This is a genomic window from Streptomyces sp. NPDC017991 (genome assembly GCF_044328075.1).
Lineage (GTDB): Bacteria > Actinomycetota > Actinomycetes > Streptomycetales > Streptomycetaceae > Streptomyces.
The window spans coordinates 342,371-394,928 of record NZ_JBIRGP010000010.1; the positions used below are offsets into that span (position 1 = coordinate 342,371).

At 71.5% G+C, this 52,558-nt stretch carries 47 protein-coding genes and 2 pseudogenes (1 of these 49 only partly in view); 26 read left to right on the top strand and 23 right to left on the bottom strand.

What is annotated here, in order from left to right; genetic code table 11:
- The 4 genes from ACH4DZ_RS28975 to ACH4DZ_RS28990 form a co-directional block, all read left to right on the top strand.
- Positions 1-1,900: the 3' portion of an alpha-N-acetylglucosaminidase gene (locus ACH4DZ_RS28975; RefSeq protein WP_398290310.1), read on the top strand. Its footprint begins 296 nt before the window's first position; the window shows 1,900 of its 2,196 coding nt (coding positions 297-2,196); its start codon lies off the left edge, out of view; it ends in the stop codon at positions 1,898-1,900.
- Between the two features lie 2 nt (positions 1,901-1,902).
- Positions 1,903-2,715 carry a GntR family transcriptional regulator gene (locus ACH4DZ_RS28980; RefSeq protein ID WP_398290312.1) on the top strand — a complete coding sequence of 271 codons (813 nt, stop codon included), beginning with the start codon at positions 1,903-1,905 and terminating at the stop codon, positions 2,713-2,715.
- Positions 2,716-2,857: 142 nt separating this feature from the next.
- On the top strand, positions 2,858-3,505 hold the full coding sequence (locus ACH4DZ_RS28985) for an ATP-dependent Clp protease proteolytic subunit (RefSeq protein ID WP_398290313.1): 648 nt from the start codon (positions 2,858-2,860) through the stop codon (positions 3,503-3,505).
- 1 nt (position 3,506) lies between these two features.
- Positions 3,507-4,115 (top strand): ClpP family protease, encoded by a 609-nt coding sequence (locus ACH4DZ_RS28990; protein WP_398290314.1) that lies wholly within the window; start codon positions 3,507-3,509, stop codon positions 4,113-4,115.
- Positions 4,116-4,156: 41 nt separating this feature from the next.
- Here the strand turns inward: ACH4DZ_RS28990 and ACH4DZ_RS28995 are convergent, their stop codons facing one another.
- The 5 genes from ACH4DZ_RS28995 to ACH4DZ_RS29015 form a co-directional block, all read right to left on the bottom strand.
- Positions 4,157-4,573: a helix-turn-helix domain-containing protein gene (locus ACH4DZ_RS28995; protein WP_398290315.1), complete on the bottom strand. Its 417-nt coding sequence runs from the start codon at positions 4,571-4,573 to the stop codon at positions 4,157-4,159.
- Between the two features lie 75 nt (positions 4,574-4,648).
- Positions 4,649-5,653: a cation diffusion facilitator family transporter gene (locus ACH4DZ_RS29000; RefSeq protein WP_398290316.1), complete on the bottom strand. Its 1,005-nt coding sequence runs from the start codon at positions 5,651-5,653 to the stop codon at positions 4,649-4,651.
- Between the two features lie 173 nt (positions 5,654-5,826).
- Complete coding sequence (locus ACH4DZ_RS29005) at positions 5,827-7,140, bottom strand: CAP domain-containing protein (protein ID WP_398290317.1); 1,314 nt, start codon at positions 7,138-7,140, stop codon at positions 5,827-5,829.
- Positions 7,141-7,283: 143 nt separating this feature from the next.
- Entirely contained in the window at positions 7,284-8,555 is a 1,272-nt protein-coding gene (locus ACH4DZ_RS29010; RefSeq protein WP_398290318.1) for a serine hydrolase domain-containing protein, read from the bottom strand.
- 132 nt (positions 8,556-8,687) lie between these two features.
- Positions 8,688-9,368: a TetR family transcriptional regulator gene (locus ACH4DZ_RS29015; protein ID WP_398290319.1), complete on the bottom strand. Its 681-nt coding sequence runs from the start codon at positions 9,366-9,368 to the stop codon at positions 8,688-8,690.
- A 148-nt stretch (positions 9,369-9,516) separates the two neighbouring features.
- Between ACH4DZ_RS29015 and ACH4DZ_RS29020 the strand changes: the two genes are divergently transcribed.
- Together ACH4DZ_RS29020 and ACH4DZ_RS29025 are read left to right on the top strand one after the other, a co-directional pair.
- On the top strand, positions 9,517-10,455 hold the full coding sequence (locus tag ACH4DZ_RS29020; RefSeq protein WP_398290320.1) for an SDR family oxidoreductase: 939 nt from the start codon (positions 9,517-9,519) through the stop codon (positions 10,453-10,455).
- 61 nt (positions 10,456-10,516) lie between these two features.
- The gene (locus tag ACH4DZ_RS29025; RefSeq protein ID WP_398290321.1) at positions 10,517-11,500 is read left to right on the top strand and encodes an aldo/keto reductase; all 984 of its coding nucleotides are present in this window, start codon (positions 10,517-10,519) and stop codon (positions 11,498-11,500) included.
- A 273-nt stretch (positions 11,501-11,773) separates the two neighbouring features.
- Here the strand turns inward: ACH4DZ_RS29025 and ACH4DZ_RS29030 are convergent, their stop codons facing one another.
- On the bottom strand, positions 11,774-13,027 hold the full coding sequence (locus tag ACH4DZ_RS29030) for an MFS transporter (protein ID WP_398290322.1): 1,254 nt from the start codon (positions 13,025-13,027) through the stop codon (positions 11,774-11,776).
- Positions 13,028-13,091: 64 nt separating this feature from the next.
- Between ACH4DZ_RS29030 and ACH4DZ_RS29035 the strand changes: the two genes are divergently transcribed.
- The gene (locus ACH4DZ_RS29035) at positions 13,092-13,475 is read left to right on the top strand and encodes a MerR family transcriptional regulator (protein ID WP_398290323.1); all 384 of its coding nucleotides are present in this window, start codon (positions 13,092-13,094) and stop codon (positions 13,473-13,475) included.
- A gap of 33 nt (positions 13,476-13,508) precedes the next feature.
- On the opposite strand, the gene ACH4DZ_RS29040 is transcribed toward ACH4DZ_RS29035, so the two are convergent.
- Both ACH4DZ_RS29040 and ACH4DZ_RS29045 read right to left on the bottom strand, forming a co-directional pair.
- The gene (locus ACH4DZ_RS29040; RefSeq protein WP_398290324.1) at positions 13,509-14,255 is read right to left on the bottom strand and encodes an MBL fold metallo-hydrolase; all 747 of its coding nucleotides are present in this window, start codon (positions 14,253-14,255) and stop codon (positions 13,509-13,511) included.
- Positions 14,256-14,268: 13 nt separating this feature from the next.
- The gene (locus ACH4DZ_RS29045; protein WP_398290325.1) at positions 14,269-14,592 is read right to left on the bottom strand and encodes a YkvA family protein; all 324 of its coding nucleotides are present in this window, start codon (positions 14,590-14,592) and stop codon (positions 14,269-14,271) included.
- Positions 14,593-14,771: 179 nt separating this feature from the next.
- Here ACH4DZ_RS29045 and ACH4DZ_RS29050 point away from each other — a divergent pair, with 179 nt between their 5' ends.
- The 3 genes from ACH4DZ_RS29050 (at position 14,772) to chvE (ending at position 21,145) form a co-directional block, all read left to right on the top strand.
- A complete protein-coding gene (locus ACH4DZ_RS29050) occupies positions 14,772-16,025 on the top strand; it encodes an FAD-dependent monooxygenase (protein WP_398290327.1) in 1,254 nt (417 codons plus the stop codon).
- Positions 16,026-16,104: 79 nt separating this feature from the next.
- Positions 16,105-19,296 carry an amidohydrolase family protein gene (locus ACH4DZ_RS29055; protein ID WP_398290328.1) on the top strand — a complete coding sequence of 1,064 codons (3,192 nt, stop codon included), beginning with the start codon at positions 16,105-16,107 and terminating at the stop codon, positions 19,294-19,296.
- A gap of 751 nt (positions 19,297-20,047) precedes the next feature.
- Positions 20,048-21,145 (top strand): multiple monosaccharide ABC transporter substrate-binding protein, encoded by a 1,098-nt coding sequence (gene chvE / locus ACH4DZ_RS29060; protein ID WP_398290329.1) that lies wholly within the window; start codon positions 20,048-20,050, stop codon positions 21,143-21,145.
- Positions 21,146-21,230: 85 nt separating this feature from the next.
- Here the strand turns inward: chvE and ACH4DZ_RS29065 are convergent, their stop codons facing one another.
- Entirely contained in the window at positions 21,231-21,896 is a 666-nt protein-coding gene (locus tag ACH4DZ_RS29065; RefSeq protein ID WP_398290330.1) for a Tat pathway signal sequence domain protein, read from the bottom strand.
- Between the two features lie 680 nt (positions 21,897-22,576).
- Between ACH4DZ_RS29065 and ACH4DZ_RS29070 the strand changes: the two genes are divergently transcribed.
- The gene (locus ACH4DZ_RS29070) at positions 22,577-23,269 is read left to right on the top strand and encodes a DUF6230 family protein (protein WP_398290331.1); all 693 of its coding nucleotides are present in this window, start codon (positions 22,577-22,579) and stop codon (positions 23,267-23,269) included.
- Positions 23,269-23,700 carry a DUF6114 domain-containing protein gene (locus tag ACH4DZ_RS29075; RefSeq protein ID WP_398290332.1) on the top strand — a complete coding sequence of 144 codons (432 nt, stop codon included), beginning with the start codon at positions 23,269-23,271 and terminating at the stop codon, positions 23,698-23,700. The genes ACH4DZ_RS29070 and ACH4DZ_RS29075 overlap by 1 nt, the downstream gene beginning before the upstream one ends.
- A 92-nt stretch (positions 23,701-23,792) precedes the next feature.
- Here ACH4DZ_RS29075 and ACH4DZ_RS29080 read toward each other — a convergent pair whose 3' ends face one another.
- From ACH4DZ_RS29080 to ACH4DZ_RS29105, 6 genes are all read right to left on the bottom strand, one after another.
- Positions 23,793-24,419 (bottom strand): alpha-ketoglutarate-dependent dioxygenase AlkB, encoded by a 627-nt coding sequence (locus tag ACH4DZ_RS29080; protein ID WP_398290333.1) that lies wholly within the window; start codon positions 24,417-24,419, stop codon positions 23,793-23,795.
- Positions 24,420-24,501: 82 nt separating this feature from the next.
- Positions 24,502-24,726 (bottom strand): CDGSH iron-sulfur domain-containing protein, encoded by a 225-nt coding sequence (locus ACH4DZ_RS29085; protein WP_398290334.1) that lies wholly within the window; start codon positions 24,724-24,726, stop codon positions 24,502-24,504.
- 65 nt (positions 24,727-24,791) lie between these two features.
- Positions 24,792-25,793 (bottom strand): iron-containing redox enzyme family protein, encoded by a 1,002-nt coding sequence (locus ACH4DZ_RS29090; protein ID WP_398290335.1) that lies wholly within the window; start codon positions 25,791-25,793, stop codon positions 24,792-24,794.
- Positions 25,794-25,898: 105 nt separating this feature from the next.
- On the bottom strand, positions 25,899-26,267 hold the full coding sequence (locus ACH4DZ_RS29095) for a VOC family protein (RefSeq protein ID WP_398290336.1): 369 nt from the start codon (positions 26,265-26,267) through the stop codon (positions 25,899-25,901).
- Between the two features lie 166 nt (positions 26,268-26,433).
- Entirely contained in the window at positions 26,434-26,796 is a 363-nt protein-coding gene (locus tag ACH4DZ_RS29100) for a DUF6479 family protein (RefSeq protein WP_398290337.1), read from the bottom strand.
- Between the two features lie 134 nt (positions 26,797-26,930).
- Positions 26,931-27,101 (bottom strand): hydrophobic protein, encoded by a 171-nt coding sequence (locus ACH4DZ_RS29105; RefSeq protein WP_398290339.1) that lies wholly within the window; start codon positions 27,099-27,101, stop codon positions 26,931-26,933.
- Between the two features lie 293 nt (positions 27,102-27,394).
- On the opposite strand from ACH4DZ_RS29105, the pseudogene ACH4DZ_RS29110 reads away from it, so the two are divergent.
- The 3 genes and pseudogenes from ACH4DZ_RS29110 to ACH4DZ_RS29120 all read left to right on the top strand — a co-directional run.
- Positions 27,395-28,180 (top strand): annotated as a pseudogene (locus ACH4DZ_RS29110) (RNA polymerase sigma factor SigF); the annotation flags it as partial.
- Positions 28,181-28,579: 399 nt separating this feature from the next.
- Complete coding sequence (locus tag ACH4DZ_RS29115; protein WP_398290340.1) at positions 28,580-28,753, top strand: CsbD family protein; 174 nt, start codon at positions 28,580-28,582, stop codon at positions 28,751-28,753.
- Positions 28,754-29,002: 249 nt separating this feature from the next.
- On the top strand, positions 29,003-29,692 hold the full coding sequence (locus ACH4DZ_RS29120; RefSeq protein WP_398290341.1) for a HemK2/MTQ2 family protein methyltransferase: 690 nt from the start codon (positions 29,003-29,005) through the stop codon (positions 29,690-29,692).
- Positions 29,693-29,758: 66 nt separating this feature from the next.
- On the opposite strand, the gene ligD is transcribed toward ACH4DZ_RS29120, so the two are convergent.
- The gene (gene ligD, locus ACH4DZ_RS29125; RefSeq protein WP_398290343.1) at positions 29,759-30,766 is read right to left on the bottom strand and encodes a non-homologous end-joining DNA ligase; all 1,008 of its coding nucleotides are present in this window, start codon (positions 30,764-30,766) and stop codon (positions 29,759-29,761) included.
- A 323-nt stretch (positions 30,767-31,089) separates the two neighbouring features.
- On the opposite strand from ligD, the gene ACH4DZ_RS29130 reads away from it, so the two are divergent.
- From ACH4DZ_RS29130 to ACH4DZ_RS29155, 6 genes are all read left to right on the top strand, one after another.
- Positions 31,090-32,274 carry an ROK family protein gene (locus tag ACH4DZ_RS29130; RefSeq protein ID WP_398290344.1) on the top strand — a complete coding sequence of 395 codons (1,185 nt, stop codon included), beginning with the start codon at positions 31,090-31,092 and terminating at the stop codon, positions 32,272-32,274.
- A 109-nt stretch (positions 32,275-32,383) separates the two neighbouring features.
- Positions 32,384-34,225 carry an alpha-galactosidase D gene (locus ACH4DZ_RS29135; protein WP_398290346.1) on the top strand — a complete coding sequence of 614 codons (1,842 nt, stop codon included), beginning with the start codon at positions 32,384-32,386 and terminating at the stop codon, positions 34,223-34,225.
- Between the two features lie 68 nt (positions 34,226-34,293).
- The gene (locus ACH4DZ_RS29140; protein WP_398290347.1) at positions 34,294-36,669 is read left to right on the top strand and encodes a glycosyl hydrolase family 95 catalytic domain-containing protein; all 2,376 of its coding nucleotides are present in this window, start codon (positions 34,294-34,296) and stop codon (positions 36,667-36,669) included.
- A complete protein-coding gene (locus ACH4DZ_RS29145; RefSeq protein ID WP_398290348.1) occupies positions 36,666-37,910 on the top strand; it encodes an SGNH/GDSL hydrolase family protein in 1,245 nt (414 codons plus the stop codon). The genes ACH4DZ_RS29140 and ACH4DZ_RS29145 overlap by 4 nt, the downstream gene beginning before the upstream one ends.
- Before the next feature lie 137 nt (positions 37,911-38,047).
- On the top strand, positions 38,048-39,202 hold the full coding sequence (locus ACH4DZ_RS29150; RefSeq protein ID WP_398290349.1) for a glycoside hydrolase family 88 protein: 1,155 nt from the start codon (positions 38,048-38,050) through the stop codon (positions 39,200-39,202).
- A gap of 66 nt (positions 39,203-39,268) precedes the next feature.
- A complete protein-coding gene (locus tag ACH4DZ_RS29155; protein ID WP_398290351.1) occupies positions 39,269-40,132 on the top strand; it encodes a universal stress protein in 864 nt (287 codons plus the stop codon).
- Here the strand turns inward: ACH4DZ_RS29155 and ACH4DZ_RS29160 are convergent.
- Positions 40,093-41,379, bottom strand: a complete 1,287-nt coding sequence (locus ACH4DZ_RS29160) for a DUF4032 domain-containing protein (RefSeq protein WP_398290352.1) — start codon at positions 41,377-41,379, stop codon at positions 40,093-40,095. The genes ACH4DZ_RS29155 and ACH4DZ_RS29160 overlap by 40 nt on opposite strands.
- A 340-nt stretch (positions 41,380-41,719) precedes the next feature.
- Between ACH4DZ_RS29160 and ACH4DZ_RS29165 the strand changes: the two genes are divergently transcribed.
- Positions 41,720-42,253 (top strand): hypothetical protein, encoded by a 534-nt coding sequence (locus tag ACH4DZ_RS29165; RefSeq protein WP_398290353.1) that lies wholly within the window; start codon positions 41,720-41,722, stop codon positions 42,251-42,253.
- Between the two features lie 30 nt (positions 42,254-42,283).
- On the opposite strand, the gene ACH4DZ_RS29170 is transcribed toward ACH4DZ_RS29165, so the two are convergent.
- The gene (locus ACH4DZ_RS29170) at positions 42,284-43,219 is read right to left on the bottom strand and encodes a LysR family transcriptional regulator ArgP (protein ID WP_398290354.1); all 936 of its coding nucleotides are present in this window, start codon (positions 43,217-43,219) and stop codon (positions 42,284-42,286) included.
- A gap of 70 nt (positions 43,220-43,289) precedes the next feature.
- Between ACH4DZ_RS29170 and ACH4DZ_RS29175 the strand changes: the two genes are divergently transcribed.
- Complete coding sequence (locus ACH4DZ_RS29175; RefSeq protein ID WP_398290356.1) at positions 43,290-43,946, top strand: LysE/ArgO family amino acid transporter; 657 nt, start codon at positions 43,290-43,292, stop codon at positions 43,944-43,946.
- Positions 43,947-43,967: 21 nt separating this feature from the next.
- Here the strand turns inward: ACH4DZ_RS29175 and ACH4DZ_RS29180 are convergent.
- A pseudogene (locus tag ACH4DZ_RS29180) lies at positions 43,968-44,870 on the bottom strand (DMT family transporter); the annotation flags it as partial.
- Between the two features lie 78 nt (positions 44,871-44,948).
- Between ACH4DZ_RS29180 and ACH4DZ_RS29185 the strand changes: the two are divergent.
- The 3 genes from ACH4DZ_RS29185 (at position 44,949) to ACH4DZ_RS29195 (ending at position 47,467) form a co-directional block, all read left to right on the top strand.
- Positions 44,949-45,530: a TetR/AcrR family transcriptional regulator gene (locus ACH4DZ_RS29185; protein ID WP_398290357.1), complete on the top strand. Its 582-nt coding sequence runs from the start codon at positions 44,949-44,951 to the stop codon at positions 45,528-45,530.
- A 143-nt stretch (positions 45,531-45,673) separates the two neighbouring features.
- The gene (locus ACH4DZ_RS29190) at positions 45,674-47,047 is read left to right on the top strand and encodes an MFS transporter (protein WP_398290374.1); all 1,374 of its coding nucleotides are present in this window, start codon (positions 45,674-45,676) and stop codon (positions 47,045-47,047) included.
- A gap of 57 nt (positions 47,048-47,104) precedes the next feature.
- Positions 47,105-47,467, top strand: coding sequence for a DUF4180 domain-containing protein (locus tag ACH4DZ_RS29195; protein WP_398290358.1), 363 nt, complete (start codon positions 47,105-47,107; stop codon positions 47,465-47,467).
- Between the two features lie 106 nt (positions 47,468-47,573).
- On the opposite strand, the gene ACH4DZ_RS29200 is transcribed toward ACH4DZ_RS29195, so the two are convergent.
- The 4 genes from ACH4DZ_RS29200 to ACH4DZ_RS29215 form a co-directional block, all read right to left on the bottom strand.
- Positions 47,574-48,476 (bottom strand): Gfo/Idh/MocA family protein, encoded by a 903-nt coding sequence (locus ACH4DZ_RS29200; RefSeq protein ID WP_398290359.1) that lies wholly within the window; start codon positions 48,474-48,476, stop codon positions 47,574-47,576.
- A gap of 208 nt (positions 48,477-48,684) precedes the next feature.
- Positions 48,685-50,847 carry a 1,4-alpha-glucan branching enzyme gene (gene glgB / locus ACH4DZ_RS29205; RefSeq protein ID WP_398290375.1) on the bottom strand — a complete coding sequence of 721 codons (2,163 nt, stop codon included), beginning with the start codon at positions 50,845-50,847 and terminating at the stop codon, positions 48,685-48,687.
- A 128-nt stretch (positions 50,848-50,975) separates the two neighbouring features.
- Entirely contained in the window at positions 50,976-52,394 is a 1,419-nt protein-coding gene (locus ACH4DZ_RS29210) for a maltokinase (protein ID WP_398290360.1), read from the bottom strand.
- A 14-nt stretch (positions 52,395-52,408) separates the two neighbouring features.
- The coding region (locus ACH4DZ_RS29215) for an alpha-glucosidase C-terminal domain-containing protein (RefSeq protein ID WP_398290376.1) at positions 52,409-52,558 on the bottom strand (150 nt) is incomplete at its 5' end.

Sequence of the window (52,558 nt, forward strand, 5' to 3'; positions counted from 1 at the left end):
CACGACCTCCCCCCACCTGCACCGCTACCACTTCAACGTCTGCACCTTCGGCTACACCACCGCGTACTGGGACTGGGCGCGCTGGGAGCGCCACATCGACTGGATGGCCCTGCACGGCGTGAGCACCCCGCTGGCGATGACCGGCCTGGAAGCGGTCTGGCAACGGGCCCTCGTGCGTACCGGGCTCGACGACGGGACCGCCCGTAGCTTCCTGGGCGGGCCGGCCTACCTGCCGTGGAACTGGCTCGCCTCGCTCGACGGCTGGTCCGGTCCGCTGCCGCAGAGCTGGATCGACGGACACCTCGACCTCGGACGCCGCATCCTCGACCGGGAACGCGCCCTGGGCATGCGACCGGTCCTCCAGGGCTTCTCCGGGCACGTCCCGCGGGAGCTGATCGCGGACCGGGGCGCCCGGTCGACGACCCTTCCCTGGTGGGACTTCGAGGTCGGCATGCTGGACCCGCGCGACCCGCTCTTCGAGGAGTTCGGCACCATCCTGCTGACCGAGCAGACCCGGCTGTTCGGCACGGACCACCTCTACGCCGCCGACCCGTTCATCGAGACGACACCCCCGGTGAGCGACCCCGCCGGCCTCGCCCAGGTCGCGCGGGCGGTGCACGGCGTGATGACCGCGGTGGACGACCGGGCCACCTGGGTGCTCCAGGCCTGGCCCTTCTCCTACCGCGCCCGCTACTGGACACCGGAGCGGACCAGCGCCTTCCTCGACGCCATCCCCGACGACGGAATGCTGATCCTCGACCTGTGGGCCGAGCACCGGCCGGTCTGGCGGCGCACCGACGGCTACCGCAAGAAGCCCTGGGTGTGGTGCATGCTCCACAGCCTCGGCGGACGGCCCGGGCTCTACGGAAAACTGGACGTGATCGCCACCGGCCCCGCCCGCGCGCACGCCGACGCACGAGGCGGCTCGCTGTCCGGGATCGGCGCGAGCATGGAGGCCTTCGGCGGCGACCCGGTCCTGTACGAACTGCTGGCCGACGTCGCCTGGCAGGGCGCCGTCGACGACGTACGGGCATGGCTGGCGACCTGGACGCGGGCCCGGTACGGCCGTGCCACTCCCGGGCTGCTGCGCGCCTGGGACCTGCTGCACGACAGCGTCTACGCGTCCGAGGGACCGGGGCCGCCCGGCTCGGTGATCATCGGCCGGCCCACGCTGGAGGGCGATCTGCGGCACGAGCTGCCGGTGCACCTGGCCGATCCCCCGTCGCCGGACGTGCCACCGGCCCTGGCCGAGGCCTGGCTGCTCCTGGCCGGCGAAACGACACCGCGGGACAGCGCGGGACCGCTCGGCCGGGACCTGTGCGACGTCACCGCGCAGGTGCTCACCCATGTGGCGTGCGCGCGGCAGTGGCGGGCGGCGGACGCGGCCCTGGCACGGGACGCCGAAGGCTTCCACCGGGCCGCCCGCGAACTCCTCGACACCATCGACGACCTGGACAACCTGCTGGCCACCCGCCCCGAACACCGGCTGGACACCTGGCTGGCAGACGCCCGCGGCTGGGCCACCACCCCGGCCGAGGCCGACCTGTACGAGACCGACGCGCGCCGCCTGCTCACCCTCTGGGGCCACACCCACAGCAAGCTGCACGACTACTCGGGCCGCCACTGGGCCGGCCTGGTCGGCACGTTCCACCTGCCCCGCTGGCGCGGCTGGTACGAGCACATCGCGCGGGCGCTGGAGACCGGAACCCCTTACCGGGCCGAGGAGTTCGAGGCGTCCCTGCTCGCCCAGGAGGAGCGGTGGGTGGCCGGCCGGAGCGGGACGACGACACCGGAGGCGGACACCGCCGGAACGACCCTTGACGTGGTGCGTACTCTGATGCCCCGCTACCGCGTCCTTCGAGACGACGGAGACAGCGGACAGGTGCGAACCGCGGAGTGAATGTGACGGTCGAGGACAGGCGCTCAGACGACGGCCCGGCGACGGACTCCTTCAGGACGGACTCCATCGAGACGGACTCCATCGAGACGGACTCCATCGAGACGGACTCCATCGAGACGGACTCCTTCAAGCACGAGGCGCTGCGGCGGCGGCTCCAGGCCGACATCGCCCGGATGCGGCCCGACGAGGCGCTGCCCACCGAACGGCGGCTCGCCGAGCGGTACGACGTCAGCCGGGCGACCGCCCGGCGCGCGCTCCAGGCACTCCGCGAGGACGGCCTCATCCGCAGCGTGCGGGGCGTGGGAACGTTCGTCTCCCATCCCCACGTCACCAAGACGTCGACGCTCACCTCGTTCTCCGAGGACCTGCGCTCGCGCGGCTACCGGCCCAGCGCCGAACTCCTCGCCGCGGAGCTGGTGGAGGCCGACCTGCACCACTCCACGGCCCTGGGCGTCGACCCCGGCACCACCCTCCACCGCATCGAACGCCTGCGCCTCGGTGACGGTTTCCCCATCTGCCTGGAGACCGTCTACCTCTCGGCGGAGCGCTTCCCCGACCTGGACGAGTCACTGCTCAAGGGCTCGCTCTCGGAAGCCCTGCAGAACACCCAGGGCGTCCGCGTCGTCCGGGCCACCCAGCAGATCCGCGCGGTGAACGTCACCGGCCGCCAGGCCCGGCTGCTCGGCGTCAAGGAGGGCTCCGCCGCCCTGCTGGTCCGCCGCACGGCCTTCGACGGGACGGGCCACGTCGTCGAGTACGGCGAATCGCTGTGCCGGGGCGACCTGTACGAGTTCTCGCTGGTGGTGACCAAGTAGCGGCCCGCGCTGTGCCGTGTGACGCGGTGCGCTCTGCCGTCGGCGAATCTGCTGAGGGCCGAGATCCCTTCCGGGCCGCCGTCGGCGGACCGAGGGTGGAGACACCGCGGCACACCGGGCCGCGCCACCACCAGGAGGAGCGATGGCACGCAGCAGCACCGGATTCCACCCAGGGCCGCGGGCCGAGGAGGGGGACACCCCTCCGTCACGGTTCGACGACCACCTCGCCGCCCAACTCCTCAACCAGCGCATCATCTTCCTCGGCACCCAGGTCGACGAGGTCTCCGCGAACCGGATCTGCGCGCAGCTGCTCCTGCTCTCCGCCGAGGACCCCCGCACCGACATCGGCCTCTACGTCAACAGCCCGGGCGGCTCCGTCCACGCGGGCCTCGCGATCTACGACACGATGCGGCTCATCCCGAACGACGTGTCGACCCTGGCCATGGGATTCGCCGCCAGCATGGGGCAGTTCCTGCTCACCGTTGGCACCCCCGGCAAGCGCTACTCCCTCCCGAACGCGCGGATCATGATGCACCAGCCCTCGGCGGGCATCGGCGGCACCACCGCCGACATCGCCATCCAGGCCGAGAACCTCCAGTTCACCAAGGACACCATCGAGCGCATCACCGCCGAACACACCGGCCGGAGCGCGGAGACGATCTCCCGCGACGGTGACCGCGACCGCTGGTTCACGGCCGAACAGGCCAGGGAGTACGGCATGGTCGACCGGGTCGTCGAATCGCTCGACGACGTCCGCCCGGCCTCCTCGAAGCGACGGATGGGACTCTGACATGAGCTCGTACACGATCCCGAACGTCGTCGAGCGCACCCCGCAGGGCGAGCGCGCGTACGACATCTACAGCAAGCTGCTCTCCGAGCGGATCATCTTCCTCGGCACCGAGATCGACGACGGCGTGGCCAACGTCGTCATCGCCCAGCTGCTCCACCTGGAGTCGGCGGCCCCGGAGCGGGAGATCGCCGTCTATCTCAACTCACCCGGTGGCTCGTTCACTTCGCTGATGGCGATCTACGACACGATGAGTTTCGTCAGCGCGCCCGTCTCGACGTTCTGCGTCGGCCAGGCCGCCTCGACCGCGGCGGTGCTCCTGGCGGCCGGAGACCCCGGGCGGCGCTTCATCCTTGAGCACTCTCGGGTGCTGCTCGGCCAGCCCGCGAGCGGCGGTGCGCGCGGCACCGTCTCCGACCTGGGCCTCCAGGCCAAGGAGATGATCCGGATCCGCTCCCAGGTCGAAGAGGTCCTGTCCCTGCACACCCACCACTCCGTCGAGACCCTGCGCGCCGACATGGACCGCGACAAGGTCTTCACCGCGCAGGAGGCGGTGGCGTACGGACTCGCCGACGAGGTGCTGAGCCGGCGGCTGGCCGCGGTCGCCGCATGAGGAGTCGGGAACCCGCCCCGGTCCGGGCGGCGCGGCGGGCGTCAGGCCGCGAGACGGACCTCGCCGTACCGGGAGGTGGCCTCCGTGCGGCGGGGCGCGGTACGGGACCTGACGGGCCGGGGCCGCTCCTGGCGCACGAGGCGGTGGTGCGACAGGGCGAGCAGATCGGCGAGGCCGAGCCCGAGGGCGTGCGCGGCGGCCGCGAGGACCTCGGACGAGGCCTCCTTGCGGCCGCGCTCCAGCTCGGAGAGGTACGGCATCGAGATACGGGCCGCCTCGGCGACCTCCTTCAGCGTCCGCTCCTGGGCGAGCCGCTCCCGCCGCAGGACCTCACCCACGACGTCCCGCCACAAGGGCTCCCTGGGCGCCGGTCCGGCCGGCTCCGAAGGCGCCGCCGGCTCGGCCGGGACGGGTCGCAGGGGGATGACGCGGGCTCGGTTCGACGCGTGGCTGCTCACGCCTCCACCCTAGGAAGCCCGGCCCGTTTCGGGGACCCCACGGCGTTCTGCCCTCGGCGAATCACTACCCCGCCCTCAGTGCAGGTGCGGTTCGTCCCGGTGCACCGGACCGTGCGCGGCCCCGCAGTGCGCCTCGTCGGTGGGGCCGCCGCCGGTGCGGACGTCCAGGACGTTCTCCGGGGCGTGGTCGACCTGGAGAGTGGTGTGACTCACCTCGTAGTCGCACTGCAGGATCTTCTCCAGGTCCCGGCGCACGGTGTGGCAGTCCGCGACGGGTTCGACCAGGACGTGCGCGGACAGGGCGGGCGTCCCCGACGTGATGGTCCACACGTGCAGGTCGTGCACCTCGGCGACGGAGGAGTGCGCCGCCAGCCGGTCCCCGATGGCGTCCGGGTCGAGATGCGCGGGCGCCGCCTCCAGGAAGATCCGCCCCGACTCCCGTACGAGCGCGTAGCCCGCCTTGAACATGAGGGCCACCACGACCAGCGTGGCGATCGCGTCGGCGCGGGCGAAGCCGGTCAGCAGGACCACGAGGCCGGCGATCGCGGTACCGATGAAAGCGAACAGGTCGTTGAGTATGTGCTGGTAGGCACCCTCGACGTTGAGCGAGGTGCGGTTGGCCTTCGAGATGCACCAGGCCGCCGCCACGTTCACCGCGATACCCACGAGCGCCGTGTAGAACATCAGCCCGCCCTCGACCGCGGGCGGATCGAACAGCCGCCGCACCGCCTCGTACGCCAGCCAGGCACCGAGCAGCAGCAGCGTCAGCCCGTTCGCCTGGGCGGAGAGGATCTCGGCCCGCTTCAGGCCGTACGTGAAGCCGCCGCGGGCCGGCCGCTCGGCGAGCCGCATCGCGATGAGGGCCAGCACGATGGACACGGCGTCGGTGAGCATGTGCGCGGCGTCGGAGATGAGCGCGAGCGACTGCGCGACGACGCCGATGACGACCTCGACCGCCATGAACGTCGCGATCAGGGTCAGCGCGATCGCGAGCCAGCGGCGGTCCGCGTCCGCGGTGACACCGTGCGAGTGCCCCGCGTGCCCGCCCGACCCGTGCTCGTGGCCGTGGTGCGCGCTCATGGGAGTCCCCCTCGTTGCGGTGTCCGACGGGTGTCCGACACCCGCAGTGAAGCGCACCTCGCGGAGATCGGCAAAGGCTGCATCGGTGACCGTTGTCATCATCGTTAGTACGCCGCTGACCTGCGGTGATGTAAAGCGGACGGGAGGATGCGCGGATTGCCGGGCGCCCGGGCTCAGGCGCCGAGGAGCTGTGTCCAGTACGTGCCCGCCGAGCCGCCGCCCGCGAAGCCGACGCCCAGGTGGGTGAAGGCGGGCTTGAGGATGTTGGCGCGGTGGCCGGGGCTGTCCATCCAGCCCCGAACGACCTCGGCGGGGGAACGCTGGCCGCAGGCGATGTTCTCGCCGATGGTGCGGCGGGTACTGCCCGCGGCGGCTGCCCGGTGCCAGGGCTCGCCGCCGTCGGGGGAGGTGTGGGAGTAGAACGCGCGCGCCACCATGTCCGCGCTGTGCTCCTGCGCCGCCCTGGTGAGCAGAGGGTCCTCGGCCAGCGGCGGCAGACCGGCCGCGGCCCGCTCGGCGTTGGTGAGCGCGAGGACCTGGGCGGCGGTTCGCGCCAGCCCGCCCGGGGTCAGGGGACCGGCCCACAACGCGGTCCAGTAGAGCGTGCCGGACCGGCTGTCGGGCACGCCGGCCACACCGACCTCGGTGAGAGCCGGGTCCTGGACCGTCCGCCGGGTCCGCTCGCCCGAGAGGCAGTACTCCACGAACTCCGCCGCGTCCCGCGGCCCGGAGACGAGATGCTCGCCGACCGTCAGATACGCGTAGCCCGCGGCGGTCACGCGCTGGTGCACGGACAGCCCGTCCGCCCCCTGCGACCCGAGGCGTCCGCGCGCCGCCATGTCCGCGGCGTGCGCCCGCGCCGCGACGGTCAGCCGCCCGTCGAGCACGACGGCCGGGGAGCCGACGGCGGCACGGGCGGAGTTCACGAGCGCGAGGAAGCCGTCAGCGAGGGGCCCGGCCCCGGGACCGGCCGCCGTGCTGAGGCCCGGGTGCGGGCCCGGGGCGGTGTCCTCGGCCACCTCCACGCCGAAGTCCCGTGCGATCCCGGCCAGTCCGTCGGCGTACCCCTGGCCCAGGGCGCGCAGCTTCCAGGTGGTCCCGCGGCGGTAGATCTCCGCGAGCAGCAGCACGGTCTCCCGCTGCGGACGCGAGGGTGTGAAACGGGCGAGGAGTCGGCCACCGCCGCCGGTGACCCGCAAGGTCGGGGCGGGCAGCCGTCCCAGCGGGGTGCCGGGCTCGGCGGCGCTGACGACCACGGTGACGCGGCTCGCCCCGGCCCGCAGCGCGGTCGGATCGACCGTGAGGGTCTGCCCGTTCAGACGCGCGCCCGGGGCGGCCGGCTGGTTGTAGAACACGAAGTCGCCGTCCCCGCGCACCTTGCCGTTGTCGTCGGTGACGAGCGCCGACACGTCGAACGGGCCGGGCACCCCGAAGGTCAGGGCGCCGCCGGGCAGGGGCAGATTGCCGCCGGGTACCAAGTCGTCCATCGTGCCGCCCGTCCGGGTGCCGGATCACTGTGCGCGCCCCGTGGGGCGTCGACAGGACAACGCCCCAGAGGTGTGCGCGGGTTCCTGACACCTGGTACCGGGTGCCCGGCAACAGGTGTCAGGTGCCAGGAACCAGATGCCGGTCAGTCGAGGGCGACCCCGGGAGCGATGTCCTCGTACCGCTCCGCGGGCGCCTGGCCGCGGGTCGTCGCGGCCTTGGCCGGCTTGCCGCAGAAGGCGGACTCCAGGGTGCGGGCCATGGTGTTGAGCACGGTCCCGTTGTTGGACGTGTTGGCGAGCGCCGTGACCGTGCGCGCGCCGTCCTTCGACGTGAACGCGTACGTGTAGTAGCCCTGCACGGTGCCCGTGTGGCCGTACACCGAGACCCCGCACGACAGGTCACGCCGGCGCAGACCGAGTCCGTACCCCTGGGTGCTGTTGACGGGCGTCCACTGCTGCATCTGCTCAAGCTGCGCGGCCGACGTCAGCCTGCCGCGCAGCAGGGCCGAGAAGAAGGTGTCCAGGTCCCGGGTGCTGGAGATGACCGCGCCCGCGCTCTGCGCCCACGACACGGTCTGCTCGGTCGAGTCGACGAGCGTCCCGTCGGCCTCGTCGGGCGGCAGGTAGCCCTTGGCGTGCCGGCCGGCGATCGCCGTGGTCGGGTGCACGTAGGAGGTGTCCTTCAGACCGAGCGGCTTGATGATGCGGCTCTTGTACGCGGACCGCACGGACTTCCCGGTGAGCTTCTCGATGAGCATGCCCCCGACGACGAAGTTGGTGTTGGAGTACGAGTAGGCGGCGCCCGGCGCGTTGCCGAGGGGCTGCTTCAGGGACAGGTCCACCAGCTCCTGGTAGCTGAAGACCTTGTTGCGTACGGCCTCGAAGCCCGGGACCGTGTTCGCGAACATGTCGTTGGTGTAGTCGTACAGACCGCTGCGGTGGCTCAGTACGTGGCGCACCGTGATCCGGTCGTCGGGCAGCAGGCCCGGGAGATAGGTGTTGACCGAGGTGTCCAGCGCGAGCACGCCCTCGTCGACCAGCTGCAGCAGGACCACGGCCGTGAAGCTCTTGGTGACGCTGCCGACGCGGAAGCGGTCGGCGTTGTCGATGGCCCGTCCGGTGGTCCGGTCCGCGACGCCCTCGGCGACCTGGTGGACCGTGCCGTTGTCGTCGATCCGCGCCATGGCACCCGGCGCTCCCTGGGTCAGTGCCGTCCGCAGCACCTCACGCAGCCCCGCCACGTCGGGCGCCGCGAGGGTTTCGGTCGCCCCCTGGCTGCCGCTCACCGCACGGTCGTCGGCGTCGGCGGGTGCCGCTGCCGCGTCGTGCGCCGGAACCGCCAGGACGGACAGTAGCACGGCTCCCAGTGCCGCCGTGCTCCTCGCCGTACCCCTGCCCAGCATTCTTGAGGCCATCTGTGTGGTTCTCCCCGTAGTCGTCCGCGGTGCGGAACACGTGCGAGCGGCACCGCGGATCACGGTGCCGTCATCATCTCTACGCGCAGGACCCGCCTGCGGGTTGCATCGGCGGGAGTGAATTTCCGCCGGTCAGTGTGACGCCCGTGCCAGCAGTCCGGACAGCAGGACTTCGAGCGACTCGCGCAGGGCCGTGGTGAAGTCGATGCGCAGGACCGCCAGTTCGGGGTCGGACTCGTAGACCGCGAGCACGGCGGGCGACGGATGCGCGTGCGGCCAGGCCGCCGTGGCCACCATGAGCGCCCCGGCGACGAACCGGACGGCGTCCCGCTCGTCCAGTTCGGGCACATGCAGGCGGACCCGGTGTGCCAGGGCGAACGCGTGGCCGATGGAGGAGCGTTTGTGCTCGGCGGCGACCTGCGTCGACACGTTCCGCTCCAGGACCGCGGCCTGAGCGCTGATCAGGTCGCACAGCACCGGGCGCGCGGCGAGGGCGTCCGCCAGGGCCGCGGCGACCCGGTCCGCGCGTTCGAGGACGGGGGCGCCGGCGTCGACGGCCTCGGGGAGCGCGGTGTCGAGGTGGTCGAGCAGCTCCTGCGAGGCGGTGGCGAGCAGTTCCAGCAGGACGGCCTCGCGGGACTCGAAGTAGCGCAGCACGTTCGACTTCGCGAGTCCCACCCGGCGGCTCAGCTCGTTCAGGCTCACCTGTGCCACCGGCATCTCACCGAGCATCGCGGCCGTGGTGTCGAGGATCGCCCTGCGGCGAACGGCGCGCTGCTCCTCGCTGCGGGCGCGTTGGAAGGTGTCTGCCATGGCCGCAGTCTAGCGACAGGTGGCCGGCCGTCGCCGGACAGCAGACCCCTGGTCTGTTGTTATCAGACCGATGGTCTGCTAGCTTGGAATTGCAGCAGACCACCGGTCTCCTAAATCCGGGAGAGCCGCGCACATCGAAGGAGTCCCCGTGTCCACGTCATACGTCGTCCCTGATCGGACGGGAATGTCCGCCGTCGTCACCGGTGCCAACAGCGGTACGGGCAAGGAGGCCGCACGTCGTCTCGCGGAAGCCGGGGCGCGCGTGGTGCTGGCCGTGCGCACCGTCGCCAAGGGGGAGCGGGCCCGTGCCGAGATCCTCGCCCGGCATCCGCACGCGCAGCTGGAGGTGCGGCGCGTGGACCTCGCCGACCTGGCCTCCGTCGAGGCGTTCGCCGACGGGATCCTCGCCGACGGCGCCCCGCTCGACCTGCTGGTGAACAACGCGGGAGTGATGGCCCCGCCCACCCGGCTCACCACCGCGGACGGCTTCGAACTCCAGATGGGCAGCAACTACCTCGGCCCGTTCGCCCTCACCGTGCGGCTGCTGCCGGCCCTGCTCGCCGCGCCGGCGCCCCGCGTGACGACCATGAGCAGCGGTATGGCGAACTACGGCCGCATCGACTTCGACGACCTCCAGTGGGAGCGCCGCCGCTACCGCCCCAACCTGTCGTACGCCCAGTCCAAACTCGCCGACCTGATGATGGCCGGGCGGCTGGCGGACCTCGCGGCCGAGCGCGGCTGGAACCTGCTCAGCACGGCCGCGCACCCCGGCTACACCATGACCAACCTCCAGACCGCGGGTGCCGCCCTCGGCCGCGACAAGCCCGGGCGCACGTTCATCAACCAGCTCGGCTTCCTCCTGCCCAGGCAGCAGGTCGAGGAGGGCACCGAACCGCTCCTGTACGCGGCCACCAGCCCCGAGGCGACGGCCGGGGGCTACTACGGTCCGGGCGGCAGGTTCGGCCTGGTCGGCCCGGCCGCCACCGCCCGCGTCACCCGCCGCGCCCTCGACGCGGACGCGAACCGCAGGCTGTGGACCGTGTCCGAACGCCTGACCGGCGTAGCCCTCCCCGCGGCCGTCGCCTGAACGGCCCCGTCGCACGGGGGCGGCGTCCGGCACAGCGCCGGCCGGGTGCCAGACTGACCCCATGGACGAGCGCGAATTCAGCAGGTCGGGACAGCACGCATCGGTCGTCGGACTCGGCACCTGGCAACTCGGTGCCGACTGGGGCGACGTGAACGACAAGGACGCCCTGGCGGTCCTGGAGGCAGCCGCGGAGTCGGGGGTGACGTTCTTCGACACGGCGGACGTGTACGGCGACGGGCGCAGCGAGGAGACCATCGCCGCGTTCCTCAGCGGCCGGCCCGATCTGCACGTGCTGGTCGCGACGAAGATGGGCCGCCGGGTCGACCAGATCCCGGAGAACTACGTCCTCGACAACTTCCGTGCCTGGAACGACCGTTCGCGCCGTAACCTCGGTGTCGACCGCGTCGACCTGGTGCAGCTGCACTGCCCGCCGACCCCGGTGTATTCGTCGGACGAGGTGTTCGACGCGCTCGACACGCTGGTCGAGGAGGAGCGCGTCGCGGCGTACGGGGTGAGCGTGGAGACCGTCGACGAGGCGCTGACGGCGATCGCCCGGCCGGGGGTGGCCAGCGTCCAGATCATCCTCAACCCGTTCCGGATGAAGCCGCTGCAGCGGGTGCTGCCGGCCGCGCGGGAGGCCGGGGTGGGGATCATCGCCCGGGTTCCGCTGGCGTCCGGGCTCCTGTCCGGCAAGTACACGAAGGACACGGTCTTCGCGGCGAACGACCACCGGACGTTCAACCGGCACGGGGAGGCGTTCGACCAGGGGGAGACCTTCTCCGGTGTCGACTACGCCACCGGTGTGGAGGCGGCGGCGGAGTTCTCCGCGCTGGCCCCGGAGGGGGTCACCCCGGCGCAGCTGGCGCTGGCGTGGATCGTCCAGCAGCCGGGGGTGACCTCGGTCATTCCCGGCGCGCGCACGCCCGAACAGGCTCGTGCGAACGCGGCGGCGGGCAAGCTTGCGCCGCTGCCGGCGGAGACGCTGTCGGCGATCTCGGCGCTCTACGACCGCCGGATCAAGCCCCAGGTCGAAGCCCGCTGGTAACGACACGGGGTGGGGTCCAGCCGTTTTCCGCCTGACTGCGGGCCGGTTGTGGCTGGCCGCGCCGTTCCCCGCGCCCCTGACGGGGCCCACCGGCCCCCGCCCTCCAGGGGCGCGGGGAACGGCGCGCTCAGCCACGATGCGCCTGCAGCCGGGTACGAGCCTGTCGCTCCCACCCCCAAGGGGCGCGGGGAACGGCGCGCTCAGCCATGACGTGCCTGCAGCCGGGTACGAGCGCGCGGGCCCCACCCCCAAGGGGCGCGGGGAACGGCGCGCTCAGCCACGACGTGCCCGCAGCCGGGTACGAGCCCGCGCCCCCCGGGACGGGAACCCGTGTCGCCGGGCCACGCCCGCCGCAACAACCGCCGGCACCAGCAACACCCCCGCACTCCAGGGGAACGCCCCCGCGCCGAAGCGGTCCAGGAGGACACCCCCCACCACCCCGCCCCCCGCCATCGCCGCGTTCCACAAAGTGACCAGCATCGCCTGCGCCGCGTCCGCGGACTCCCCACCCGCGTCCGCCACCGCCGTCTGCAACAGCGTGGGCGCGCCACCCCAGCCGAGCCCCCACAGCGCCGCCGCCGCGTACACGAGAACGGGGCTGTCGGCCGGCACGGCCAGCAGAGCCGCAGCCGCCGCGACGAGCAGAGCGCTCGCCAGCGTCAGGGCCCGCAGCCACCGGTCGATACGCGCCCCCACGAACCAGATGCTCACCAGCGACGCCCCACCGAACACCAGCAGCACGACATCCGTCGACCCACCCATGCCCAGCCCGTCGAGAAACGTGGCGATGTAGGTGTACAGAATCGTGTGGGCCAGCACGAAGGCCAGCGTGACGAACAGCACCGGTGAGACCCCGGGAACCCGCAGAGCCCCCAGCATCGGCACCCGCCCCTCCCCACGCCGGCCCGGCAGATCGGGCACAGCCACGCCGATCCACCCGACCAGGACGACGGCGAGCACGGTCATCAGGGAGAACGTCACCCGCCAGCCGAGCAACTCACCGAGAAACGTCCCCGCCGGCACCCCCAGCGACAGCGCGACGGGAATCCCGGTCATCACCACGGCGACGGCCCGCCCCTGCAGAGGCACAGGCACCAGCCGCCGCGCGTACCCCGCGAGCAGCGCCCAGGCCGGCCCCGCGGCCACCCCGGCGACGAACCGCGCCACCATGGTCAGGGGATAGTCCGTGGACACGGCGGTCACCGTGTTGGCGGCGGCGAAGCCCGCCATCGCCGTCAACAGCAGGCGCTTGCGCCGCCACCCGGCGGTGGCCGCGGACAGCGGGATCGCGGTGAGCGCGGTCCCGGCCGCGTAGACGGTCACCGACTGCCCCATCGCGGACTCGCCGACCCCGAGGTCGGCACTCATCGCGGGCAGCACACCCGCCGGCAGGGTCTCGGTGAGACTGGTGACGAACACAGCGGTGGCCAGGGCCAGAAGAGCGGCCAGGGGCAGGCCGCCGTGCGCAACTTCCGCTGGGGAGCCGGTCGGTCCGGAGTTACGGGTTCCAGTGGTCCGAGTAGTCATGCCGCGTATGCTCGAACCCTCACATCGGTGTAAAGGTCAAGTCACGGAGTGCGAGGTCGGCCGTATGCGGATCGGAGAGCTGTCGAAGCGCACGGGTACGCCCCCACGGCTGCTGCGCTACTACGAGGAGCAGGGGCTGATCACCCCCCAACGCTGCACGAACGGCTACCGCTCCTACGACGAACGCCTCGTGGACCGCGTCCGGCAGATCAGAGGGCTGCTCGACGCCGGGCTGCCGACCCGCATCATCAAGCAGATCCTGCCCTGCCTCGACAAGCCCAGCACCATCCATTTCCCCGACCCGACCCCGGAGATGCTGGCCACCCTCGAACTCGAACTCGACCGCATGACGCGGCGTATCGACTGCCTGGCCCGCAACCGTGACGCCATCGCCGCGTACCTCGCGACGGTACGCGGCGACGCCCCGCCGATCGCTGAACAGGGCTGATCCGAACGGCCCCGCGGGCCTGAGCGGACCGCGTCAGACCGCCCGTTCCCGCGCCCGCCGCGCCGCCTCCCGTACCGAGCCGCGGTGCACGGGCCCGTGTCCGGGCAGCAGGACGTCGCCCGACAGTGCCTCGAACGCGTCGAGCGAGGCCAGCGCCCCGCCCCGGTCGTGATGGAACATGACGGGCAGCAGCTGCGGTCCCGCCACACGCGAGGTGGGGTGGCCGTTGACCAGTCCGTCGCCCGATATCACCACGCCCGCCTCCGGCAGATGGAAGGCGCAGTGGCCGGCCGTGTGCCCGGGGGTGTGCACGGGCACGGGACGGCCGGGCAGATCGAGCGCCCCCTCGCCCGGAAACGCCCGCGGCCGGGCCACCGGCACGTGGGCGGTGCCGCCGGACCGCAGCGCATGCACGGCCCACGGCACCACACCGGGCCGCCAGGCGTTCTTCAGGACCTGTCCGACGGTCACCTGGTGGAGGAAGTCCCGCCGGGCGTGCGGGACTTCGGCCTCGTGGGTGTAGACGGGCGTGCCGTAGGTGCTGCTGAGGTACTCGGCCGACCCGAGGTGGTCGTTGTGGGCGTGCGTCACGAGAACGGCCGTGACGGCCTCGGGTGAACTGCCCACGGCGGACAGGGACGCCAGCACCTTCTCGCGGTCACCGGGATAGCCGGTGTCCACGAGGGTGACGGCGTCCCCCTCCGTGAGGATCACCCAGTTGGTGTTGCTGCCGTGCACGAGATGGATGCCGTCGGCGACTTGACGGATGTCTGCCTGCATGATCGTCCCGACCCTAGAGGTCCTTGTCTGACGGAGCCAGCCAAGCAGACTCGCGGCTGTCCCGGCGCAGCGGGGCGGACGAAGCGCGCATCGACCTCAGTGCCAGCAGCAGTACGGCGATGTCGTCGAAGTAGGCCGGGTCGGGCATCAGGTCGGTCGGCAGCACGACATAGGCGATCGCCCCCCAGAAGACCCAGCGGGGGCCTGTCGGCAGCCCGGCGCGGCGCAGGTTCCGCCGGGTGCGGACCAGGCGGACGGTCAGGGCGACCGCCCAAGCGAGCGCCGCCGCCAGTACGGCCGCGGCGACGATGACCAGAATCCACATGTTGGTGTCCATGAGCCCTTCCCAGGCGCGTCCGGTGCTGCTGTCCGGATGCCCAGGTTCACCCCGTCATCACAGCCGGGCCGGTCCGACACGCGGCGCGGTGCGTCTCGGGGCCGCCCGCCGCACCTCTACTCTTTGCTGTCGATCGACGACCGTGAGTGACACCTGACTGATGAATGGGGGATGTGCGCGTGAGAATCGCCTGCGTCGGCGGCGGGCCCGCCGGCTTGTACCTCTCGATCCTGATGAAGCGTCAGGACCCTGGCCACGAGATCACCGTCCATGAACGGAACCCGGCCGGATCGACCTACGGATGGGGGGTGACGTACTGGGGGAGCCTGCTCGGCAAGCTGGAGACGGGGGACCCCGAGTCGGCGCGGGCCGTACGGGAGAACTCGGTCCGCTGGAGCGACGGGGTCGCGCACGTCGGCGACCGGACGACCACGCACCACGGCGACGAGGGCTTCGGCATCGGACGCGGACGGCTGCTCGACATCCTCGCCGAACGGGCCCGCTCCCTGGGCGTACGCGTCGAGTTCGAGAACGAGGTCGCCGACGGGGCCGCACTGCCCGACGCCGACCTGGTCGTCGCCTGCGACGGGGTCCGCAGTGGGGTGCGCGAGCGCTATACCGCGCACTTCGGTACCGAGGTCGCACTCGGCCGGAACCGATACATCTGGCTGGGCACCACGAAGGTCTTCGAGGCGTTCACCTTCGCCTTCGTGGAGACACCGCACGGCTGGATCTGGTGCTACGCCTACGGGTTCGGCGACGACCGCAGCACCTGTGTCGTCGAGTGCTCGCCCGAGACCTGGACGGGCCTCGGCCTCGACCGGGCCGACGAGGCCGAGGGGCTCGCCCGCCTCGAAGAGCTCTTCGTCAAGCTGCTGGACGGCCACCGGCTCATCGGACGGGCGACCGCGGGCGGCAGCGCGCAGTGGCTCAACTTCCGCACCCTCACCAACCGCACCTGGTCCCACGGGAACGTCGTCCTGCTCGGCGACGCCGCCCACACCACGCACTACTCCATCGGCGCGGGCACCACCCTCGCCCTGGAGGACGCCATCGCCCTGGCCGACGCGCTGGGGAACCGGCCCGGGTCCGGCTCAGGCACAGGGGCCGGGTCGGGGTCCGCGCGGGCCGAACTCGCCCCGGCCCTCGCCGCGTACGAAAAAGTGCGCAAGGCCGAGCTGCTGTCCGTGCAGAGCGCGGCCCGCCACAGCGCCCAGTGGTACGAGAACCTGCCGCGGTACATCGACCTGCCGCCGGCGCAGATGTTCGCGCTCCTCGGACAGCGTCACTCGCCGCTGCTGCCGTACGTGCCACCGCAGCTCTACTACCGGCTCGACCGGGCGGCCGGCCGGCTCGAATCCCTGCGCAGGCTCAAGCGCTGGCTGGGCCCGAAGCTGGCACGGACCCTGCACGGCAGCGGCACCCAGGGCTGACGCACCGTCAACACCGCGCCCCACTGGCGGGAATGGCGGTGTTGCCCACGGGCCGGGTGATGCGCGAGCGTGCTGAGTCATGGACCGAGACCGGGGCGACGCCGCCCTCTCCCTCTCCCGCCGCCGGCTCCTCGCGGCCGCGGGAGCCACCGGTGCCGTCACCGCCATCGGCCTCGCACCCGCCGCCGCGCAGCCACCCACCGGGCTCTCGCTGTCCTTCACCGGGGCCACCAACGGTTCGGCGACCCTCGCGCCCGGCGGGGACCGGCTGATCGCCGAGATCCAGAACGTGCTGTGGTCGCTGCCGCGCACCGGCGGCAGGGCCGTCCCCCTCACCCCGGCGGGCCTCGAACCGAACCGGCCCGTGTACGCGCCGGACGGCGGCCTCGTCGCCTTCTGCGCCTACCGGGGCGGGGGGTTCCACCTCTGGACGATGCGGCCCGACGGCTCCGACGTACGCAGACGCACCGACGGGCCCTTCGACGACCGCGGCCCGGCCTGGTCGCCCGACGGCACCCGTATCGCCTTCGCCTCCGAGCGCGGCGGCGACCCGGTGACCGGCAGCCCGTACCGCATCCACGTACTGGACCTGCGCACCGGTGACATCCGCCGGGTGACGGGTCTGTCCGGCCAGAGCGGCCCGGTGCAGGACGGGGCCTGGGAGGACTTCGACCCCACCTGGTCGCCGGACGGCGAGCGCATCCTGTTCGTGCGCGCGAGGGGCGTCACCACCGCGAACGGTGTGGGACTCGACGCCCGGACCGTCGCCGCCGTCCCCGCCTCCGGCACGGGACCGGTCGTCGTGGAGCACACCGACACCACGACCGCCCAGCTGATGACTCCGGCCCTCGCACCGGACGGCCGCCGTCTGGCGTATCTGCGGACCACCGCGGCCCCGAACGGCTCCTGCGCGCTCGTCGTCGACGGCGAACCGGTCGCGCTCGCCGGGGACCTCGCCCCGGTACCGCCCCGTTGGACGCCCTCGGGTGAGCTGCTGCTCACCATCGACGGCGACTTCACCCTCGTACGGCCGGAGAAGCCCACGGAGAGGGACACCATCCCCTTCGAGGGCACGCTGCCCGTGGACCGGCCGCGCTACGAGGTCAAGGAGTACGACCTGGGGGAGGGGCGGGCGCGGCCGGTGCGGGGGATCCATCTGCCCGCGCTCTCGCCCGACGGACGGCACATCGCCTTCGCCGCACTCAACTCACTGTGGCTGGCGCGCAGTTCGGGCGGCGCCGCGCCGCAGCGACTGCGCCGGGCGGCGGCCACGGAGTATCTGTTCGGGCCCTCGTGGTCGCGCGACGGACGCGCGCTGCTGTACGCGGACGACCGTGACGGACTGCTCGGCGTGTACCGGCTGGATCCGGCCACCGGCGAGGAGAGCGCCCTCGCGACCGGCGGGCGGGTCCAGCCCGCGCTCTCGCCCGACGGGACCCGCCTCGCCTGCCTGGACCTGACCGGTCGGCTCGTCGTCCGCGACCTCGCAGGCGGCACGGAGAAGGTGCTCGCGGCCCCGCTCGGCGCGGGAGGGCTGCCGGGGCGGCCCAGTTGGTCACCCGACGGCCGGTACCTGGCGTTCTGCGACCGCAACCGCCTCAACCTCCGCTTCCGGGAGGGCTACAACCTCGTCCGGGTCGTCGACACCACGACCGGGCAGGACCGGCTGCACGCGGTGGCCCCCCATGTGTCGATCGCTGACCGGTACGACTCGGGGCCCGTCTGGTCGCCGGACGGCCGCTGGATGGCGGTGATCGTCGAATCCGCGCTCTGCCTGCTGCCCGTCACGCCCGACGGCACCCCGCGCGGTGCCCTGCGCACGCTCACCACCGAACCGGCCGACCACCCTTCCTGGTCCGGTGACTCGCAGACCCTGCTGTACCTCTCCGGAGCCACGCTGCGGCTGATCGACGTCGACGGCGGACCGGCCCGTACCGTCCGGGTGCCGCTGGACCGGCGAAGGCCCGTACCCGCCGACACCGTCGTGCACGCGGGGCGGCTCTGGGACGGCACGGGCGAGTCCGTACGGGAGGACGTCGACATCGTCGTACGCGGCGGACGTGTCACCGCCGTCGAACCGCACCGCCGGCGCGCGGCGACGACCGGCATCGACGCCTCGGACAAGACCGTCGTCCCCGGACTCTGGGACACGCACACCCACCCGTGGCAGGTCACCTACGGAGGCCGTCAGACGGTCGGCCAGCTCACCTACGGCATCACCACCGCCGTGTCCCTCGGCGGCTTTGCCCACGAACAGGCGCGCATCCGCGAGGCGGTGACGTCCGGTCAGCTCGCCGGACCGCGACTGCTGACCACCGGTGAACTCCTCGACGGCTCCCGGGTCGCCTACAGCATGGGGCGCGCCCACCGTACGAGGGAAGGGCTTCGGCGGTCGCTGGAGCGGGGCATCGCGCTGGACTGGGACTTCGTCAAGACCTATGTGCGGGCGCCGAGTTGGGTGATGGAGGAGGCGGCACGGTACGGGCACGAGCGGCTCGGTGTGCGCTCGGGCAGCCATCTGCTCTCACCCGGTGTGCAACTGGGACAGGACCTGACGACCCATCTGCAGGCCACGCAGCGCTACGAGTTCGGCCACGCGTCCACCTCGACGGGGCGTGCCTACCAGGATCTGCTGGAGATCTACACCGCGCGGGGCGTCGACTTCGGACTCATCGCCACCCCGTTCACCTCCGCGCCCCTGCTCGGCGCGGATCCGGGGCTCGCGGACGATCCCAGGGTGAGCGCCGTGATGCCGCCCTGGGACAGCGCCCTCGTCCGGCAGGGGGCGACCGTGCCGCCGACCGCGGCCCAACTCGCCACCCTGCGCACGGAGACCGACATCTACCGGCGGATCCTGGCCGCGGGCGGACTCGTCGCCCTCGGCACCGACCAGCCGCTCGTCCCCGTCGGTCTCTCCCTCCACCTCGGTCTGCGCGCGCTGCACCGGGGCGGTCTGTCCCCTGCCGAGGCCCTGCGTACGGTGACCGTGCTGCCCGCCCGGCTCTTCGGCCTCGAAGGCGACCTCGGCACGGTCCGGCCGGGCAGGCTCGCGGACCTGACCGTGGTGGACGGTGACCCCTTCACCGACTTCGACACCCTCGTGCGTACGGTCGCCGTGCTCCGGGGCGGAGTTCCTTACACGACCCACGACCTCGTGGCCGCGTACGAGCCGGTGTCCGAGCCCGCCACGCGTCACGCGGCGCAAGAGGTGGACTGGCTGGAGGTGGGCCGGCTGATGCGGCTGGACGGGTGCTGCGACGGGGGCCTCTGAATCCGCTCCGCGCCACGCCGACGGCCCCGTCAGCGATCCGACTGTCCGACTCCGTATCGAACGGCGGGCCAAGGCGTTCGAACGAGTTGTGATGCCCGCGCCCGGAGCCGGACCGGGTGTACGCGCCCGCCGGCGCGTGCGCCCTCGCGGCAATCTCCGGCCGGGGCGTCCGAGTGATAAGCCAACAAGGAGCCGTGGTAGGGCGGTTGGAACGGGATCGTCCGCAAAACGTACCGAGCGGCGGTCGCCTTGGCAGCGCCGATCGTGCGCCGGCGCAACTAATGTGACGAAAGAGCGCCACAGTGACCCCACACCGGGATACGCTGCCCCGCGCACCCCACGTTCGAGTCCGCGCACGTGGGGGGCCGGTCATCCCGGCCTGCTCGTGTGCGGGTTCAGCAGAGCCTCAACGCGAGAGACATACCGTCCGGTCTGACGCTCCACCCCTCACCGCAACCCGGTGAACCAGTCCACCCCCGGAAGGCTCCACGCGGCCGGGCACCGATCAAACTTGGCGTCCATCGTTGGCCCGTACACGCAGTGCGGTCCTTCAGACAGGGCGTCCCGAACCCCCGTCAGGGCAGCCTCGGCTCGAACTCGGCACCGAAAAGAACGCACCACGGACTCCGCCAGGAACCGTGCGCCGCGGACGGCTCCACCAGGACCTGCCGGTCCGGCCGGGATCGGACGCCCTTCAGGTGCACAGCCGGCCGCCGAGTACCGCCGACTGCCTTTCATCCAGTGAGGAACAATGAGCATGCGCGCCCGCACCACCGTAGCTGCGGCCATTTCGACGGTCCTGTCCATTTCTCTCACCGCCTGTGGCGAGGGATCCGACACCGGGAGCGACGGAAAGGCCGCGTCCGTGGGTATCGCCATGCCCACGAAGACGTCCCAGCGGTGGATCAACGACGGCCAGAACATGGTCGACGAGCTCAAGGGGTTCGGCTACACCACCACCCTCAAGTACGCCGACAACGACCCGAAGAACCAGGTCGCGCAGGTCGAGGCCATGATCGACAGCGGCGTCGACGCACTGGTCATAGCCTCGGTCGACGGCAAGGTGTTCACCGACGTCCTGGAGAAGGCGAACTCGGCCAACGTGCCGGTGATCTCCTACGACCGGCTGATCCTCGGCAGCCCGAACGTCGACTACTACGCGACCTTCGACAACGTGAAGGTCGGCACCCTGCAGGCCGACTACATCTCGGAGGGCCTCGGGCTCGTCAACGGCAGCGGCAAGGGCCCGTTCACCGTCGAGCTCTTCGCGGGTTCCCCCGACGACAACAACACCAAGTACTTCTACGAGGCCGCCATGGAGGTCCTTGAGCCGTACATCCAGAGCGGCGACCTGATCGTCAGATCCGGGGAGACCGAGCTCAAGGAGGTCACCACCCTGCGCTGGGACGGTCCCACGGCGGAGAAGCGCATGAACAAGCTGCTCGAAGCGGAGTACGCCGACCAGAGCATCGACGCGGTCCTCTCCCCGTACGACGGTATGTCGCTCAGCATCATCAAGGCGCTCAAGGCGCACGGCTACGGCACCGCTGCCAAGCCGCTGCCCCTCGTCACGGGCCAGGACGCCGAGGTGCCCTCGGTCAAGTCGATCATGGACAGCGAGCAGTCGCAGACCGTCTACAAGGACACCCGCGAGCTGGCGCTGGTCACCGCGTACATGGTCAACTCCATGGTCCACGGCAAGAAGCCGGCGCTCAACGACACCAGGACGTACGACAACGGCAAGAAGGTCGTGCCGGCGTACCTCCTGGAGCCGGTGAGCGTGGACAAGGCCAACTACCAGCAGGTGCTCGTCGACTCGGGCTACATCAAGCAGAAAGACCTGAAGTAGGTTGCGTAAGCGGTGCACGAACGGGTGCGGGGCAGGGAGACGGATCTCCCTGCCCCGCACCCGTGCGTGGGGCCGCCGGCCGGTGTCAGTTGACGTAGACCGTCGGGCCGCCGCTCTGCGTGGTGTCGGTGACCGGGGCGTACTTGGCGGTGAAGTAGCCGTTGCTGAAGCACAGCGACGAGCCAGAGAACTTCGTGAACTGCTGGTTGGCGAACGAGATGCTGTTGTCGGCGTTGTTGGCCGTGCCCGACAGGCTGGGCGCCCGGTAGACACAGGTGATGCTGCCAAGCAGCGTACGCAGCACGGCGGTTGTCTGGATGGAGGATCCGGCGGCGGGCGTGATGGTGAGGGAGCCGCCCGAGGTCACGGTCGTGGTGTACGGCAGGTTGTCGATCTTGATGCTGGTGACACCGAGGACACCGACCACGTTGCTGGTGCAACTGGCACTGTCGAAGGTGTGGCTGGTGACCGACTCGGTGGCCGTGCCGGGTGCAGCCGGGTTGTCGACCACCGTGGCGACGAAGGCCGACGACGAGCAGGAGATGCCGCTCGTACCGGTGGCGCTGGAGTAGAGCGTGGCGTTCGTGCCGGTGGCCAGTGAGGCGCTGAGCACATCGCCGGCGGCGACCGCCGTTCCGCCGGCACCGCCGGTGGTCAGGACCGAGCCGTCGGCCGCGGAGGCCGGGCCGGCCGCCGAGAGGGCGAGGGTCGTGACGGCGGCGGCCAGGGTGAGGGAAATCCGAGTACGCATGCGGGTGCCTCGTTTTCGGGAGTGAGGGTGGGGGAGGTGGCCGCCGCCGGCCCGTCGCGCCTTCTCCGAACGCGACGGGCCGACGGCGGCCGCCGGGAGGTCGGCCGGAGGCGTCGAAGGACAACCTCCGGCACGTGACCGGCGGTCGGGGCGACCGGACATGGCCCAGGGGGGAAGCGGCCGTGCCGGTGCCGTGGAGGGGTGAACGCGGATCGCGCAGGTGGTCGGTCCGCGAAGGGCGCTCTGGCGACCGAGTGACGGTCTGCGGCGGCGTGCAACGGGATGTGAAGTGCCGTGCAATGAGGTGAAGTGCCGTGCGACGGGGTGAAGCCCGGGAGCGACGTACGCCGTCGATCGGATCCGGCGCCACGGATCCATGTGCAGCCAGGGAGAGTTGTAGACCTGAACGATGTTCAACGTCAAGACGCAGTAAGGAAGTTGACGTTCAATCAGAGGGCCTTCATCGCTTCGCCACATCTCCGACTTCCTTTTTGCACAGAGTGCTTGACCCTCGCCCCTTACCGCGGGTAACTTCCGTCGCGGCTACTGCTGCGTAACGTGAAAGCCCCTGCACCCGCCGGGAGTTGTGGGGAGACGTGCGCCGCATTCGGTGTCCGCGCCAGGACAACGTGCCGCCCGAAGCCCCACCCAGCGTCGACCATCCCCCTGGGAGCAGAAATATGGCCTCGTCCTCGGACGCCAACTCGTCCGCCGGCTCCACCCCGGAGCCCTCCGAAGTGCTGGAAAGCGGTTCCACGGCGGAGACGCCCGCAGGCCCCGCGAGACGGGGACGGGTCCGTCCGCGCCGCGCCGCGGTGATGGCTGTTCCCGCCACCGTGATCGCCGCGGGCCTCGTGATCCTCACCGCCCAGGGGGCCCTGGGTGTGCAGTTCGCGATCTCCGGCATGCCGTTCACGGTCACCGCGACCAACCTCGACGGTGAGGGCTTCGCCCAGTTCGGCGGCCTCGACCAGATGGCCGAGGGCAGCCCGAACGAGGGCGACACCGGCGGGCAGGTCCTGGTGGTGGTCTCCGCGATCAAGAAGGCGACCCTGGAGAAACTCTGCCAGAGCGTCGACCTCGGCGGCACCAACCTGCTCATCCGGGCCGGGGAGGGCAAGGACAAGGTGTCCGCGGTCAACCTCACCACCGACTCCACCGAGCTGTCGGGCAACGCGTCCTTCGACAACATCGAGATCGGCAACGACGCCAGCACGCTCGACAAGTCCCACGCCCGCGGCCCGAAGGGCGTCTTCAGCCAGCAGGCCGACACCGTCCACATCGGCAACCTGCGGCAGACCAACTACGCCACCACGGCGGCGGTGTTCAAGCTTCCCGGTCTGAAGCTGAGCTTCAGCGACAAGGGCTGCTGATGGCCGCCTTCCGGCGCTGGCGTGCGGACCGCCCGTTCCTGGGCGGGCTGCTGCTCACCCTGGGCGGGGCGGAGGTCCTCCTCACGCAGAAGGCGTCGCTGAAGGTCGTCATGCACATCGGCATGCAGGGCCTGGCCGGCTATCTCCTGCCGGTCCTGATGGTGATCTGCGGACTGCTGATCCTCTTCAACCCCGCGCAGCGCCTGTTCTACTCGATCCTCGGCGTCCTGTTCTCCCTGGGCTCCTGGATCACCTCGAACCTGGGCGGATTCCTCATCGGCCTCCTCCTCGGCGTCGTCGGCAGCTGCCTGGCCTTCGGCTGGCTGCCGGACCAGGAGCCGCGCCGTCCCCGTAGGTGGCTCCGCCGCAGGCGGAAGCCGGTGCGGCCGGTGAAGCCGGCGCAGCCCATGGAGTCGGCGGGCCGTCCGTGACGCTTCGGGGGTGCCCGCCGAGGCGGCACCCCCACGGCCGCGGCATCCCCGCGTGCGGTGCGTTCCCGATGGGTCAACCGCATTTCCCGTGCTCACTGCACGCCGTGCGGCCGGAACTGGATGCTCACGCGGGGGCCCGCCGCCCGCGCGCTCTTGGGGATCGCGTGCTCCCAGGTGCGCTGGCAGGAGCCGCCCATCACGATCAGGTCGCCGTGCCCGAGCGGACGCCGTACCGTGGCGCCGCCGCGCAGGGGCCGCAGGAGCAGATCCCGCGGGGCCCCGACGGAGACGATCGCGACCATCGTGTCCCGGTGGGCGCCGCGCCCCGTCCGGTCCCCGTGCCAGGCCACACTGTCCCGGCCGTCACGGTAGTAGCAGAGCCCGGCCGTGGTGAACGGTTCCCCCAGCTCGTCCGCGTAGTGGCCGGACAGGGCGTCCCGTGCCTCGTCCAGAACGGGATGCGGCAGCGGGTGCTCCGCACGGTAGAACGCCAGCAGCCGCGGTACGTCCACCACCTGCTCGTACATCTGCCGTCGTTCCGCCCGCCAGGGGACCTCCTCGGCGAGCCGGGTGAAGAGCGCGTCCGCCCCGTGGAGCCAGCCGGGCAGCAGGTCGATCCACGCCCCGTCGCCGAGCACGGTCCGGCGCAGCCCGGTCAGCGGGCCGAGGCGGATGGCGTCGCTCTGGTCGAACAGTGATCCCTGAAGATGCGTGGACATACCTCCAGGCTACCCGGTGATTCGAATGCGTGTGCTAATCGAAGGGGTGGGTCGCCGCCGACGATCTTCGGACGCGCCCCGCTCAGTGATCGGCGCCGGGACGCGCGGCCGGCGAATGGCGGCGGTGGCTGGTGTCGCACCAGGGGAAGACACGGCTGCGCCGACACGTGCACAGGGCGACGCAGAAGCGGTCGGAGGACACGGTCGTGCCGTCCTCCAGGACGATCTCGACCGGCCCTTCGACGAGCATGGGGCCCTCGCGACGGGCGACGATCCGGCGCGGGCGTTCGGCGGGGCTCTCCGGCACGGCCCTTCACCGCCTTTCTCTGGACGACATGCTCCGGGTGCTTCGAAGAGGCTGTTCCACGGCGGTCATACGGCGGTGCGCAACGAGGACCGGCCGGACCGCCAGGCCTCCAGCAGGCGGTCCGCGAGCCGGTCCTCAAGCCATCCGGTGGCATCGACGCCGAACGCGATGTCGGCGTCGAGATGCGGTTCCTCCTCCAGCAGACCGGCGACGACCTCATGGCGTACGACCTGCTCGTGCACGGCGTCCGCCTCGACGTGCTCGGCGTAGAAGTGCTCGGCCGCCGGGCCCGCCCCGGTGCGCCGCATCGCGCTCGCGAGCCGCCTGGAGCCGGGGGAGGAGGTGGTCTCCACCGCGGCGAAGTGGCCCACCAGCGCGCCTCGCAGCTCGCGGTGCAGACCGAAGAGGGACATCAGGTTGACGACGGCCAGCGCCTCGGCGCCGCTCGCGTCGAGATAGCGCCCGTACGACGGGTCCAGGCCGAGGTCGGTCATCAGGTCGGCGAACAGCTGGGCGTGCACGCGCTCGGCGCGTCCCGCTCCCCACTCGTCGAACTCCACCGCCGCCATGCCCGCCTTGGCGCGCCCCCACAGCCGCGGCAGGACCCAGGCGTGCGGATCGGCTTCCTTGAGGTGGTAGACCGAGCGCTGGACGGCGTACTCGCGCAGTTGCCACAACTCGCCCTTGTCCCGCAGGAAATGGGAGACGCCCTGGCCGTCGACGGGTTCCACGAGCAACTCGTCCAGCGCCTCGTCCGCGCGGGTGTGCCGGACCGCCCCGGCGCGCAGAGCGGCCAGGAACGGTTTCTCCAGCGCCGCGCGGACCCGCAGCAGCTCGGGGTCCCACTCGCGGGCGCCGTCGACCCCCGCGAAGCCCCGGTAGTGCAGCTCGTAACACAGGTAGAGCGCCAGCTGGAGGTCGTCGCCCAGCGGATCGGCACCGGCGGGTACGGCATCGTCGGGCAGCGGTCCCGTGCCGCGGAGATACTCGATGAGCGCCGCGGAGATCTCTCCTCGGCTCGGCGGGAGTTCCGGTTCCGCGTACGGGCGCCTGGCTGCTGGTTCCATGCGCACCGGGTACCCGTGATCGAGGACCCCTCACCTGCGCGGACCCACTCCGGGCTTGCTCCTGACCCACTCCCGGCGTCACACGTCGGGGCGGCGGCCACCGGATCATTCGCGCCCTGTGTCGATGACGCAGAAGCGGTTTCCGTCGGGGTCCGCGAGGACGACGAAGTCCGGATCCTCGGGATAGAGGTCCCAGTCCACCCGCCGTGCGCCGAGGGACACCAGCCGCTCGACCTCGGCAGCCTGGTCGGCGGCGTCGTCGGCGTACAGGTCGAGGTGGACCCGGGGATGCTCCTGCACCGGTGTGTCACTCAGGCCGAGGGACACCTGGGGGCCGGTGCCGTCGACGGGGACCAGCACCACCCAGTCGTCCTCGGCCGCCTCGCGCGGCTCATAGCCGAGCGCCCGCGTCCAGAACGCGGCGGCCCGCCGGACGTCCGACACACCCAGTACAACGGATCCGATCTTCAGCATGCGCCGAGTGAAGCAGATGCCTGGGGGAGCCGGGTGGCCTTTTTGCCGTCCGGCGGACCGTGCGCCGCGGACCGTGGACCGCGCACCCCACACGCACACCGGCGTGCGGTGAGTGCGTGCGGGATCGAGGGCGGGGGCGTGGGTCAACGAGGGCGGGGGGCGTGGGTCAGGTGGTGCGCCCGGGGCCACCGCTGCCGAAGCCGCCGCTGTCGTTGTCGTTCCAGGTCGGGCGTTCCTGGTCGGCGGCGCGGTGCGAGGAGTCGCCGCCCATCTGGTGCGGGGTGAGACGGTCCTGGTCCTTGGTGATCCCGTCGGGCTCGCGCCGTTCGGTCACCGGGCCGACGGGCCCGGAGTCGGGAAGACGGGGCTGCTCCTCGGGGCGGGGCGGCGCGGGCTGGTGGGCGCGCTGCCGGCGGCCCCACACCACGGCCCAGATCAGGCCGCCGACGAGGATGACGCCGATCAGGAACGGCACGATTCCGCCCACGGCGGCGCCGGAAGCGGCCAGGGGTGTCGCGTTGAAGTCCATTCCCCCCGAGTACCCGGTCCCACCAGCCGAAACAGGGTTCTTCCGCAGCGGCCCCTCCCTCCTCGCCCCGGACCGGCACGAGAAACGGCTCCCGGGCGGCGTGCGCCCAGGAGCCGGTTCTATGAGGTTCTCCCTCACCATCTGTACCAGCGTGACCTGCCTCCCGTGCCCGTCGTGCCGCGCATCAGGAAGCCGAGCAACCAGATGACGAGCACCGCGATCGCGATCCACCAGAGCACTTTCACGGCGAATCCGGCCCCGAAGAGAATCAGGACCAGCAGCAGGACCAAGAGAATCGGAACCATGGCCTCCACCTCCTGGGGGCTGAGTTCCCCGATTCCTCGTTCGCTACCGCGCCACCGAGACAGGGGCGGTAGCGCATGCCGTCTGACCAGCGGATAGGGGAAAAGCATGTTATGAAATGAATAGTTTGGATATGTCCCGTTCGGGGGAATTTATCCATAGTGCTTCGGACTGGAGGCACGTCCGCGGGAGCTGGTGAGCCAGACCTCGGTCCGTGTCCCGGCCGGGCCCGTTTGTGCGCCCTCCCACGGTCACTGTTTGCCGTGAGCACCCTCTGAGGGAGATGCGACGCAGCATGCCAATCACCGTCAGGACCAAGCAGCATCCTCACGACGACGCCCCCGACACGGCCGCAGCGTTCGAACGGCTCGCCGCCCTGCCCGAAGGGGCCGAGCGGCAAGCCCTGCGCGACGACCTGGTGCGGGACTGGCTGCCGATGGCGAACCGGATCGCCATGCGGTACCGGGGGAGGGGCGAGTCCACCGAGGATCTCGCCCAGGTGGCGGCCCTCGGCCTCGTCAAGGCGGTCGACCGCTACGACCCCGAGCGCGGCAACGCCTTCGAGAGCTACGCCATCCCGACCATCACCGGTGAGATCAAGCGCCACTTCCGCGATCACATGTGGGTTCTGCACGTACCGCGACGCGTCCAGGACCTGCGCAACCGGGTCCGCGCCGCCGCGAAGGAACTGTCGCAGACCATCCCGGGCCGCAGACCGACCGTCGCCGAGATCGCCGCGCACGCGCAGATGACCGAGGACGACGTACGGGCCGGATTCGAAGCCCTCGACAGCTTCACCGCCCTGTCCCTCGACGCCGAACTGCCCGGCAGCGACGACGGCTACGCACTCGGCGACGCCCTCGGTGAGTCCGACACCGGCTTCGATCTGGTCATCGACCGCGAGGCGGTGAAGCCCTGTATCGCCGCGCTTCCCGAGCGCGAGCGGACCATCCTCTATCTGCGCTTCTTCAGGGGCATGACCCAGGGGCGCATCGCGGAGCACCTGGGTATCTCGCAGATGCATGTCTCGCGACTGCTCAGCGGCTGCTGCGCCAAGGTGCGCGACGAGGCGCTCGCCGATCACGAGCACGACGACGAGTCCGACCCGGGGCGCGGTCGGGCGGCCGGGCCCCACGGACCCAGCCGCCCGTCGCGGGGTTCTCCCGAGCCGGGCGGCTGCGTGGCGAGCTCACTGCCGAACCCTCCCGGGAGCGGTTTGCCAGCGGACTGCCACTCACCGGAGTAACCAACAGGGCCTGAACAAAACACCCTTGTCACGGCGGTGGGTCGCCCTCCGGCCGCAGGGTGGGTCCGCGCTGGTCGAGTCTCTCCTCCAGGGCAGCCGGAGCAGCCAGGACGCCGGGCGGCGGACCGTCCCGCTGTCACCCAGGGTCACGAAACTTCACGGATTGCGAAGATCGCCGGTCGGGCGCAGGGTGGGAACGGCAGTCCAACCCTCGTACGAAGAAGGCGGAACACCATGAGCAAGGCGAAGAGCAAGGCGAAGCAGATGAAGGGCAAGATGAAGGAGGCCACCGGCAAGACCATGGACGACAGGTCCATGGAGGGCGAGGGCCGGGGTGAGCAGATGACGGGCAAGGCCGAGGAACTCAAGGACAGGGCCGCCGGCCAGATGAAGAAGTCCGGCCGGTAGAGCGCCGCTCCTCTCGCGCGTACGCCCCCGAACGGTCACCGGTTCCAGCCGCGACCGCCGGGGGCGTTCCCGCGTCCGCACGACGGGCGCCACCGGCCGTCACCTGCGAGGCGCCCGTGGCGGAAGAGGTGTGGAGAAGTGATCCATGGGCACTCGGCTGCTGAAAAGACGTGCCCGACCAGGCGTTCAGCGGCCGTGTGCACTCACCTCCCGCACCCGACACGGGCGCCCGGACGGAGGACTTCCCTCATGGCTTTTCTCGTCGACCCGACACGCCCACCCGGCCCCCTGGTGGCACCTCCGGGCGTCTACGCGCCGCAGGCCGACACCTTCCTTCTGGCCCGCGCTCTCTACCGTGAGGGCCCCGCCCCCGGCATGGACGTCCTCGACCTCGGGACCGGCACCGGAACCCTGGCGATCTGCGCCGCCCGAAAGGGCGCCCGCGTCACGGCGGTCGACATCGCCTGGCGGGCCGTGCTCACCGCCCGGCTCAACGCCCTGCGGTCGCGGCAGCGCCTCACGGTCCACCGCGGTGACCTCCTGGAACCGGTACGGGGACGGTCCTTCGACCTGATCATCAGCAATCCGCCGTACGTTCCCACGCCGCCGTCGGAGCCTGCGGTCGGCCGGGGCCGCGAGCGGGCCTGGAACGCCGGGCTCGACGGACGCGCGATCCTGGACCGCATCTGCGCCGACGTGCCGCGCGTCCTGCGGCCCGGTGGTGTCCTGCTCATCGCCCAGTCGGGGCTGAGCGGCACCGACGAGACCCTGGACCGGCTCGCCGCGTCGGGCCTGCGGGCCACGGTCGGCGACCGGGCGTACATCCCGTTCGGGCCCGTACTCCGCTCGCGTCTGCCGTGGCTCAGGGAGTCCGGCCGGATCGCGGCACGTGAGGAGAACGAGGAACTGGTGATCATCCGGGCCGAGCGGACCTGCTGAGCGCCGAACGGCCGCTCCGCCTCGCAGCGGTCCGAAAGGCTGCTCCGCCTCGCAGCGGCCTCCCGCTTACAGCGGCCTCTCGCGGACGACGTCCCGTGACGGTTTGTCGTAGCGCAGTCCGAGGAAGCGCGGGTGGCGGAGCATGCCGTCCCGCGTCCACTCCGTGAACGCGATCTGCGCGACCAGCACCGGCTCCGCCCAGTGGGCGCCCGCCTCGCGTACCCGGTCGGTGAACGGCGAGGCGGGCAGGCGGAGTTCGTCGAGGGCGCCGCGCAGCGCGAGGAGCGTACGGCGGTCGAATCCCGTACCCACCTTGCCCGCGTACCGAAGGCCCTCGCCCTCGTGGTGACCCAGCAGCAGGGCGCCGAACCCGGCGCGGCTGCCCCGCGGTTCGGTGTACCCGCCGATCACGAACTCCTGCTCCAGGGAACACTTCAGCTTGAGCCAGTCCGGTGAACGCCGGGGCAGATAAGGGCTGTCGGCGCGCTTGGCGATGAGCCCCTCCCAGCCCCGGGAACAGGCGTCGGCAAGGAGCTCGGCCCCTCCCTCGTTGCGGTGCGTCGTCAGGCGCAGCGGCGCGCGACAGGTCAGGGCGCGACGGAGCAGCGACTTGCGTGCGCGCAGCGGCAGCCGTGTCGTGTCCGCGCCCTCCAGTCTGAGCAGATCGAAGAGGCAGTACGTCACGGCGACCGTGCTCGCCTCGACGTCCCGGCGGCGGGTGAGCCCCATACGCTGCTGGAGACGGGCGAAGTCGGTGCGGCCGTGGGCGAACGCGACGATCTCCCCGTCCACGGTGAAGTCCGTGCAGGACTGGGCGGCGAGCGCGTCCACGATCTCCGGGTAGGTCTCGTCGAGGCGGTTGCCGGTGCGCGAGAGCAGACGGACTCGTCCCCCCTCACGTACCGCCAGTACGCGGACGCCGTCGAGTTTCCGCTCGAAGACCCAGTCGCCGGGGAAGTCGCGCCGATCGCTGAGAGTGGCGAGCATGGGCCGGGAGGCCAGCTCGACGCCGGGCGCCGCGTCACGGAGCAGCCGCGCCTGGTCCTCGGGCAGGGAACCCAGAAGGTCGGTCATCGCCGCTCACTCCTTCGTCCGGCCCCGGCCCCCTTCCTCCACGCATCGTCGCGCAGGCTCCGTGCGCCCGCGACCGGGCGGTCACCCCTGTGAGCCCGCCCCTGTGAGCCCGCGCGGCGGGTGGACGCGCCGATCACCGGCAACCCCTTCCTGCCCGGGAGGGCAGACCCGTCTTGCGGAGCGGGACAGTCATCGCCTTCATTCCATCGGTAACTCGACGATCTGATCCCATACTTGCAAGGTATAGAGACCGTTACGAATCACTTGAAACGATCTTTGTTTCTTTCATTGACGACGGAAAAGAATCAACCTAGGTTCCGGGCATGCGCTCGACTCCTCGCACCGAGGCGTTCCCGGCCCACACGCCGGCCGCTGCCCAGATTTTTACCACCGTCCTGTCCCACGGCCCCCTCACCCGGTCCGACATGGCCGGCCGGGCGGGGCTGTCGGCCGCCGCCGTCACCAAGGCGGTCCGGCCCCTGATCGAGGCCGGATACCTGGTGGAGGAGGCCGGGGACGAGGCGCGTCCCGCGCTGGGACGGCCCGCCAACTCCGTGCGGGTGGACGGCGGCCGGGCCCTGTTCATCGGTGTGAAGGTGACCGGCGACGAGATCATCGCCGTACTGACGGACCTGTGCTGCCGGATCCGGGTCGCCCGCCATGTACCTCTGCGGGACCGCGCACCGCAGCCCGTACTGACCGCCGTCGCCGACCTCGTCCAGGAACTCCTCGCGGAGGCCGACGGGTTCGGCGTCCAGGTGCAGGGGATCGGTGTCGCCGTCTCCGGCGACGTGGACCGCGCCGCGGGCGAGGTGCGTCTGTCGCCCTTCCTGGGGTGGCGCGATCTGCCCCTCGCCGAGCTGGTGGGGACGGTGACCGGCCTGCCGGTCACCGTCGACAACGACGTGCGGGCCCTGACCGTCGCCGAGCAGTGGTTCGGCGCGGGCGTCGGCCTGTCCGACTTCGCCGTGGTCACGGTGGGCGCGGGCATCGGCTGCGGGCTGGTCGTGCACGGCAAGGTCGTCTCGGGGGCCCACGGCGTGGCCGGGGAGATCGGGCACGTGGTCATCGACCCCGCGGGCCCGCCGTGCCACTGCGGGAACCGGGGCTGCGCGGAGGCGATCGCCGCCGACCCCGCGATCGTCGCCGCGGTACGCGACGCGACCGGCCTCCCGGTGGCCGACGCGGCGCAGGCCGTCGAACTGGCCCGCCGGGGCGACCCCGGCGCACGCGAGGTCTACGCACGGGCCGGGGACGCGATCGGCCGGGCCATCGCCACCGTGGCCAACCTCATGGGGCCCGAACGCGTGATCATCTCCGGTGAGGGCCTCGCGGCGTACGACCTGTTCGCCGAGCAGATCCGCGACGCCTTCGCCGCCTCCGCCTTCGGTACCGCAGCCCGCTGCGACCTGCTGACCCGGCCGTTGCTCTTCGACGAGTGGGCCCGCGGCGCCGCGGCCACCGCGATCCAGTCCTTCATCGGCGGCCCGCCCCACGGCTCGGGATGAGCCACCGCCTCTTACCGCGCGGCCGCACACGCCGTACACGCCGTACACCCCGAAGCGGTCGCCGAGCCGCACCCCGCACAGCCCGACCCCTCACAGGAGGTTCCGACCCATGCGGTCATCCTCGTACGCGCACACCGCCCCCGCCCGCCGTTTTCTGAGAGCCCTCCTCGTCCTGGCGCTGACCGCCGCGACGGCCGCCGCCCTCCCGTCGGCGCAGGCGGCCACGCCGACCCCGACCTCCACCCCGACCTCCACCCCGGCCGCCGGTACGCAGGCGCTCGCGGCCAAGCCGTACATGGGCTGGTCGAGTTGGAGCATGCAGTCCTCGAAGTACCCCGGGCTCAACCCCGACGGGGACTACAGCTACCTCACCGAGAAGAACGTCCTCAAGCAGGCGGACGCCCTGGCGGCCAAGCTCAAGCCGTTCGGCTACGAGTACGTCAACCTCGACGCGGGCTGGTGGATGGACCAGGCCTGGAAGCCCGGCTTCGACCGGTACGGCCGCCAGAAGGCGGACCCGGGACGCTTCCCGCGCGGGATGAAGCCCGTCGCCGACCACATCCACGGCAAGGGTCTCAAGGCGGGCATCTACCTGCCCGTCGGTCTGCAGAAGGAGGCGTACGGCGAGGGCAGGGTCCCGATCTGGAACGCCGGTGACTGCACGACCGCCGACATCGTCCACGACGACCTGCGTACCACCAACGGCTGGGACAGCGCCTACAAGCTCGACTTCTCCGACCCCTGCGCGCAGAAGTACGTCGACTCGCAGGCGCGACTCTTCGCCGACTGGGGCTACGACTTCCTGAAACTGGACGGCGTCGGACCGGGGTCCGGCAAGAACGGCGACCAGTACGACAACGTTGCCGACGTCGCCGCCTGGCAGCAGGCCATCGCCGCCACCGGCCGGCCCATCCACCTGGAGGTGTCCTGGTCGCTGGACATCGACCGGGTCGCCGACTGGAAGAAGTACTCCAACGGCTGGCGCATCGACACCGACGTCGAGTGCTACTGCAACACCCTCGTCAGCTGGGAGAACTCGGTCGACGACCGCTGGGACGACCTCCCCGGCTGGACCCGCCACGCGGGCCCCGGCGGCTGGAACGACCTGGACTCCCTGGACGTCGGCAACGGCCGGATGGACGGCCTCACCAAGGCGGAACGCCAGAGTTACGCGACCCTGTGGGCCATCGCCAAGTCCCCGCTCTACACCGGTGACGACCTGACCGCGCTGGACTCCTACGGGGTGTCGCTGCTGACCAACCGCGAGGTCATCGCCCTCAACCAGGGCGGCATGCCGCCGGCCCGGCCGATCACGCCCTCCGACCCGCAGCAGGTGTGGGCCGCCGAGAACACCGACGGCAGCTACACGGTGGCCCTCTTCAACCTCGCGGACAGGCCCGCCGCCGTCTCCGCCGACTGGGCCGCCCTCGGCTTCGCCGGCAAGGCCGCCGTACGGGACCTGTGGAACCGCGAGAACCTCGGCACCTACCAGGACAAGGTGACCCAGGCCCTGCCCGCCCACGGCTCCCGGCTGTTCACCGTGACCCCGCGCGGCACCGCGCTCACCACGACCGGCCACGAGGCCGAGGCCGCCGCCAACACGCTGGGCGGCAACGCCTCGGTGGCCGACTGCTCGGCCTGCTCGGGCGGCCACAAGGTCGGCAACCTCTACGTCGGCGGCTCGCTCCGCTTCAACGACGTCGTCGTGGCCAAGGCCGGTACATACCAGGTGCAGGTCGCCTATGTCAGCGGTGACCCCCGTTCCGTCGAGGTCTCCGCGAACGGCAACGGCTCGACGAGTCACAAGTTCCCCTCCACCGGGGACTGGGGGACCGCCGAGACCGTCAGCGTGCCCGTCCCGCTCAAGGCCGGCGTCAACACGATCACCTTCGACAGCGGCTCCGGGTACGCCCCGGACATCGACCGCATCGACGTACCGAAGTCCTCCTGACCAGTCCCGCCGCCAGTCCTCCCGCCCCGTCGTCCTGACCGCCGTTCTCTTCCCCCTGGAGCCGCACCATGGACAAGAGCCGCCCCGCCGAGCCCAGCAGACGAAGACTCCTCTCCCTCACCGCCGCGACCGGCGTCGCCACCGCCCTCGGCGGCCTGCCCGCCTTCACCGCGACCGCCGCACCGCGGCGGCCCACCGATTCGGCTCCCCTGAAGGGGAGTTCGCGCGACCGGCTGTGGTGGCGGGCGCCCGCCGACGAGCACTCGATGATCGAGCAGGGCCTGCCCGTCGGCAACGGCCGACTCGGCGCCCTGGCGAGCAACGACCCCGGCCGTGAGCTGCTGCTCGTCACCGACGCCACGATGTGGACCGGCGGACTCAACGACACCCTCGACTCCGACGGCCAGTTCCCCTACGACCGCGAGAACTTCGGCTCCTTCACTCTGCTCGCCCGTCTCACCGTCGACATCCCGGACCACGACCTGTCCGCCGTCTCCGGCTACCGCCGCACCCTGGACCTGGCACAAGGCGTGGTCACCACGTCGTACGTCCGCTCCGAAGTCACGTACGAGCGGCAGGTCTTCGCCAGCCGCCCCGACGACGCGATCGTCCTGCACCTCACCCAGAGCGGCGGCGGCCGGTACACCGGCAGCATCGCCCTGGACGGGACGCACGGAGAGACCGTCCAGGGCACCTCCTTCGGCGCCGCCTTCCCGAACGGGCTGCGCTACGGGGCGGCCGTGCAGGCGTACGGGACCGGTGGCAGCGTCCGGGTGAAGGGCTCGCTGATCGAGTTCACCGGGTGCAAGGACCTCACCGTGGTGGTGAGCGGCGGTACGAACTACGCGCCGGACGCCTCCGCCCACTACCGCGATCCGTCCCTCCGCCCGGAGAAGCTGGCCCGCACCAAGGTCGCCGCCGCGGCGGCCCACCCGGCGGCAACGCTCCTGCGCACCCATGTGGCCGACCACCGGGCCCTGTTCGAGCAGATGGACCTCTCGCTCGGCACCTCGTCCGCCGAGCAGCGCTCCCTGGACACCTGGGAGCGGATCAGGGCGCGCGCCAGGGACGACGTGCCCGATCCCGAACTGGAGGCCTCCTACGTGCAGTTCGGCCGCTATCTGATGATCTCCGGATCCCGTGGCAGTCTCCCGCTGAACCTCCAGGGGCTGTGGCTGGACGGCAACGACCCGGACTGGATGGGCGACTACCACACCGACATCAACATCCAGATGAACTACTGGATGGCCGACCGGGCGGGCCTGTCCCAGAGCTTCGACGCGCTCACCGACTACTGCCTCACCCAGTTCCCGTCCTGGAAGAAGCTCACCCGCGACCTCTTCGACGACCCGCGCAACCGCTACCGCAACTCCACCGGGAAGGTCGCCGGCTGGGCCGTCGCCTTCTCCACCAACATCCATGGCGGCAACGGCTGGTGGTGGCATCCGGCGGGCAACGCCTGGCTGTGCGCGAGCCTGTGGGAGCACTACGAGTTCACCCGGTCGCGCTCCCACCTGTCGAGGATCTACCCGCTCCTGAAGAGCGCCTGCGAGTTCTGGGAGGCGCGGCTGATCTCCACGACACTCCCCGGTACCTCGAAGGAAGTGCTCGTCGACGACCGCGACTGGTCGCCCGAGCACGGTCCGCAGGACGCCGAGGGCATCACCTACGCGCAGGAACTGGTGTGGGCCCTCTTCGACAACTACCGCACCGCAGCGAAGGAGTTGAAGAAGGACACCGTCTACGCGAAGACGATCGGCGGCCTCCAGGAGCGGCTGTATCTGCCGAAGGTGAGTCCGACGACGGGCTGGCTGGAGGAGTGGATGTCGCCCGACAACCTCGGCGAGACCACCCACCGGCACCTGTCCCCGCTCATCGGGCTCTTCCCCGGCGACCGCATTCGCCCCGACGGCTCCACCCCGCCCGAGATAGTCAAGGGTGCGACGGCCCTGCTGACCGCGCGCGGCATGGAGAGCTTCGGCTGGGCGAACGCCTGGCGCAGCCTGTGCTGGGCCCGGCTCAAGAACGCGGAGAACGCCTATCAGCTGGTCGTCAACAACCTCCGTCCCTCGATCGACGGCGGCAACGGTTCCGCGCCGAACCTCTTCGACATCTACGAGGTCGAGAAGGGCCGCGGCATCTTCCAGATCGACGGCAACTTCGGCACCCCCGCGGCGATGATCGAGATGCTCCTGTACTCCCGCCCGGGGCACCTGGAACTGCTGCCGGCCCTGCCCGACGCATGGGCGGAGTCCGGTTCCGTCACGGGAGTCGGCGCCCGGGGAGGCTTCGTCGTCGATCTGCGCTGGCGCGACGGCAGACCGACCGAGGCGCACATCCGCAGTGTCGGCGGCCGGACGACCACGGTCGCGTACGGCCGCTCGTCCCGCACGGTGACGCTGAAACCCGGCGCCTCCGTCACGCTGAGGGACTTCGCCCGATGAGGGCCGGCCTCTCCCGGGCGGGCCGCGTGGCCCGTCTCATGGTTCCGGTGGCGCTGTTGCTGGGCGCCGCCGTCGTCCAGGCCGCTCCCGCGACAGCCGCCCCGGCCGCCGCCGCCCGGCACGACGTGGTCACCTGGGGGGCGAGCGCGGACCGGGTCGGGGACGCCGTCGCCGACCGCAGCTACCGCCTGATCGTGCGCACCAGCGTGGCCGGGGACAACCTGCGAGTCCGGCTCTCCAACGCCTTCGGGGACCGGCCGCTGACCTTCGACAGCGCCTACGCCGGCCTCCGGCAGGCGGGTGCGGAACTGGTCCCGGGCACCAACAGGCGGCTGACGTTCGGCGGCACCCGCTCCGTCACCATCCCGGCGGGGGCCACCGCGTACAGCGACCCGCTGCCCGGCAGGCTGCCCGCCGCGGCCGACCTCGTCGTCAGCGTGCACACGCGGACGGCGGGCGGCCCGGCGACCGGTCACGGCATGGCGATGCAGACGTCGTACGCCGCCACCGGCGACCACACGGGGGAGGGCGGGGCGGCCAACTGGACCGAACGCACCGGCTCCTGGTTCTACCTCGACGCGGTCACCGTTCGCACGAGCGCCGCCGTCGGCGCGGTCGTCGCGCTCGGGGACTCCATCACGGACGGCTGGCAGTCCAGCGGCGACCTGAACCGCCGCTGGCCCGACTATCTCGCCCGGCGCCTGGAAGCAACCAACGGTCCCGTCAAGGGAGTTGTCAACGAGGGGATCTCCGGGAACAAGGTCCTGGCGGACGGCGCGGGACAGAGCGCCCTCAACCGGCTGGACCGTGACGTGCTGTCCCACCCGGGCGTCCGTACGGTGTTCCTCTTCGAGGGTGTCAACGACATCAAGGCGCACACCGGCGTCACGGGCGCCGACCTCATAGCGGGCTACCGCGAGATCGTCGCCCGCGCCCATGCGGCAGGGAAGTGCGTCGTCGGCGCCACCGTCGCGCCCTTCAAGGGCTGGTCCGAGTGGGACGCCGCCGCCGAGTCCGTACGGCAGGAGGTCAACCGGTTCATCAGGAGCAGCGGGGAGTTCGACGCCGTCACCGACTTCGACCGCATCCTCCGCAGCCCCTACGACCACGAGCGCATCCTGCCCGTCTTCGACGGCGGCGACCGCCTGCATCCCAACGACAAGGGCATGCAGGCGATGGCCGACTCGGTCGACCTCGACAGCCTGCGCTGCGACCGGACGTCCACGGTGGACGTCCCTTGACGTGAACCTCGGCTGGTGCTGTGAACGCGACTTGGTTCAGGCCAAGTTGACCAGGTCGCGTCCGGGCCGTGGACACCGCTGGGGCGGGAGTTCAGGATGTGCCTCACCTGGATTTCACATGGAGAGGAGTCGTTCACATGGATAGACGTCAGCTGCTGGTCGGCGGTGCCGCTCTCCCGGTCTCCGCCGCTCTGGTTCCCGCGTCCGCGTCCGCCGCCGAAGCTCCCGCCCCTCTCGCGCCACCCCTCGCGCCGTCCCTCCCGTCCCGAGCCGCGATCACCAGGGACCTGCGCCGGGTCGCCGACCACTGGATCGGTGCCCACACGGACCCCGGCGACAACGGCTGGGCCAACGCCACGTTCTTCAGCGGCCTGCTCGCCCTGCATCGTCTGACCGGCAGCGCCCGCTACCTCGCGTACGCGCGCGGCTGGGCCGAGAAGCACGCGTACGGGCTGCGCGGCGGAGTGACGACCCGGCACGCCGACAACCACAACGCCGGACAGGCCTATCTCGACCTCTACGAGATCGAGCCGGAGGCGCAGAAACTCGCCGCGATCGAGGAGTCCCTGCACCGCATGGTGTACACGGACCAGCCGGCGAAGAACGACGACTGGTGGTGGGACGACGCCCTCCACATGGCCATGCCGCCCTTCGCCCGCATCGGCGCCCTGCGCAAGGACCCCCAGTACTGGGAGAAGGTGTACGCCCTCCACCACCACACCAAGCGCGTCGAGGGCGGTCCCGGACTCCACGACCCGGCCACCGGCCTCTGGTACCGCGACAAGCGTTTCCTGCCCGGCGGGATCCTGTCCCCCTCCGGCAGGCCCGTGGTCTGGTCGCGCGGCAACGGCTGGGTGGCGGCCGGACACGTCAAGACCCTCAAGGCCCTGCCGGGCAGCGAGCGGCACACCGGCGAGTACCGGGAGACCCTGGCACGGCTGGTCTCCGCCCTGGCCGCGGTGCAGCGCACGGACGGGTTCTGGAACGTCAACCTCGCCGACGCCGCGCATCTGCCGGGACCCGAGACGAGCGGCACGTCCTTCTTCGTCCACGGCACGGCCTACGCGATCCGCTCCCGCCTCGTGGACCGGGCCGCGTTCCTGCCGGTGGTGGCGCGGGCCTGGCAGGGCCTGATCACCACGGCCGTCCACCCCGACGGATTCCTCGGCCACGTCCAGAACGTGGGCGACCGCCCGGAGTCCAGCCAGCCTGTCACCTACGACACCACCTCGGACTTCGGCGTCGGCGCGTTCCTGCTGGCCGGCACCGAACTCGCCCTCCTGGCAGGCTGACGGGAACCGCCCGGCAGGCCCTGGGTAGCGTGGGCACCTCGACCGACGCTACGGAGGCCACATCACATGACCCGCCCGATCACCGTGGGAGCAGACGGTACCGCCGAATCCCTGGCCGCCGTGCACTGGGCGGCCAGGGAAGCGGTCCGCCGGGACCTTCCGCTGCGCATCGTGCACGCCCGGCCGAAGGCCGACAGCGGCGAGCGGACCGCGGACGCCCAGGAGGCGGACGTCCGGGAGGCACTGACGCGGACCGCGGGCGACGTCACCGGACACCACCCCGGTCTGACGGTGACCACCGACCTCGTCGACGGCGTCCCGGTCCAGGCGCTCCTCGTCGCCGGCGCCGAGGCCGAGACACTGGTGCTCGGCTCACGCGGCCACGGCGCGATCGTCGGCTTCCTGCTCGGTTCCGTCGGACAGCAGGTCATCGCCGAGTCGACACGGCCGGTCGTCCTCGTACGCGCCACCGACCGGCCGGAGTCGGAGGCCGCGGGCCGCGAGGTCGTCGTGGGTCAGCAGGGCGGCCCCGACGACAGCGCCGCCGCGCTGGGATTCGCCTTCGAGGCGGCGGTGGCACGCGGCGCCGACCTGCGCGTCGTGCGCGCCTGGGCACTGCCCACCGTCTTCACCTACAGCCCCGGCTCGCTGGCACTCGCCGACGAGGCCGGCGGCCTGGAACAGTACGAGAAGAAGGCCCTCGCACAAGCGCTGCGGCCGTGGCTGGAACGGTTCCCCGACGTGAAGGTGGTCCAGCACATCGAGATGGGCAGCGCGGGCGAGGTACTGCTCTCGGCGGCGGCCCGGGCCCAGCTGACGGTGGTCGGCCGGCGGGCGCACCGCTCGGCCGTGGGCTCACGGATCGGTTCGGTGGCCCACGCGGTCGTCCATCACGCGCCCTCGCCGGTGGCGGTCGTCCCGCCGGCCTGAGCGTCCGCCCCGCCGCCGCCCGCCGCGGGCGACAGCGTGTCCCGCATCCCGGGCAGGATGTTCGTGACGTAGTCCCGGACGACCGTGTCCAGGTCGATGTCGTGCTGCGCCCGCTCGGACAGGTACCAGCGGTGTTCGAGCAGCTCGTGGTAGAGCTCGGCGGGGTCCATGGAGCCGCGCAGGTCCAGCGGTATGGCCCGCACGGTGGGCCGGAAGACGTCCCGGACCCACCGGTGGGCCAGCACTTCCGGCCGGGCGGCCAGGGGATCGCCCGGTGCGTAGTCGTCCTGGGTGGCCATCCAGCTCTCCAGGTCGTTCAGCAGCCGCCGGGCCTGGTTCTCCTCGGTGTCGAGCCCCGTCAGCCGCAGCAGCTGGCGCTGATGGTGGCCGGCGTCGACGACCTTCGGTACGAACGTGACGGTGTCGCCGTTCGAGGAGTGCGCGATCTGCATCTCGGCGACGTCGAAGCCGAGTTCGTTCAGGCGCCGGATCCGGCGGTCGATGTAGTGGTGCTTGCCCGCCGGGTACACGGACGTGCGGGTCAGCTCCTGCCACAGCCCGTTGTACCGCTTGCAGATCTCCATGCCGAACTCGATCGGGTCCACCGACGGATGCAGCGCGCCCGAGGCCTCCAGGTCGAGCAGCTCCCCGCTGATGTTGACACGTGCCAGATCGAGGTCGTACTCCCGCTGCCCCGGGCTCAGTTGCGGATGCACCTCGCCGGTCTCGGCGTCGACGAGATACGCGGCGTACGCCCCGGCGTCCCGGCGGAACAGCGTGTTGGACAGCGAGCAGTCGCCCCAGGCGAACCCCGCGAGATGCAGCCGGACCAGCAGCACGGCCAGCGCGTCCATGAGGCGGTGCATGGTGGCGGGCCGCATGGTCGTCTCGAACATCGACCGGTAGGGCATCGAGCCGCCCAAATGCCGGGTGATGAGCACGGACTCCAGCGGATCGCCCGCCTCGTCGGTGCGGCCCGTGACCACGGCGAGCGGATCCACCGACGGGATGTTCAGCCGGTCCAGGCCGCGCAGCAGCTCGTACTCGCGCAGCGCGGGCCGTTCGGCGAGTTCCTTGACCGCCACGATCTCCGCACCGGCGCGCGCGTACCGCACCACGTGCCGCGAGATGCCGCGCGGCAGCGGCACCAGATGGTGCTCGGGCCACTCCTCCAGGGGCAGCTGCCACGGCAGGTCGAGCAGGAGCGCGGGATGCTCCGGGTTGGTGGCGCTGATCCGCAATGCCATCGCTCGCTTGCCCTGCCTCTTGGTCGGCCGTCATGTCGCAGGAGCATCTCCGCATCTGGACGGCCTCTTCGTCAACACGACGGTCCGATTTGTCGGCAGGTGGGAGAGCCGCGGCCGTCCCGCGAACCGGGCCGCGGGCGGCTTCCCGGCCCGGGGCGCGGGACGTGATGTGCAGCACGTCGGGAGGGTGCCCGTGACGTCTGGGGCGAAGGTTTCGGCTGGGCACGGCTTGATCGATGATCAAGTGGGGTGAAATCCCTGGCCAACGCCCATTCCGCGCATTTGACACCCCGTCGCCCGCCCAGATAGGAAGCAGCCCTCTGAGGTCGAGAGGTGGACTGTGTACGAGCCGAATGTGGTCGGTGACTGGCAGGAGTACGACGACGGGCATGCCGGCCTGCGCGTTCGCGTTCATGGTCTGGAGAAGGCCGGGCCGCCGCGGGGGCGTGACGACGCGGCCGAGGGCCTGGTCTACTTCCGCTTCCGGGTGACCGTCGAGAACCGTACGACCGTGCACTTCGGCATCCATCTGGAAGACGGCCAACTCGACGTCCGGGTCGGGACCGACGGCGAGAGCGCGTTCCTGGACTGGCGCAACTCCCAGTTCATCGAGGGCTTCGACGTCTACCCGCTGCGCCGGGTCACCTCCGTCCTGTACGCCGCCGCGCCGGAGAGCTGCCTCTCCCTGGTGGACATCCAGGTGCAGTTGAAGGTCGACGACGAGTGGACGGAGCGGTACCTGTGGTCGGGCGGCATCGGCCCGCAGGAGTCCTCCGTGGGAGTGGGCGCCCGCGCCGACTCCGCGCAGGACAGCCTCGCCGCCCAGGTGATCAGTTACCTGGAGAGGGAAGCGGGGCCCGGGCCGGCCTCCTGAGCCCTCCGGCCGGTCCCGGCTCGTGGGTGTTCAAGCGGTCGGGCCGCCGTCCAGGGCCTCGGCGGCCTCCGCGGAGACGGCCTCGGCGACGGCGGCCAGCGCCGGGAAGTCGAGTTTCCACTGCTGCCAGAACAGCGGAACGTCGATCTGCCGGTCCGCCGCGAGCCGCACGAGCCGCCCCGCGGCGAGCAGCGGCGCCGCCTGCACCTCGGGGACCATGCCCCAGCCCATCCCGGCGGCGACGGCCTCGACGAAGCCCTCGGAGGTCGGCACCAGATGCCGCACCGCACTCGCGCCACGGGGCCCGTGGGCACCTCGTGGCCCGCGCGAGCCGCGTACGAAGGCGTCCTGGATGTCGTCCCGCCGGTCGAAGGTCACCACGGGCGCGTCGGCGAACGCGTCCCGCGGCGCGGCGCCCGGCCGGCCTGCGAACCAGCGCGCGGCGAAGGCGGGGCCGGCCACCGGGACGTACCGCATACGTCCCAGACCGCGGACGGAACAGCCCGTCACCGCGTCCGGCGACGAGGTGACGGCCGCCATCACGAGGCCCTCCCTCAGCAGCGCGGCCGTGTGGTCCTGGTCCTCGCGGCGCAGTTCGTAGCAGACGGACAGCCCTTCGGGCACGCGGGAGAGCGCGGGCAGGAACCAGGTCGCCAGCGAGTCGGCGTTCACCGCGATCGAGAGCCGGGCCGGTTCCTCGGTGCCGGACATGCCCAGTTCGGCGCGCGTGTCGCGCTCCAGCCGGGCCAGCTGCCGGGCGAAGCGCACGACGGCCTCACCGGACTCGGTCGGCCGGACCGGCTTCGTACGCATCAACAGCACACGCCCCGTGCGCTGTTCGAGGGCCTTCACCCGCTGGCTCACCGCGGACGGCGTCACATGGAGCACGGCGGCGGCCGCGTCGAAGGTGCCCTCGTCCACCACCGTCAGCAGGGTCCGCACCTGGTCCAGGGGAAGGTCTGTCATCACAAACGCTAAGGATACGTAAGAATCTTTAGCTGTACTTTTCCTCGGTCGGCTTCCTAGCGTGGACGGTGTGAACAGCGCTCTGACCGCCACGGCCGCCGGGTTCGGCACCGGCCTCTCCCTGATCGTCGCCATCGGCGCCCAGAACGCCTTCGTTCTGCGCCAGGGCGTCCGCCGGGACGCGGTACTCGCCGTGGTGGCCATCTGCGCCCTCTCCGACGCGGCGCTCATCACGCTGGGTGTCGGCGGTGTCGGCGCGGCGGTGGTCGCCTGGCCGTCGGTGCTCACCGCGGTAGGGCTGATCGGCGGCCTCTTCCTGATCGGGTACGGCTGCCTCGCCGCGCGCCGGGTCCTGAAACCCTCGGCGCTGACCTTGGAGGCGGGAGCGGCGGGAGCGGCGGGAACGTCAGGGGCGGCGGGCGGCGCGGGGGCGGGAGGATCGCGCCGCCGGGCCGTCCTCACCTGTCTGGCGATGACCTGGCTGAACCCGCACGTCTACCTGGACACCGTGTTCCTGCTCGGCTCCATCGCGGCCGACCGCGGCCCCTGGCGCTGGACCTTCGGCCTCGGTGCGGTGATCGCCAGCCTGGTCTGGTTCGCGGCCCTCGGCTTCGGCGCCAGGCTGCTCAGCCCTCTGCTGGCCCGGCCGTCGGCGTGGCGGGTACTGGACGCCCTGATCGCCGCGACGATGATCGTGCTCGGTGCCACACTGATCGCCGGGGTGTGAGGGGGCGGGTCGCCGACGGCCGCCCCGCGCCCGCGGGGCGCCCCGGTCGCTGCGGTCACCCCGGTCGCCCCGGTGCACGACGGCGACGGCCAGCAGTCCGAGTCCGAGTCCCGCCGCCGTCTGCGCGCCGAAGGGTTCACCGAACATCAGCGCGCCCCACACGGCCGTGACGGGGGCCATCAGGAACATGAGCGTGTTGACCTCGGTGACCCCGGAGCGCCGCAGGATCAGCCAGTACAGCCCGTACCCGCCGAACGTGGAGAGCGTCACGAGCCACACCACCGCGGTCCAGAAGGAACCGTCCGCAGGGGGCGTCAGCCCTCCACCGAGCGCGGCCAGTGCTGTGAACACGACGGCGCTGGTGACGGCGTGCACCGTCATCGACACCATCGGACCGACGTCCGAGCGGGACCTCCGGTCCAGGAACGTCGCCCCGACCAGACTGAGCATGCCGAGGAACGGCACGAGGTACGCCCACCACTCGACGCCCGTCGCGGCGCCCGCGTCGGCCGTGGTGACGACGGCGACCCCGGCCACGCCCATCCCGAGCCCGAGCCACTGCGTACGGGACACCGCCACGCCCAGCAGCGGCCCGGCCAGCGCACCGGCCACCAGCGGCTGCGTACCGTCGACGAGGGCGGTCGTCCCGCTGGAGACACCCAGCTCTATCGCGTAGTACACCGTCAGCAGGTAGCCGCTCTGCGAGAGCAGTCCGACGCAGGCCTGCCGGAGCAGGTCACGGGGTCCGAGGCCGCGCCAGGAGGACCGGGCGGCGGTCAGGGCCACGACGCCGAGGACGAGGGCCAGCGGCAGGAAGCGCCACATGAGGAGCGTGACCGCCGAGGCGCTGCCCGACCCGAGTTTGGCCCCGATGAAGCCGGAGCTCCAGGCACCCACGAACGCGATCGACAGAAGGATGTTCACGGCCTTGCGCACCTCCAAGAGTATACCGATCTGTTTACACGTTTCGGTCGAGTATACAGAACGGTCTACAATGGAGGGATGAGCAGCACGGACACGCCCCGCCGAGTACCGATGACCCCCGCCGGCCGCCGCGCCCTGGTCGCGGCCGGGCGACTGTTCTACAAGCGGGGGATCCACGCCGTCGGCGTCGATCTGATCGCCGCCGAGGCCGGTGTCACGAAGAAGACGCTCTACGACCGGTTCGGCTCCAAGGAGCAGATCGTCGTCGAGTACCTCGCCGACCGCGACGAGCGCTGGCGCGCCCGCCTCGCCGCCCGCCTCGACACCTGCGAGTCGCCGGCGGACAGTGTGCTGGCCGTCTTCGAGGTGTCCCGCGAGTGGATGGACGCGAACAGCCCCAGGGGCTGCAGCATGGTCAACGCCCACGCGGAGATCGACGACCCGTCCCACCCGGCGTACGCGATCATCACCGGCCAGAAGCTGTGGATGCTCGGACTGTTCACCGATCTCGTACGCCCGCTGGCGCCCGACTCGGCCGACTCGCTGGGCCGGAGCCTGATGCTGCTCCACGAGGGCGCGCTCGTCGCCTTCGGCCTGGGCATCTTCCCCGGGGCGCTGGAGCACGCCCGGGAGCAGGCGGCGCTCCTCCTGACCCGCTGACCGGAAACCCGCTGGTGGGATGCCCGCTGACCGGTCGGCCTGTCCACGGACCGACCCACCGCGCGAGGATCGCTCCGCATCGGCGATAGTGAACCTCTGATCGAAAGATGTATCTAGCAATCAGAGCGGGCAAGGCCATCAGGATGGGTGTGGACACCAGCAGGAGCAGTGCGGACGACAGCGCGGAGCGGCGGATCGAGGACACCGCGCCCGCGGTCGCGGCCGACCCGAGGAATCCGGCGGACGGCAGCGGACCGGCGAACGGGCCGAGGAGCGGGTGGCGCCGCTGGGCCATGGACACCCGGCCGCTGCGCCGGCCCGCGTACCGCCGCCTGTGGTCCTCCACCATCGTCACCGCCGTGGGCAGCCAGCTCACCGCCGTCGCCGTACCCAAGCAGATCTACGACATCACCGGATCCTCGGCCTGGGTCGGCTACGCGAGCTTCGCCGGACTGCTGCCCCTTGTCGTCTTCGCGCTCTGGGGCGGCGCGATCGCGGACACCGTGGACCGGCGCAAGCTCCTCCTCGTCACCAACACCGGAATAGCCGTCACCTCCCTGCTCTTCTGGATCCAGGCCGTCACCGGACTCGGCTCGGTGGCCGTCCTCATGGTGCTGCTCGCCCTCCAGCAGGCGTTCTTCGGCCTCAACTCCCCGGCCCGGCAGGCCTCCATAGCCCGGCTCGTACCGAAGGAGGAGCTGGCCGCGGCGAACGCGCTCGGTTCGACCGTCATGCAGACCGGCCTGGTCGCGGGACCGTTGCTGGCCGGAGCGCTCATACCCGTCGTGGGCCTCGCCGAGCTCTACCTGATCGACGCCGTGGCCCTGTGCGCCACGGTGTGGGCCGTCTACCGGCTGCCCGCGCTGCCGCCCCTGGCCACCGCCACGGCCGCGGCCGGCCGGGCGGGGCTGAAGGGCATCGCGGAGGGCTTCCGCTACATCTCCCTCAACCAGGTGCTGCTGCTGTCCTTCCTCGCCGACATCATCGCGATGGTGTTCGGCATGCCGCGCGCGCTCTTCCCGCAGCTCGCCTCGCAGACGTACGCGCCGTACGGCGAGGGCCTCGCGCTCGGACTGCTCTTCGCGGCGGTCCCCATCGGCGCGGTGGTCGGCGGACTCATGTCGGGCACCTTCTCGCGGGCACGCCGGCACGGCCTCATGGTCATCGTCTCGGTGGTCGCGTGGGGAGTGGCCATCACCGGCTTCGGGCTGAGCGCCAACCTCTGGGTGGCCGTGGCGTTCCTCGCCGCCGCGGGAGTCGCCGACATGGTCTCCATGGTCTTCCGCGGCGCCATCCTCCTCTCGGCGGTCACCGACGAACTCCGCGGCCGGATGCAAGGCGTCTTCACGGTCGTCGTGGCGGGCGGCCCGCGACTGGCCGACGTGCTGCACGGCACAGCCGGGTCGGCGCTGGGCGCTCGTACGGCCGTCGCGGGCGGCGGCCTGCTGGTCGTCGTCTCCATGCTGCTGCTGGCGGCGACCATGCCCGCGCTGCGCCGCTACAGCGCGAGCACCTGAGCCACCGCCGACGAATTACGTCGCTTCCGTGCGCGTACCGAACTAGCCTCGCCTGTCATGAACACCTTGCGGACGATCCATGACGTGCCCGTCTTCCTGTGCGCCGCCGAAGGCGAGCCCATCGGCAGCGAACGGGACGCCCTGGACGTCATCGGCGAGGCCTCCTACCAGGGGGCGCGGTGGGCCGTCGTCCCCGCCGAGCGGCTGGACGAGACGTTCTTCCGGCTCAGCACGCGTGTCGCCGGGGACATCGTCCAGAAGTTCGCGAACTACCGCCTCGGGCTCGTCGTTGTCGGCGACATCTCCCGCCATACGGCCGACAGTTCCGCGCTGCGCGACTTCGTGCGGGAGTGCAACCGCGGGCGGCAGACGTGGTTCGTCGCCGATGCGGACGAGCTGGACGAGCGGTTGCGCGGCTGAAGGCGGGAGCCTCCAGCGCCGCAGGCCCCAGGCCCCAGCGCCCCGGGCCCCCGGGCCTCTCCACTCTCAGCTTCTCCGCCCTCAGCCCCCGCAGCCCCCTGAGTCCTCAGTCCTCGATGCTCGACGCGGCCTGTGCGATCAGTTCCTGGAGGTACAGGCCGCGGCGGGCGTCCAGTTCGCCGGACACCCCCGTGCGCACCGCCGAGGCGAAGGCCTGGCGCAGCACCGGCCAGCACTCGTCGTGGTCGAGGTCCGCGTTGTCGTACACGAGCCCGGGGCGCGGGCCGAAGAGCTCGACCCGCATGATCCCGGGCTGCACGGCGACCGACCCGGACAGCGAGGCCTGACTGACCGCACCGCTCTCGTGCTCGCAGGTCAACTCCACCCACCGACGCGGATCCCCCGCGCCCCGGACTCGTACGATCGGCCCCATCGAGGCGTCCAGCAGGTCCAGGATGTGGGGCCCGAGATCCAGCAGCGCGCCGTGCTCAAGACGCCAGGGGGTCGCGAAGTCGCCTCCGAGGAAGGCCCCGCTCAGACAGGCCGAACGGGCGCCCGCCACCTCGATGTCCCGCGCGGCCCGCAGGAACTCCTGCGCGACGGGGTGATAGCGGTTGGTCAGGACCACCTGCGAGACGACCCCGGCCTCGTCGATCGCGTCGACGAGCCGCCGCGCGGACGGCACGTCAAGGCCGATCGGCTTCTCCAGCAGCAGGGCCTTGCCCGCCCTGGCCGCACGCCCGGCGAGGTCCGCCTGAATGTCCGGCGGCACCGCGAAGGCCACCGCCTCGCACCGGTCGAGCAGCTCCTCGAAACGTGCCACCGCGACGGCCCCGTACGGCTCGGCGGTCTCCTGTGCCGCCTCGGGGCGGCGCGCCCACACCGCCGTCAGCTCCGTCTCGGGTCCGGCGGCGAGCAGGGGCGCGTGCACTCCGCGCGCCCATGGGCCGGCGCCGACCAGGCCGACCTTGACGGGGGAGTGGGGCCAGGGGGAGGCGTTGTCGGCCACGGGGGTCCAATCTGCGCGGGATCTTTGCCGGGAAGCGGCGACCGTAGCAACGAACAGAGTGGGCGGGACGTGCCCCGGTGGGCCTTGAGGGTTCGTCTGCGGCCCGGTGGGGATGGTCGCGCAGTTCCCCGCGCCCCTCAAAAGATTGCGCCGTTCCCCGCGCCCCTGGGAGTGGGGGGCGGGGGCGGAGCCCCTGAGCAGGGTGGGCCTACGCCGGCCGCAGCCACACCGTCGCCAGCGGCGGCAGGGTGAGCCGCACGCTCGCCGCCCACCCCTGGCACCCCTCCCCGTCGGCCCGCACCGCACTGTCCTGGGTGACGTCACCGCCGCCGAAGCACAGCGCGTCGGTGTTCAGGACCTCCCGCCACGCGGGCACATCGTCCGGCACCCCGAGCCGGTACTCGTGCCGTACCACGGGCGAGAAGTTGGAGACCGCCAGCAGGGGCGCCCCGTCCGCCCCGAAACGCAGGAACGCGAAGACGTTGTCCTCCGCCGCGCCCCCGGCGACCCACGCGAACCCGGCGGGATCGGTGTCCCGCTCCCAGAGAGCGCCGGCCGCCCGGTACTGACGGTTCAGCTCGCGGACGAGATCACGCACCCCCCGGTGGTCGGCCTCCGCGCCGTACGCGGGATCCAGCAGCCCCCAGTCGGGACCGTGCGCCTCGGACCATTCCGCGCCCTGGGCGAACTCCTGTCCCATGAAGAGGAGCTGCTTGCCGGGGTGGGCCCACATGAAGCCCAGGTAGGCGCGGTGGGTGGCGCGCCGCTGCCACCAGTCGCCGGGCATCTTCGACACCAGGGCCTGCTTGCCGTGGACGACCTCGTCGTGGGAGATGGGCAGGACGTAGTTCTCGCTGTACGCGTACACCATCGAGAAGGTCATCTCGTCGTGGTGGTACTTGCGGTGCACGGGCTCGTGCTTGATGTACTCCAGCGAGTCGTGCATCCAGCCCATGTTCCACTTCAGCCCGAAACCGAGACCGCCGTCGGTGGTGGGCCGGGTCACGCCGTTCCAGGCGGTCGACTCCTCGGCGATGGTCACGATCCCCGGCACCCGCCGGTACAGCGTCGCGTTCATCTCCTGGAGGAACGCCATCGCGTCGAGGTCCTCCCGGCCGCCGAAGACGTTCGGCGTCCACTGGCCGGAGTCGCGGGAGTAGTCGAGGTAGAGCATGGAGGCGACCGCGTCGACGCGCAGCCCGTCGATATGGAACTCCTCGCACCAGTACACGGCGTTGGCGACGAGGAAGTTGCGCACCTCCACGCGGCCGTAGTCGAACTCGTACGTGCCCCAGTCCGGGTGCTCGGCCCGCCGGTCGTCCCCGGGCTCGTAGAGCGGCTCCCCGTCGAAGCGGCCCAGCGCCCAGTCGTCCTTCGGGAAGTGCGCGGGCACCCAGTCCATGATCACGCCGATGCCGGCCCGGTGCAGCGCGTCGACGAGGTACCTGAAGTCGTCGGGAGTGCCCAGCCGGGACGTGGGGGCGTAGAAGCCGGTGACCTGGTAGCCCCAGGAGCCGCCGAAGGGGTGTTCGGCGACCGGCATCAGCTCGACATGGGTGAAACCGAGGTCGTTGACGTACGCGGGCAGCTCGTCCGCCAGTTGACGGTACGTCAGGCCCGGTCGCCAGGACGCGAGATGGACCTCGTACACGGAGAACGGCGCCTCGTGCACCGGCGTGTCACCGCGGTGGGCCAGCCACTGCGCGTCGTTCCACTCGTAGTGCGAGGCCGTGACGACGGACGCCGTGTCGGGCGGTACCTCGGCGCGGCGGGCCATCGGGTCCGCCTTGAGGAACCGGTCGCCGTGCCGGGACGTGATCTCGAACTTGTACCGCGCGCCCTCGCCGACACCGGGCAGGAACAGCTCCCACACCCCGGCCGCGCCGAGCGAGCGCATCGGGAACTGCGTACCGTCCCAGAAGGTGAAGTCCCCGGCGACCCGTACGCCGCGGGCGTTCGGCGCCCACACCGTGAAGCGGGTGCCCGCCACACCCTGGTGCTCCATCGGTTCGGCCCCGAGCGCCCGCCACAGCTGCTCGTGCCGGCCCTGGCGGACGAGGTGCAGATCCAGCTCCCCGAGCGCGGGCAGGAAGCGGTACGGATCCTCCACCTCCAGCTCGACACCGCCCGCGTATCCGACGACCAGCGTGTACTCGGGAACCGCGTCGAGCGGCAGCACACCGGAGAAGAGGCCACCGCCCTCGCTGTCCAGCAGCATCCGCAGCCCGTCCGGCAGCGCCACCGCCACGGACTCGGCGAACGGCCGCAGCGCACGGACGACGACACCCTCCGGCACCGGATGCGCCCCGAGCAGCGCGTGCGGATCGTGGTGGGTCCCCGACAGCAGCCGCTCCCGGTCCGTCACCTCCATCGAGGACACCGGCGGTCGCCCGCCGGGTCCCCCCGGCCCCGGTTCGCAGGGACCGGCCTCGACGGGCCGGACATCCTCCGACGGCGGCGGGGTCAGGGGTACGGAGATATCGCGGGCTGCCACGGTTTTCAGCCTCCTTGGGCGCTGTGGAAAGAGTGGAAGGAAGGAACCGGCGTGTGCGGACCGCCGGGCGGGGCCGGGGCGTGCTCGGCGAGCCGGGCGATCGCCGCCATCGGCACGGGCAGCCAGTCGGGCCGGTGCCGTGCCTCGTACAGGGCCTCGTACACGGCCCGGTCCGTCTCGTGCGCCCGCAGCAACTCGCGCTGCGCACGCGGGTCCCACCGTGCCTGTACTGCGTATCCCGCGCAGTAGGCGTCACGGCAGCGACGCGCCCACTCGGGACGCCACGGGTGGCGGCTGCGGGCGGCGTAGTCGAAGGACCGCAGCATGCCCGCGACGTCGCGGACGGGGGACTGCGGCTGCCGGCGTTCGGCGATGGGGCGGGCCGGTTCGCCCTCGAAGTCGATGACGGACCAGCGCTCCCCGGCCCACAGCACCTGACCGAGGTGCAGATCGCCGTGGATCCGCTGCACCGGACGGCCCGAGTCGAGGGCGGCCAGCTCGTCGAAGGCGCCCCGCAGACCGTCCACATGGGGAAGCAGCTCCGGCACCGAACGGCTCGTCGTGTCCAGGCGCTCGATCATCGCGGCCGCGAGCCTCCTGTTCCCGTCCGCGGTGGGCGCGCCGAGGGCGAACGCCGCGGCCAGCGCGAGATGCACCTCGGCGGTCGCGCGCCCCAGTTCGTACGCCTCCTCCCGGAAGTCCCGTCCCGCGGTGAGCGATTCGAGCGCCAGGGTCCATCCGTCGACGGCGTCCGGCAAGAACGGCTGGAGCACACCGAGTGTCGCCGGCTGCGGCTCCGAGGTACGGAACCAGGCCACGGGGGCCGGTACCCGGGTGCACCCCTGGCGGGCCAGGGCCCAGGGCACCTCCAGGTCCGGATTGATGCCGGGCCGGACCCGCCGGAAAATCTTGAGAATGTAGGCGTTCCCGTACACCAGGCTGGTGTTGGACTGCTCGGCGTCGAGGAGACGCGGTGTCAGGCCGGCCGGGACGGCCACCTTCGCGTCACGCTCGAACCGCAACGGGCCCGCCGTTCCCGGTGTGCGCAGCCGCTCCAGGAGCAGGTCCGCCGACCGCGGTTCCTGCAGGGCGTCGTACACCGTCAGGCCCGCCAGCGGCCCCTGGCTCGCGCGCCCGATACGGGCGTGGGCCAGCCGGGGAGGCAGGACGTCCCCGACACCGAGGAGCAACTGGTAGCAGTCCCCGGGCCGGGACGGGGAGGCGCCGTCCCCGGTGCTGACCAGGAGGTGCAGGCACGCCGGATGCAGCTCGGTCACCGAGAGCAGGGAGAGGTCTGTGACCCGCCGGCCCTTGCCCGCGAACCACCGTTGCTCGGGCAGCCACGCCTGGAGCAGGTCGGCGAGCGATGTCAGCAGGTGGGCCGGACTGTGGCCGCTGGGGCGGGGTGCTACGACCTTGCGCATGTCGACCCGTCCTTTCAGGAGCACACCGTCAATCGGCGTTTGGTGGTGATCGGGGTGGCGTCCTTGTGCAGGCGGAACCAGTAGAAGCCGTGGCCGGCGAGGGTGAGGAGGTAGGGGAGTTCGCCGATGGCGGGGAAGCGGACGCCGCCGATGAGTTCGACGGG

Bases quoted from the DNA above. Each gene is read 5' to 3' on its own strand.
- ACH4DZ_RS28985 (WP_398290313.1), top strand. From the start codon at position 2,858: ATGGCACGCAGCAGCACCGGATTCCACCCAGGGCCGCGGGCCGAGGAG.
- ACH4DZ_RS28990 (WP_398290314.1), top strand. From the start codon at position 3,507: ATGAGCTCGTACACGATCCCGAACGTCGTCGAGCGCACCCCGCAGGGC.
- ACH4DZ_RS29000 (WP_398290316.1), bottom strand. From the start codon at position 5,653: ATGAGCGCGCACCACGGCCACGAGCACGGGTCGGGCGGGCACGCGGGG.
- ACH4DZ_RS29005 (WP_398290317.1), bottom strand. From the start codon at position 7,140: ATGGACGACTTGGTACCCGGCGGCAATCTGCCCCTGCCCGGCGGCGCC.
- ACH4DZ_RS29010 (WP_398290318.1), bottom strand. From the start codon at position 8,555: ATGGCCTCAAGAATGCTGGGCAGGGGTACGGCGAGGAGCACGGCGGCA.
- ACH4DZ_RS29015 (WP_398290319.1), bottom strand. From the start codon at position 9,368: ATGGCAGACACCTTCCAACGCGCCCGCAGCGAGGAGCAGCGCGCCGTT.
- ACH4DZ_RS29025 (WP_398290321.1), top strand. From the start codon at position 10,517: ATGGACGAGCGCGAATTCAGCAGGTCGGGACAGCACGCATCGGTCGTC.
- ACH4DZ_RS29030 (WP_398290322.1), bottom strand. From the start codon at position 13,027: ATGACTACTCGGACCACTGGAACCCGTAACTCCGGACCGACCGGCTCC.
- ACH4DZ_RS29035 (WP_398290323.1), top strand. From the start codon at position 13,092: ATGCGGATCGGAGAGCTGTCGAAGCGCACGGGTACGCCCCCACGGCTG.
- ACH4DZ_RS29040 (WP_398290324.1), bottom strand. From the start codon at position 14,255: ATGCAGGCAGACATCCGTCAAGTCGCCGACGGCATCCATCTCGTGCAC.
- ACH4DZ_RS29045 (WP_398290325.1), bottom strand. From the start codon at position 14,592: ATGGACACCAACATGTGGATTCTGGTCATCGTCGCCGCGGCCGTACTG.
- ACH4DZ_RS29055 (WP_398290328.1), top strand. From the start codon at position 16,105: ATGGACCGAGACCGGGGCGACGCCGCCCTCTCCCTCTCCCGCCGCCGG.
- chvE (WP_398290329.1), top strand. From the start codon at position 20,048: ATGAGCATGCGCGCCCGCACCACCGTAGCTGCGGCCATTTCGACGGTC.
- ACH4DZ_RS29065 (WP_398290330.1), bottom strand. From the start codon at position 21,896: ATGCGTACTCGGATTTCCCTCACCCTGGCCGCCGCCGTCACGACCCTC.
- ACH4DZ_RS29070 (WP_398290331.1), top strand. From the start codon at position 22,577: ATGGCCTCGTCCTCGGACGCCAACTCGTCCGCCGGCTCCACCCCGGAG.
- ACH4DZ_RS29075 (WP_398290332.1), top strand. From the start codon at position 23,269: ATGGCCGCCTTCCGGCGCTGGCGTGCGGACCGCCCGTTCCTGGGCGGG.
- ACH4DZ_RS29080 (WP_398290333.1), bottom strand. From the start codon at position 24,419: ATGTCCACGCATCTTCAGGGATCACTGTTCGACCAGAGCGACGCCATC.
- ACH4DZ_RS29090 (WP_398290335.1), bottom strand. From the start codon at position 25,793: ATGGAACCAGCAGCCAGGCGCCCGTACGCGGAACCGGAACTCCCGCCG.
- ACH4DZ_RS29095 (WP_398290336.1), bottom strand. From the start codon at position 26,267: ATGCTGAAGATCGGATCCGTTGTACTGGGTGTGTCGGACGTCCGGCGG.
- ACH4DZ_RS29100 (WP_398290337.1), bottom strand. From the start codon at position 26,796: ATGGACTTCAACGCGACACCCCTGGCCGCTTCCGGCGCCGCCGTGGGC.
- ACH4DZ_RS29105 (WP_398290339.1), bottom strand. From the start codon at position 27,101: ATGGTTCCGATTCTCTTGGTCCTGCTGCTGGTCCTGATTCTCTTCGGG.
- ACH4DZ_RS29115 (WP_398290340.1), top strand. From the start codon at position 28,580: ATGAGCAAGGCGAAGAGCAAGGCGAAGCAGATGAAGGGCAAGATGAAG.
- ACH4DZ_RS29120 (WP_398290341.1), top strand. From the start codon at position 29,003: ATGGCTTTTCTCGTCGACCCGACACGCCCACCCGGCCCCCTGGTGGCA.
- ligD (WP_398290343.1), bottom strand. From the start codon at position 30,766: ATGACCGACCTTCTGGGTTCCCTGCCCGAGGACCAGGCGCGGCTGCTC.
- ACH4DZ_RS29130 (WP_398290344.1), top strand. From the start codon at position 31,090: ATGCGCTCGACTCCTCGCACCGAGGCGTTCCCGGCCCACACGCCGGCC.
- ACH4DZ_RS29135 (WP_398290346.1), top strand. From the start codon at position 32,384: ATGCGGTCATCCTCGTACGCGCACACCGCCCCCGCCCGCCGTTTTCTG.
- ACH4DZ_RS29140 (WP_398290347.1), top strand. From the start codon at position 34,294: ATGGACAAGAGCCGCCCCGCCGAGCCCAGCAGACGAAGACTCCTCTCC.
- ACH4DZ_RS29145 (WP_398290348.1), top strand. From the start codon at position 36,666: ATGAGGGCCGGCCTCTCCCGGGCGGGCCGCGTGGCCCGTCTCATGGTT.
- ACH4DZ_RS29150 (WP_398290349.1), top strand. From the start codon at position 38,048: ATGGATAGACGTCAGCTGCTGGTCGGCGGTGCCGCTCTCCCGGTCTCC.
- ACH4DZ_RS29155 (WP_398290351.1), top strand. From the start codon at position 39,269: ATGACCCGCCCGATCACCGTGGGAGCAGACGGTACCGCCGAATCCCTG.
- ACH4DZ_RS29160 (WP_398290352.1), bottom strand. From the start codon at position 41,379: ATGGCATTGCGGATCAGCGCCACCAACCCGGAGCATCCCGCGCTCCTG.
- ACH4DZ_RS29170 (WP_398290354.1), bottom strand. From the start codon at position 43,219: ATGACAGACCTTCCCCTGGACCAGGTGCGGACCCTGCTGACGGTGGTG.
- ACH4DZ_RS29185 (WP_398290357.1), top strand. From the start codon at position 44,949: ATGAGCAGCACGGACACGCCCCGCCGAGTACCGATGACCCCCGCCGGC.
- ACH4DZ_RS29190 (WP_398290374.1), top strand. From the start codon at position 45,674: ATGGGTGTGGACACCAGCAGGAGCAGTGCGGACGACAGCGCGGAGCGG.
- ACH4DZ_RS29195 (WP_398290358.1), top strand. From the start codon at position 47,105: ATGAACACCTTGCGGACGATCCATGACGTGCCCGTCTTCCTGTGCGCC.
- glgB (WP_398290375.1), bottom strand. From the start codon at position 50,847: ATGGAGGTGACGGACCGGGAGCGGCTGCTGTCGGGGACCCACCACGAT.
- ACH4DZ_RS29210 (WP_398290360.1), bottom strand. From the start codon at position 52,394: ATGCGCAAGGTCGTAGCACCCCGCCCCAGCGGCCACAGTCCGGCCCAC.